Raw genomic sequence first — 56,956 nt, forward strand, 5'->3', positions numbered from 1 at the left:
CCACGTCCTTCGCTTCTCGGGGGGGCGCGGGGGCCGCCGTAGACGCCGGCGCCGGGGCGGCGGGTGCGGGAGCTGCGGGTGCCGCCGCGGGAGCCGCCGGTGCCGCCGGTGCGGCGGCCAGAGCGGCGCCGTCGCCGATCTTCGCGAGCACCGCGCCGACCTCGATCGTCTCGTCCTCCTGGACCAGGATCTCCTCGAGCACGCCGGAGACGGGGGAGGGGATCTCCGTGTCCACCTTGTCGGTCGAGATCTCGACGAGACCCTCATCGGCTTCGACGGTGTCTCCCACCTGCTTGAGCCAGCGGGTCACCGTTCCTTCGGTGACGCTCTCGCCGAGCGCGGGAAGGACCACGGATGTGCTCATGGGCGTCTCTCCTTCAAAAAGCCGATGTCGGGACTAGCTTAGTGATGCGGGCCGCGTTCGTGTCAGAGGCTGTGCAGCGGCTTTCCGGCCAGCGCCAGGAAGGCCTCGCCGAGCGCCTCGCTCTGGGTCGGATGCGCGTGCAGGAACCCTGCGACGTCCTCGGGGTGCGCCTCCCACCCCACGACCAGCTGGCCCTCGGTGATCAGCTCGCCGACACGATCGCCGACCAGGTGCACCCCGACGACCGGGCCGTCGACCTGTCGGATCACCTTCGCGACCCCCGAGGTGCCGAGGATCTCGCTCTTCGCGTTGCCGGCGAGGTTGAACTCGCGCACCGCGATCGCCTCCGCGCCGAACCGATCTCGCGCCTGCGCCTCGGTCAGTCCGACGGATGCCACCTCCGGACTGCTGTAGGTCACCCGGGGCACGGCGGACTCGGGCACCGGCACCGGGCGCAGTCCCGCGATCTCCTCGGCCACGAAGACGCCCTGCTGGAAGCCGCGGTGGGCCAGCTGCAGACCGGGCACGATGTCGCCGACGGCCCATGCGTGCGGCGCGCTCGTGCGCAGCCGGCCATCGACGCGCACGAAGCCGCGCTCGAGTGCGACGCCCGCCTCCTCCAGCCCGAGGCCCGCGGTCGCGGGGCCGCGGCCGATCGCCACGAGCAGGTAGTCGGAGTCCAGGGCGGTCCCGTCCTCCAGCGACACGGTCACCCCGGCATCCGTCTGCGTGGCCCCGGCGAACCGCACGCCGAGCCTGGCGACGATGCCGCGCTTGCGGAACGCGCGCTCCAGCTGCGCGCTCAGGGCGGGGTCCTCGTTGGGGACGAGGTGGTCGAGGGCCTCCACGACGGTGACCTCGGCACCGAGCGAGCGCCAGGCGCTGGCGAACTCGACGCCGATCACGCCGCCGCCGAGGATCGTGACGCGCTCGGGCACCTCGTCGAGGGCGAGCGCCTGCTCGCTCGCGATGATGCGGCCGCCGAGGTCCAGCCCCGGGAGAGTACGGCTGTACGACCCGGTCGCGAGCACCACGTCGGCACCGCGGTAGAGGTCGTCGCCGACGGCGACCGCGCGATCGGCGGTGAGCCGGCCGCGCCCCGGCACGACGGTGATGCCGCGGGCCTTGATGAGCCCCTGCAGGCCCGCGAACTTCTTCGCGACGATGCCCTCGCGGAAGCGGCGCAGGCCAGCGGCGTCGATGCTGGTCAGCTGCGCCTGCACCCCCGCCTCCGCCGCGGTGCGCACGTGGTCGGCGACCTCCGCGGAGTGCAGGAGCGCCTTGGTGGGGATGCAGCCGCGGTGCAGGCACGTGCCGCCGAGCTTGTCCGCCTCGACGAGCGCGACGGTGCGGCCGAGCTCGACGGCGCGCAGCGCGGTCGCGTAGCCGCCGCTGCCGCCGCCGACGACCACGACGTCGAACGCGTGCTCGGTCATGCCGACGCCCCGCTCACGAACTCGACGAGCGAGCGCACCATCGCGCCGGTCGGGCCCTTGTCGGTGACGCCGTGGGGGCCCGCCTTGTTCATGCCGACGCCGGCGATGTCCAGATGCACCCACGGGATGCGGGCGGCGTCGGCGTCGTCGGACACGCGCCCCACGAACCGGCGCAGGAACAGTCCGGCGAACAGCGAGCCGCCGGCCGGGTCGCCCATCTTGGCGTTCTGCAGGTCGGCGATGGGGGACTCCAGCTCGTCCTCCATGTGCGCCGGCAGCGGCAGCTGCCAGGCGAGCTCGCCCGCACGCCGGGCCGCGTCGAGGAACTCGGCCACGGCGTCGTCGTCTCCCATGACGCCGGCGTGCCGCGTGCCCAGGGCCACCGTGATCGCACCGGTGAGGGTGGCGACGTCCACGATGACGTCAGGATGCGCGCGGCTGGCGGCCACCAGCCCGTCGGCGAGCACCAGGCGTCCCTCCGCGTCGGTGTTGAGCACCTCGACGGTGGTTCCGTCGAGGATCCGCAGCACGTCGCCGGGGCGTGTGGCCCGGCCGGAGGGCATGTTGTCGGCCACGCACAGCCAGCCCGACACCCGCACCGGCAGGGCGAGGGCGGCCGCGGCGCGCACGACGGCGAGCGCGGTCGCGGCGCCGCACATGTCGTATTTCATCCCGACCATGCCGGCGGCAGGCTTGAGCGAGAGCCCGCCGGTGTCGAAGGTGATGCCCTTGCCGACGACTGCGATGTGGCGCGCGGCGCCCTCGGGCGCGTAGTCGAGTCGCACGAACCGCGGCGGCCGGTCGGAGCCCTGCCCGACACCCAGGATGCCGCCGAACCCCTGTGTCGCGAGCTGCTGCTCGTCGAGCACCTCGACCGACACGGGAAGGCCGGCGACGGCGTCGACCGCGCGGCCGGCGAAGTCCTCTGGTCCGAGCCACTCGGCCGGGGTGGTCACGAGGTCCTTCACGAGCGCGACGGCGGCCCCGATCGCACGCACTCGGTCCAGCTCGGGCTCCTCGTCGTCGGCGGCGTGCACGGTCACCTGCGCGGCACGCCGCGGACTCGCGCTGCTCTTGTAGTCCGCGAAGCGGTAGCCGCCCAGGATCGCGCCCTCCGCCGCCGCCCGCCACGCCCCGGCGGGGGCCGCCACCGCGATCGTGTCGAAACCCGTGGTGGAGCGGATCGCCGCGCCCACGGCGTCGCGCACGGCCTCCGCGCCGGGCTGCGCTCCCGTGCCCACGACGACGAGCGGCTTGTCGGTCGCTGCGGGCGCGAATGCGCGCACGACAGCTCCGGGCGCGCCGGTGAAGCCGATCGCCGTCAGCGCATCGCCGAGACCGGGCCAGGCGGCCAGCTGCTCGGCGGCGTCCGCGAGCGGCGGGAGGGGGAGCACGAGCGCATCGGCATCCGATTCGCGCAGGGGACGGGTGCTGTGCGAGAGCTCCGGAAACGGCATGGCTCCCATCCTAGGTCGCGGGTGTTCGCTGTCAGCGGGACGCTGGGGGCCCGCCCGCGGACCCGGGCTCGTAGAGTTGAGACGTGCCTGCATCCGGTCCTCTCTACGAGCGCGTCGCCTCCGCCCCGCCCGTGCCGGGCGGACTGCCGTTGATCGTCGCGCTGACCGGGTTCACGGATGCCGGTGGCGCGGTCTCGCAGGTCATCGACTTCTTCCGCGAACAGCTGCATCCCGCGCCGGTGGTCTCGTTCGTCAACGACGTGCTGCTGGACTACCGGGCGCGCCGTCCCGTCATCTCCTTCCAGGCCGATCACCTCACCGACTACCGTCCTCCGCGGCTGGAGCTCTCGCTCGCCCACGACGCGCTGGGGCACCCCTTCGTCCTCCTGTACGGCTACGAGCCGGACTTCGCCTGGGACTCGTTCTCGGAGACCGTCGTGGGTCTGGCCGAGGGGCTGCAGGTGTCGTCGGTGACCTGGGTGCACGCCATTCCGATGCCGGTGCCGCACACCCGCCCGATCGGGACCACCGTCAGCGGCACGAGAAGCGAGCTCACCCAGGCGCACTCGGTATGGCAGCCGCACACGCAGGTGCCGGCCACGGTCGGGCACCTGCTGGAGCACCGGTTCGCGCAGGCGAACGCGCGGGTCTGCGGATTCGTGCTGCTGGTGCCGCACTACCTCGGCGATACCGACTACCCGGGGGCTGCGATCGCTGCGCTGGACAGTCTCTCGGTGGCATCCGGACTGGTCTTCGACAGCGATGCGCTCCGCGAGCAGAATCGCGAGTACGTGGAGAAGGTGGACGAGCAGGTCTCCGGCAGCGAGGAGCTGTCCGCGATGCTGCACACTCTGGAGGAGCGTTACGACGCCTACATGGCGGGCTCGAACCTCGGTCAGCCCATCATCCACGAGGGCGATCTGCCGAGCGCGGACGAGATCGCGGCAGAGCTGGAGCGCTTTCTCGCGACCCGCCCCTCCGGCGAGGACGAGTGGCGCGGCCGGTCCTTCCCGGAATAGTCCGTCCGGTGCCGCGGTTGCCTCCAGAGGGTCTTGCGCGAATCGTTCGTTCGGAGTATGCGACAATGGATGATCCTGACCCGTTGTCACCTCATCCGGCTCACCCGCCCGGGGACTTGACAAGGGGCTTACTAGTGTCCGAAACCCCGACGGGACTCCGTCGGTGAAAGGCAAGACGTGACGTCAGGCACGAAGACCACCCGTAGCCGTGCGACCGAGGCCACCGAGGACGAGACGACGCCGTCCGTCGCGAGTAAGCCGACCACCCGCAGCCGCGCGGCGAAGCCGACCGCGGCGAAGACTCCCGTGAAGACGACCGCGGCCAAGGCTGCTGCGAAGGCTGCTCCCGCGAAGGCCCCCGCGGCCAGGAGCAAGGCGGCGGCCAAGACGAAGGCCGCGGCGCAGACCGAGCCCGAGGACGAGGTCGTCGAGGTCGACGCGGAGGAGGTCGGGGTCGACGATGCGGAGCTGGTCGAGGCCGCCGCCCCGGAGAAGGGCGACGCGAAGGCGGATGCCTCGGACGAGGACGACGAGGACGACGACAAGCCGGCCAAGCCGGCGTTCTCCGAGCCGCTGCCCAGCGGCGCGATCGTCATCTCCTCCAGCGACGAGGACGACATCCCCGTCTACTCGACGCAGATCACCGGCGCGACCGCCGACCCGGTCAAGGACTACCTGAAGCAGATCGGCAAGGTGCCGCTGCTGAACGCGGCCGAAGAGGTCGAGCTGGCGATGCGCATCGAGGCGGGCCTGTTCGCCGAGGAGAAGCTGTCGCACATGTCCGCGGCCGAGAAGTCGAGCCAGCTGGGCCTGGACCTCCAGTGGGTCGCCCGCGACGGCCAGCGCGCCAAGAGTCATCTGCTCGGCGCCAACCTGCGCCTGGTCGTCTCGCTCGCCAAGCGCTACACCGGCCGCGGCATGCAGTTCCTGGATCTCATCCAGGAGGGGAACCTCGGCCTCATTCGCGCGGTCGAGAAGTTCGACTACACCAAGGGCTTCAAGTTCTCCACCTACGCGACGTGGTGGATCCGCCAGGCGATCACCCGCGCGATGGCAGACCAGGCCCGCACCATCCGCATCCCGGTGCACATGGTCGAGGTGATCAACAAGCTCGCCCGCGTGCAGCGGCAGATGCTGCAGGACCTCGGTCGGGAGCCCACGCCCGAGGAGCTCAGCCGCGAGCTCGACATGACGCCCGAGAAGGTCGTCGAGGTGCAGAAGTACGGCCGTGAGCCGATCTCGCTGCACACCCCGCTCGGCGAGGACGGCGACAGCGAGTTCGGCGATCTCATCGAGGACACCGAGGCGGTCGTCCCGGCCGACGCGGTGGGCTTCACGATGCTGCAGCGTCAGCTCGAGTCGCTCCTGGACTCGCTCTCCGAGCGCGAGGCGGGCGTCATCCGCATGCGCTTCGGACTCGGCGACGGCCAGCCCAAGACGCTCGACCAGATCGGCGACACCTTCGGGGTCACGCGCGAGCGGATCCGCCAGATCGAGTCGAAGACGATGGCCAAGCTCCGGCATCCGTCGCGCTCGCAGTCGCTGCGGGACTACCTCGAATGAGCGGACAGGCCAACGACGGCAAGGCCCTCGAGGTCGACGTCGACGGAGTGCGGTACGCGCGGATCCCGATCCGCACCCACGTCGTCATGCCCGGCGACGACCTGGATGCCGTCGTCTCCGAGTACGCGCGCGAGCTCCTGGAGCCGGGCGATGTGCTGTTCGTGACCGAGAAGATCGTCGCGATCACGCAGGGCCGCTCGTACGCGCTCACCGACATCGCGCCGCGGCGGCTCGCCCGTCTCCTCTCCCGGTTCGTCGTCAAGACGCCGTACGGCATCGGGCTCGGCATGCCCGAGACGATGGAGATGGCCCTGCGCGAGTGCGGCACGCCCCGCATCCTGTTCGCGGCCGCGGTGAGCGCCGTCACGAAGGCTTTCGGCCGCCGCGGGGACTTCTACCGCATCGCCGGCGACAAGGCGCGCGCGATCGACGGGCCCACCAGCGGCACCATCCCGCCCTACAACGAGTCGGTCGTGCTCGGTCCGAAGGATCCGACCGGTGTCGCCCGTCGACTGCGGGCGCTCCTGGGCGGCGAGCAGGACGTCGCGATCGTCGACATCAACGACATCGGCGGCAACATCCTCGGCTCCACGCTCGACAAGGCCGCCGAACGCCGCCTGGTGCGGATTCTCGGCGACAACCCGCTCGGCCAGGAGCGCCAGTCCACGCCCCTGGGCATCGTGCGCGTCGCCCGGTAGGCCGGCCGAGCAGGCTCCCGGCGACGGTTCGCTCAGAAGCCCATCGCGGCGCGATAGCGGGGCAGGTGCCCGGTGCGGATGCCGGTGGCCGTCGGCTTGTTCTCGAACACGCCCGCGCCCCAGTTCCCCTCCACGAGCACGGGCCGTTCCGGGCCGACCACGACGTCCCAGCCGACGTAGCGGACCTCCGGGATGACAAGGGCGACCTGCGTGATCAGCTCCCGCAGCTGATCCATCAGGGGGAGCTGGAAGTCCGCGATGCGGTACCCGGTGTCGGGATGGGTCTCGAAAAGGTGTCCGCTCGTGTCGTAGCCCTTGCCGAGCGCATGGCCGTTCTCGTCGAGCACCGTGTAGAAGCCGCCGAACGAGGCCTGGTCGCTGACCCCGCCGCGCCCGAACTTCTGGGCCATGTTGATGATCTCGACGGTGCCGTCGTCCTTGACGAAGGTCGTGACCCGGGTGGTGTTGACCGTTCCGGGGCAGACGGCGGAGAGGTCTTCGTGCTGCTCGATCCTCTCTTCGACGAGCACCTCGTCGCGCTCGAGCAGTTCGGCGTGGAACGCCTTCCAGTCGGTCACGTCGGCGGACTGGTAGCGCCGCACGCCCAGTCCTGACTTGCTCACCGGCACCTTTCCGATGAGGACCGGATGCCGTTGGGCGAACTCCTGGAGCTCGTCGGCGTTGCCGGGGACCAGCTCGAGCCACTCGCGTCCGAGGAAACGGTCGAAGTCGCGGTTGAATGCGACCTTGTGGTGGAAGCGGTGCACCTGGGCGGGGTCGTCGTAGCGGTTGGACAGTTCCAGTGCGAGCGGGCTCGTGACCCACGTCGCGCGCTCGGCGCGCGAGAGGATCGCGAAGTCGAACTCGATGTAGTCGTTGAAGCCGACACGGTGCCGGCCGGCGGACCAGAGCATGTCGGCCAGGACCAGCGGGTACTTCTTGCCATGCACGCGCGCGGTCTCTTTGGCGCGCGAGGTCACCGAGGCGATGTCGATCTTCCGGGCCCGTTCGACCAGGACCCCCAGACGGTGCGAGAACGGGAGGCGCGAAGCCATGGACTGTCTCCTCGGAACGAAGGTCGGGCACACCAGTTTACGGTGGCGCGACCCGCCGATCCGGGATGCCGGGGATCAGACGGTCAGTCGTGCCGTCTCGTCGTGCCAGCTGGTGGCGACGGCTCGCAGCTTCTCCTCGTACTTGCGGCCGTGGTGGGCGCAGAAGAGCAGCTCGCTGCCGTTGACCTCGGCGGCGACATAGGCCTGAGCACCGCACGAGTCGCACCGGTCGGTCGCCGAGAGGCGGTAGACGAGGTCGGCGATCGGCTGTGCGGCGGTCGACGTGCTCATGATGTGCTCCCCGGGTGCGGATGGTCCGTGCAAGACATGTAACCACGCGCTCCCCGGGAAGATGCCGCGATGCCCGCGCATTTCGCTGTACGCGTACTGGTGCGCGCCGGCATCCGGGTGGTGACCACGGATCGTCGACCCGCGCGTGTGCTGCGCAGCCGGGTCGGCGGCCGCGGATACGCTGGAGCACTGTGACCGCCGAGTACTCCGCACACCACCTCCAGGTGCTCGAGGGGCTCGAGGCCGTTCGCAAGCGCCCCGGCATGTACATCGGCTCGACCGACTCCCGGGGCCTCATGCACTGCGTGTGGGAGATCATCGACAACGCGGTGGACGAAGCTCTCGCCGGCCACGGCGAGCGCATCGATATCGTCCTGCGCGCCGACGGGGGCGTGGAGGTCCACGACCGGGCCCGCGGCATCCCGGTCGACATCGAACCGCGCACGGGCCTGTCCGGCGTCGAGGTCGTCTTCACCAAGCTGCACGCGGGGGGCAAGTTCGGCGGGGGCTCCTACGCGGCATCCGGCGGCCTGCATGGCGTCGGCGCGTCGGTCGTCAACGCGCTGTCGGAGCGGCTCGACGTCGAGGTCGACCGGGGCGGCAAGACGTGGGCGATGTCGTTCCACCGCGGCGAGCCGGGCGTGTTCGCGGGCGACGAGCCGGATGCCGCGTTCACTCCGTTCGAGCGCTCCTCCGAGCTTCGCGTGGTGGGCAAGGTCGCCCGCGGGGTGACGGGAACCCGCATCCGGTACTGGGCCGACCGGCAGATCTTCACGAAGGATGCCGCCTTCCACCTCGACGAGCTGGAGCAGCGCGCCCGCCAGACGGCGTTCCTCGTGCCGGGGCTGGAGATCGTCGTCGTCGACGAGCGCGGTGACGAGCCGAAGACGACGAGCTTCCGTTACGACGGCGGGATCTCGGAGTTCGCCGACTTCCTCGCCCCCGACGCGGCGGTCACCGACACGTGGCGGCTGACGGGCTCCGGTACCTTCACCGAGACGGTGCCGGTGCTGCAGGCATCCGGCGCCATGGTGCCGACCGACGTGGAGCGCGAGTGCCACGTCGACATTGCCCTTCGCTGGGGCACGGGTTACGAGACCGTGACGCGTTCGTTCGTGAACATCATCGCGACGCCGAAGGGCGGCACGCACCAGCAGGGGTTCGAGCAGGGCCTCATGAAGGTGCTGCGCGCGCAGGTCGACCAGAACGCGCGCCGGCTGAAGGTCGGCAACGACAAGCTCGAGAAGGACGACATCCTCGCGGGGCTCACCGCCGTCCTGACGGTGCGCCTGGCGGAGCCCCAGTTCGAGGGGCAGACCAAGGAGGTGCTGGGCACGCCCGCCGTGCGGCAGATCGTGGCGAGTGTCGTGACGCGTGAGCTAACTGCACGGTTCGCCTCCACGAAGCGCGACGACAAGACGCAGACGGCGCTCGTCCTCGACAAGATCGTCTCCGAGATGAAGGCGCGCATCTCGGCGCGCACGCACAAGGAGACGCAGCGGCGCAAGAACGCGCTGGAGTCGTCGACGCTTCCTGCGAAGCTCGCCGACTGCCGCACGAACGACGTCGCCGAGTCCGAGCTGTTCATCGTCGAGGGCGACTCCGCCCTCGGCACGGCGAAGCACGCGCGCAATAGCGAGTATCAGGCGCTGCTGCCGATCCGGGGCAAGATCCTCAACGTGCAGAAGGCGTCGATCAGCGACATGCTCTCCAACGCCGAGTGCGCCGCGATCATCCAGACGATCGGCGCCGGCTCGGGGCGTTCGTTCGACCTCGCGGGGGCTCGCTACGGCAAGATCATCCTGATGAGCGACGCCGACGTCGACGGCGCGCACATCCGGACGCTCCTGCTGACGCTCTTCTTCCGGTACATGCGCCCGCTCATCGAGGACGGCCGCGTCTACGCCGCCGTGCCGCCGCTGCACCGCGTCATCGTCGTGAACCCCGGATCGAAGCCGAACGAGACGATCTACACGTACAGCGAGAAGGAGCTGCACGCCCTGCTCGCGAAGCTGCGGAGATCGAACCGCCGCTGGCAGGAGCCCGTGCAGCGGTACAAGGGACTCGGCGAGATGGATGCCGATCAGCTCGCCGAGACGACGATGGATCGCGCCGGACGGTTGCTGCGACGCGTGCAGGTGACGGATGCCGAGGCCGCGGCATCCGTCTTCGAGCTGCTCATGGGCAGCGACGTGGCACCCCGCCGCGAGTTCATCGTGAGCTCGAGCGACGCGCTCGACCGCGAGAGCATCGACGCGTAGCTGTCGGTCACGACGCGCGCCGAGGCCGTCGCCCGCGCGCGGTGAGCCACGCGCACCCTCTGAGCCGCGAGGCCGAAGCTCCGCGAGACCTCAGGTCTGCACCGTTTCGGGGCGGAAAGCGGTGCAGATGCGAGGTCTCGCGAGACGGCGGGTCTGTTCCGGCGTGGGTTGGCGCGTGTGGCCGCGGTGGTTGCCGGGGCGACCATCTGGGCCAGGTGAGTGCGGACGCGTCGGCTGAGGTTGGCGCATTCTGCCGCGGTGAGCCGGTCGCGGCGACGATGTGGGCCAAGTTTGGCGCCGCGCGGCGAGGCACGAGCGATGCACGCAGCAGGCGGTGCGGCTGATCAGCGGACGGCGGTGCCGACGGCGGCGACCACGGCGTCGAGCGGGATGCCCGAGGCATCCCGCCTCGCGCCGGCCTCCGGCAAGCGGCGGACGGCGCCGTCCGCGCCGACCGCGCGCGGCTCCACCCCGACCCAGGCGAGCCGCAGCGTGTCCTCGCCTTTCAGGAAGCGCTGTGCGCGCACGCCGCCGGTGGCCCGCCCCTTCGGCGGGAACTCGGCGAACGCCGACACCTTGCCGCTTCCGGCATCCGCCCCGGCGAGCGCCGAAGCCGATCCCGCGACCGTCACCACGACGGTCTCCTCCGACGGTGACACCGCAGCGAACGCGACGACCTGCTCTCCACTCGTCACCCGGACGCCGGCCATGCCCCCTGCCGCGCGCCCCTGCGGGCGCACGGCATCCGCCGCGAATCTCAGCAGCTGCGCGTCCGACGTGACGAACACGAGTTCGTCACCGTCGGCCGCCACCCCCGCGCCGACGACGCGGTCACCGGGTTTGAGCGAGATGATCTCGACGTCGGTCCGCCCCGCCGGCAGCTCGGTCGCCGCGACCCGCTTCACGATGCCCTGCGCGGTTCCCAATGCCAGCGGCGCCTCGCCGTCGAGGGGCAGGATCGCGACGACGTGCTCGGCGCCGGACAGCCCCAGGTACTGGTCGGCGCGGGTGCCCGCCGCGAGCTGCACGGAGTTGCCCGGCACCGACGGCAGGTCGACGGGGGAGAAGCGCACCAGCCGGCCCGCCGAGGTCACCGCCCCCACGTCGCCCCGCGTCGTCGCATCGACCGCAGAACGGATCGCGTCGTGCTTCGACCGCCTCGTGGGAGCCACGACGGCACCCGAGTCGTCGAGCTCGGCGCGCACCATCCGCCCCGTCGCCGACAGGAACACGCGGCACGGGGCATCGGCGATCTGCAGATCGGCGGGCGCGGCGCCGCGCGAGCGCGGAACAGGCGCGCCGCCGTTGAGCAGCAGCGTGCGGCGCGGCGTGCCATAGGCCTCCGCGGCCGCGTCGAGCTCGCGCGCGACCTGCGCGCGCAGCAGAGCGTCGCTCGCGAGCAGCGCCTCGAGCTCGGCGATCTCGGCCTTCAGCGCGTCGCGCTCGTTCTCCAGCTCGATGCGGGAGAAGCGCGTGAGGCGCCGCAGCCGCAGCTCGAGGATGTACTCCGCCTGCGCCTGGCTGAGGTCGAAGACCCCCATCAGGCGCTGGCGGGCCTGCTCGCCGTCATCCGAGCCGCGGATGACCTGGATGACCTCGTCGATGTCGAGGATCGCGATGAGCAGGCCCTCGACCAGGTGCAGCCGCTCGTTCTTCCGCGCGAGCCGGAAGCGGCTGCGCCGCGTGACGACCTGGATGCGGTGGTCGAGGTAGACGCGCAGCAGCTCGACGAGGCCGAGCGTCTGCGGCTGTCCGCCCACGAGCGCGACGTTGTTGATGCCGAACGAGTCCTCCAGGGGCGTGAGCCGGTACAGCTGCTCGAGGACGGCGTTCGGATCGAACCCCGTCTTGATCCCGATGACGAGCCGCAGCCCGTGGTTGCGGTCGGTCAGGTCGGCGACGTCGGCGATGCCGGTGAGCTTTTTCGCACCGACGGCATCCTTGATCTTCTCGATGACGCGCTCGGCGCCGACCATGTACGGCAGCTCGGTCACGACGAGGCCCGTGCGCCGCGGGGCGATCTGCTCGACCGATACCTTCGCGCGCGTGCGGAACGTGCCGCGTCCCGTCGCGTAGGCCTCTCGGATGCCGTCGAGGCCGACGATGATGCCGCCGCCGGGAAGGTCCGGCCCGGGCACGAACCCCATGAGGTCGTCGAGCGTCGCGTCCGGATGCTCCAGCAGGTGCACGGCCGCCGACACGACCTCGATGAGGTTGTGCGGCGCCATGTTGGTCGCCATGCCGACGGCGATGCCCGTCGCGCCGTTGACGAGCAGGTTGGGGAACGCGGCCGGCAGCACTTCCGGCTGCTGGAACTGCCCGTCGTAGTTCGGGATGAAGTCGACGACGTCCTCGTCGAGGTTCTCGGTGAGCGCGAGCGCCGGCGGCGCGAGACGCGCCTCGGTGTAGCGCGCGGCGGCGGGTCCGTCGTCGAGCGAGCCGAAGTTGCCGTGGCCGTCGACGAGCGGCACGCGCAGCGCGAACGGCTGTGCGAGGCGCACGAGCGCGTCGTAGATGGCGGAATCGCCGTGCGGGTGGAGCTTGCCCATCACCTCGCCGACCACGCGCGCGCTCTTGACATGGCCGCGATCGGGCCGCAGTCCCATGTCGGCCATCTGGAATAGGATGCGGCGTTGCACGGGCTTGAGCCCGTCGCGCGCGTCGGGCAGCGCACGCGAGTAGATGACCGAATACGCGTACTCGAGGAACGAGCCCTGCATCTCCGCGGAGACGTCGACGTCCTCGATGCGGCCGTGATCGGCGGGGAGGGGTGCGGTGCGCGGCGCTGCCATGGATCTGAGCGGTCCTCCGGGACGGGAACGGTCCACCCCGCCGTGTGCGAGACTGGCCCGGATGTCCCTCAGCCTACCGGCGGACCCCCCGTCGTCCCGGAGCCTCACCGGTGTCGTGCCGCAGCTGCTGCGATCGCTCGAGGGGGACTCCGAGTGGTTCCCGCCGGCCCGTTCGGCGCTCGTGCTGCTCGTCGACGGCCTCGGTCGCGGCAACCTTTCCGCACGTGCCGGTCATGCCCGGTTCCTCGTCTCACGCATGACGAAACGGGATGCCGCGCGTACGGTGTTCCCGTCCACCACGGCATCCGCCCTCACGAGCCTGCTGACCGGCGAGGCGCCCGGCGTGCACGGCCTGGTCGGCTACCGCGTGCGCGTCCCCGGGACGGATGCCGCACCGAACCAGCTGAAGGGGTGGGAGCGCGACGGCCTCGACCCGTACACCTGGCAGCGCGCCCAGCCGATCCTGGAGCGCGAGGCGGCCGCCGGCCGGCCCTGCTTCGTCGTCTCGAGGGCGAAGTACGCGGGCACCGGCTTCACCGAGGCGATCCTCCGCGGCGGCGTGTTCGTCGGGGCCGACACCGTCGCCGAGCGCGTCGCGATCGGCGCCGACCTCGCCGCGCGGAATCCGGGCGCCCTCGTCTACGTGTACACCCCCGAGCTCGACACCGTCGGCCACGCGCGCGGCGCGGAGTCCGACGCGTGGGCGGCCGCCCTGGAGCAGGTCGACGACGCCGCGCGAGCCCTGCACGAGGCGCTGCCCCGCGGTGTCGGAGCGGTCGTGACGGCCGACCACGGCATGGTGGATGTGCCGCGGGACCGCCACGTGCTGCTGACCATCGGCGACGAGCTGCTCGACGGCGTGCGGATCGTGGCCGGCGAGCCGCGAATGCTGCACCTGTACGCCGACGAGCCCGCGGCGGTGCTCGCCCGCTGGCGCGCCCGCGAGGCGGCGCGGTCCTGGGTGCTCTCGCGCGGGGAGGCGATCGCCGCGGGACTGTTCGGCCCGCGGGTCGACGCCGAGGTCGAAGACCGCATCGGCGATGTGCTCGTCGCCGCGCGCTCCGATGTCGCCTACTACGACGACCGCGTCGTGGACAAGAAGCCGCAGGGCATGGTCGGTCAGCACGGCTCGCTCACCGACCGGGAGCGGATCGTGCCGCTCATCCGGCTCGGCGCCTACGGAGAGCGCTGAGTCAGCCGTCCTCGGTGCGCGCCCCGAAGACGATCTCGTCCCACGTGGGCATGGCGGCGCGGCCGCGCTTGCGTCCCGCCTCGCCATGGGATGCCTCGTCGGCGCGCGACGGCTCCACTCGACGGGCGGGCGCCGGCTCGTCGAACAGCGGGAGCTCGGCGTCGTCGAAGCCGGGCTCGAGCGCGTCGAACAGGGCCACCGGGGCGTGGGCGGGGGACTCAGCCCCTTGCGGGGCGGGCATGGCCTCGCGCTGGCCGCGGCGGCGGCGCAGGGCCTCGAGGAGGTCGGCGGTGTCGGCGCTGGTGACCTCGGCCTCCGGTGCGCGGTTGATCGCGGCATCCTGCGCCGCGCTCGGGGCGGCCGGACGAACCACCGGGGGCTCGAAATCCGGCTCGGGCTCGGCGAGCCGGCGCGGTCCGAACGCCCCGCTGTCGAAGCGCGACTCGTCCTTGACGGTCTGGGCGTCCAGGGCCCGCAGGCGAGGGATGAGGCCCTCGGGGAGAGACCCTTGACGAGACAGCTGCACCGCGTCGGAGTTCAGCGGCGACAGCGTGGATCGACGGGGATCGAACGACCAGCGGGCATCGTGATCCACCTCGTTCGCGGTGAACTCGACCTTGACGATCCACCCGGTGAGGTCGCGCCAGCTCGTCCAGCGCTCGGCGGTCGCGCCGGCCTCGGCCAGCTTGATGCGCACGGCGGTCCCGAACGTCGGCTGCGCGTCGAACTCGAGCTCGCCGCCCATGAGGACGGGCACTGCGAGCGCTTGCCCGACGATGTACTCGCGTTCGGCCAGCACCGGACCCTCGTAGCGGACGACGTCCTCGACACGGATGCCGAACAGGCTCGCCACCTCGTCGGAGGACAGCCCGGCGCGGATCTGCGCCTGGATCTCCCGGGGGCTCGGCCGAGTCGCGCGCTGCTGGGCGGCGGGGGCGGTACGCCGCACCTGTGCGCGCAGCGCCTCGTTCACCGGAAGCGAGAAGCGCTCCCCGGACTCCGTCGCGAGGACCAGGACGTCCTCTTCCGTGCCGATGATCTTGAGCTGTTCCATGCGAAACGCGCCTCCACAACCTGGGTGTCCCGCCCATGCTGACACAGGGCGTCGCGGCCTCCGGGAATATCGTGGGCGCGCCGCGAGTTTGCCGAAGCGCGCGCAGCGGACCGGCGACCCGATGCCTCTCATTTGCGAAAAGCAGGCCCATCGTGCAAACTATCGCCGCCCCTCGGGGTGCGACCCGGCACTTTTTTCTGGAAGTTGAGACGTTCGAGCCATGGCCACGGATTACGACGCCCCGCGCAAGACCGACGACGACAGCGAGTCGATCGAGGCGCTCAAGGAGCGCGTGCCCGACAAGCTGTCCGGCTCCGTCGACGTCGAGGACTCGGACAACCCGTCCGGGTTCGAGCTTCCCGGTGCCGATCTCTCCGACCTCGAGCTGGACGTGGTCGTGCTGCCGCCGCAGGAGGACGAGTTCACCTGCATCGAGTGCTTCCTCGTGAAGCACCGCACCCAGATCGACCACGAGACGCCGGTGGGCGCGGTGTGCACGGAGTGCGCGGCCTGATCGGGAGCGCGGTGGTGTGATCCGCGCCGGTCGTGCGCCGGCGCTCAGCTCGTCGAGCGCGCCCGGCGCAGCGCCGCAGCCACGCGGTCGGGCGTCCTGGAGGAGAACACCCACATCGTGACCGGGTCGTCGGCATCCTGGACCGGCACGCGCACGATGCCGTCGATTCCGCCGCGGATCAGATGCCAGCTGTAGCGGCCCAGGCCCGGTCCGCGCGCGAGCCGGGCCTCCTGGCCGACGAGGGCCTCGGCGTCGCCGAGATAACGCAGCTCGATCCGGGCGCGGCCCACGCGCAGCCAGTCGTCGGCGATCTCGACCACCGGGGAGAGCGACATGAGCGCGGCCACGACGGCCGCCCCGGTGGCCGCACCGGCGATCAGTGCCACGGTGGAGTCGAACGGAGTGAAGACGAGTGCGACCATCGGCGCGCACACCGCGGCGCTCACCAGCAGCCACAGCGACGGGCTCAGGCGCTCTCGATAGACCGCTGAACCGCTGGTGCTGGCGATGTGCGCGTGCATTACCCTCGTGGAGTGACCGAATCCGTGGACGTTCCCATTATCGCGCCCGCGATCCCCGGCTACGCCCATCCGGGTGACGCGGGGGCGGATCTCGTGGCGACCGAGTCGCTGCGATTGGAGCCGGGACGGCGGGCGCTGGTGGGCACCGGTGTGCGCATCGCCCTCCCCGAGGGCTACGCGGCCTTCGTGGTGCCGCGCAGCGGCCTGGCCGCCCGCCACGGCATCACCGTCGTGAACGCGCCCGGCACGGTCGACGCGGGCTACCGCGGCGAGATCAAGGTCACGCTCCTGAACACCGATCCGGATGCCGCATACGACGTCGTGGCGGGGGACCGCATCGCGCAGCTGATCGTCATGCCCGTCGTGCGAGCGCGCTTCGTCCCCGTCGCCGAGCTGCCCGACAGCGTGCGCGGCGAGGGCGGCTTCGGCTCGACCGGCTACCAGCAGACAGGGAGTCCCTCATGAACGACGCGAACACCGAGAAGGCGGGCCCGGCCGATCGCGCCGCCAACGGCCCGTTCGACGAGACCGAGGCCAACGCGGTCCGTCCCTACATCGACCTCGGCGGCATCAAGGTGCTGCCGCGCGACGGACTGAACCTGCGGCTGGAGGTCGAGGAGCAGACCAAGCGCATCGTCGCGGTCGGTCTCGACTTCGCCGGCTCCACGCTGCAGGTGCAGCCCTTTGCGGCGCCCCGCTCCAGCGGACTGTGGCACGAGACGCGCGAGCAGCTGCAGCAGCAGGTGCTGCAGCAGGGCGGCCGGGTCTCCGAGCGGGAGGGCGCGCTCGGCCTCGAACTGCGCGCGGAGATCCCGGTGGCCGGTCCCGACGGCGCCGCCGGCGTTCGCCTGGCCCGGTTCGTGGGCGTGGACGGGCCGCGCTGGTTCCTGCGCGGCGTGATCAGCGGCGCCGCGGTGGACGACGAGGACGCTGCTGCCCAGATCGAGGAGCTGTTCCGCTCGATCGTGGTCGTGCGCGGAGGCGCGCCGATGCCGCCGCGCGACCTCATCCCCCTCACGATGCCGGCGACCCCCGGCGCCGCGTGAGCATCCCTCCGCAGCCCCCGGAGCCGTCGGACAGGCCTTCCGAGGAGCCACCGCCTCCGAGCGCCTCGGAGCTGGTGGGCCAGGCGCTCGGAGGCGCCGCACGTCGCGCGGGCATCGACCCGGCCGAGAGCACCACCACCGGCCACGTCGTGTGGGCCGCGATGGGCGGCTGGCGCGGCATCCTGGAAGCCGTCCTGCCGAGCCTGGCGTTCCTGCTCCTGTTCATGTCCACCGGCGACCTCGTGCTTTCGCTGCTGGTCTCGGTGGGCGCTGCGGCCGTGTTCACCGTGGTCCGAATGCTGCAGCGCTCGCCGGTCGGCTCGGCGCTCGGCGGCCTCGTGGCCACGGCAGCGGCCGCGGGTCTGGCCCTGTGGACCGGTCGCGGCGAGGACAACTTCGTCCCCGGCCTGATCACGAACGCGGTCTACGGCACGGCCTTTCTCGTCTCGGCCCTGGTCGGGTGGTCGCTGATCGGCCTCGCCGCGGGCTTTCTCCTGAACGAGGGCACGTCATGGCGGACGGATGCGCGCAAGCGCCGCGTGTACTTCTGGCTGGCGATCGCGTGGGCCGCGTTGTTCTACACGCGCCTCGGCGTGCAATTGCCGCTGTATCTCGCCGGCGACGTCATCACTCTCGGCACCCTCAAGCTGGTCATGGGGCTGCCGCTGTTCGCGCCGCTGCTGGCGGTCACGTGGCTCGCGGTGCGATCGCTCCACCCGCCTCGTCGTCCCGCTGAGCAGGGACGCCCGGAGTGATAGATTTATCTTGACATCAAGATAAATATCGCATCCCCGCGGTAAGGGCCGCCTCACTAGCCGTGCGCGCCGGAGGCGGGGAAGATGGGACCCACAGGCCCGGGGCCTGTACCCGCCGACGAAGGAGACCAGACGTGTCCACTGTTGACAGCTTCGGAGCAAAGAGCACCCTGACGGTCGGCGGCACCGACTACGAGATCTTCCGGCTCGACGCGGTCGAGGGCTACCGCAAGCTTCCCTTCAGCCTCAAGGTGCTGCTGGAGAACCTGCTGCGCACCGAGGACGGCGCCAACGTCACCAAGGCGCAGATCCAGGCGCTCGGATCGTGGGACCCCGATGCCGAGCCGGACACCGAGATCCAGTTCACCCCGGCCCGCGTCGTGATGCAGGACTTCACCGGCGTCCCCTGCATCGTCGACCTCGCGACGATGCGTGAGGCGGTGACGGCCCTCGGCGGCGACCCGAGTCGGATCAACCCGCTCTCACCGGCCGAGATGGTCATCGACCACTCCGTCATCGCCGATCTGTTCGGCACGCCCAACGCGCTCGAGCGCAACGTGGAGATCGAGTACGAGCGCAACGGCGAGCGCTACCAGTTCCTGCGCTGGGGCCAGACCGCCTTCGACGACTTCAAGGTCGTCCCGCCGGGTACCGGCATCGTGCACCAGGTCAACATCGAGCACCTCGCCAAGGTCGTCTACGACCGGGCCAACGCGGGCGTGCTGCAGGCCTATCCCGACACCTGCGTCGGCACCGACTCGCACACGACGATGGTCAACGGCCTCGGCGTGCTCGGCTGGGGCGTCGGCGGCATCGAGGCCGAGGCGGCCATGCTCGGCCAGCCCGTCTCGATGCTCATCCCGCGGGTCGTCGGCTTCAAGCTGACCGGCTCCATCCCGGCGGGCGTCACCGCGACCGACGTCGTGCTCACGATCACCGACATGCTCCGCAAGCACGGCGTGGTGGGCAAGTTCGTCGAGTTCTACGGCGCCGGGGTCGCCTCGGTGCCGCTGGCCAACCGCGCCACGATCGGCAACATGAGCCCGGAGTTCGGCTCCACGGCGGCGATGTTCCCGATCGACGAGGTCACGATCGAGTACCTGCGCCTCACCGGCCGAGACGACCAGACGCTCGCCCTCGTCGAGGCGTACGCGAAGGAGCAGTCGCTCTGGCACGACCCCGCCCACGAGCCGGTCTACAGCGAGTACATGGAGCTCGACCTCGGCACCGTGGTGCCCTCGATCGCCGGGCCCAAGCGTCCGCAGGACCGCATCCTGCTCTCCGAGGCCAAGGCGCAGTTCGGCAGGGACATCCTGAACTATGCGACAGCCTCGACGACCCAGGACATCGTCGATCTGGAGGGCAAGCACTCCTTCCCGGCATCCGATCCCGGTCAGGTCCCCGGCGAGGAGGAGCCGACGACGCGGCCCGTGCACATCAACAGCGGCAGCCGCGCCGCGTGGTCGACACCGGTGCCGGTGACCACGCCCGACGGCCAGGAGTACACGCTCGACAATGGCGCGGTGACGCTGGCCGCGATCACCTCGTGCACGAACACGTCGAACCCGTCGGTCATGATCGCCGCGGGCCTGCTCGCCAAGAAGGCGCTCGATCGGGGGCTCAAGCGCAAGCCCTGGGTCAAGACGACGCTCGGCCCGGGATCGAAGGTCGTCACCGACTACTACGAGAAGTCGGGCCTCGACAAGGCGCTGGAGGGCGTCGGCTTCTTCACGGTCGGCTACGGCTGCACGATCTGCATCGGCAACTCCGGCCCGCTCATCGACGAGGTCTCGACGGCCATCAACGAGAACGACCTGGCCGTCACGGCGGTGCTCTCCGGCAACCGCAACTTCGAGGGCCGGATCAGCCCCGACGTGAAGATGAACTACCTCGCCTCGCCGCCGCTGGTGGTGGCCTACGCGCTCGCAGGCTCCATGAACTTCGACTTCGAGACCGATCCGCTCGGCAAGGACGCCTCCGGCGAGGACGTGTTCCTCAAGGACATCTGGCCCGCCCCCGACGAGGTGCAGGAGATCATCGACGCGTCGATCTCGCGCGAGCAGTTCATCAAGCAGTACGCCACCGTCTTCGACGGCGACGACCGCTGGCGCAACCTCCCCACGCCCACCGGCCCGATCTTCGAGTGGAACGACGAGTCGACGTACGTGCGCAAGGCGCCGTACTTCGACGGCATGACGATGGAGCTCACCCCGGTGAGCGACATCCACGGCGCCCGGGTCATGGCGACCCTCGGCGACTCCGTCACGACCGACCACATCAGCCCGGCGGGCAACATCAAGGCCGGCACGCCCGCCGCGCAGTACCTCACCGAACACGGCGTGGCGCAGAAGGACTTCAACTCCTACGGTTCTCGTCGCGGCAACCACGAGGTGATGATCCGCGGCACGTTCGCGAACATCCGCCTGAAGAACCTCCTGGTGAGCGCCGTCAACGACGGCGCGATCGTCGAGGGCGGCTACACGCGCGACTTCACCCGACCGGGCGGACCGCAGGCGTACATCTACGACGCGTGCCAGAACTACCAGGCACAGGGCACGCCGCTCGTCGTCTTCGGCGGCAAGGAGTACGGTTCGGGCTCGTCGCGCGACTGGGCGGCGAAGGGCACGAGCCTGCTGGGCGTGAAGGCCGTCATCACCGAGAGCTTCGAGCGCATCCACCGCTCCAACCTCATCGGCATGGGCGTCGTGCCGCTGCAGTTCCCGGCAGGTCAGAGCTGGCAGTCGTTGGGGCTGGACGGCACCGAGGTCGTCTCGATCACCGGGCTCGAGCAGCTCAACGACGGTGTCACGCCGAAGACCGTGCACGTCACCGCGGCTCCCAGCGAGTTCTCCGCGCCCGGCAAGGAGACCGTCGAGTTCGATGCGGTCGTGCGCATCGACACCCCCGGTGAGGCCGACTACTACCGCAACGGCGGCATCCTCCAGTACGTGCTGCGCTCGCTCGTCTGAGGCGGCGTCGGTGTCGGCCGGTCCCGCGCCGCGGTCCTCCTGGACCGCCGGACTAGACTGGCCCCGCACCGTCGCGCGAAGGGAGTCCGATGCCGCTGCTGCCTGAGATCGCCGGGCCCCGTGACCTCGACGACCTGACGATCGATCAGCTGCGCGAGCTTGCTCAGGAGATCCGCGACTTCCTGGTGCAGAACGTGGCCAGAAGCGGCGGCCACCTCGGCCCGAATTTGGGCGTGGTCGAGCTCACCCTTGCGATCCACCGCGTCTTCGATTCGCCGAACGACCCCATCGTCTTCGATACGGGTCACCAGTCCTACGTCCACAAGATGCTCACCGGCCGGCAGGACTTCTCCGGCCTGCGGGCGCGCGGCGGGCTCGCAGGCTACCCGCAGCGGGGCGAGAGCGTGCACGACGTCGTGGAGTCCTCGCACGCGTCCAGCTCCCTGAGCTGGGCCGACGGCATCTCGCGTGCGCTCATCCGCACCGGCCGCCACGACCGGCATGTCGTCGCCGTCGTGGGTGACGGCGCGCTGACCGGCGGCATGACGTGGGAGGCGCTCAACAACATCTCCGACGACAACGACCGCAACCTCGTGATCGTCGTCAACGACAACGGCCGCTCGTACGCGCCGACGATCGGCGGCATGGCCCGCTACCTCAACCGGGTGCGCACGGCGGACTCGTACCGCTCGCTCCGCCGCGGCTCCGACGAGCTGTTCGGCCGCCTCGGCGCCCCCGGACGCGCGGTCTACCGCGGCGTCCGTGGCGGCACGCACGGGTTCCTGTCCCGCTTCACCAACAATGCCGCGCTGTACTCGAACCTCGACATCAAGTACCTCGGTCCGGTCGACGGGCACGACCTGTCGGTGCTCCTGGAGACGCTGGAGCTCGCGAAGGAGTACGGCGCGCCCGTCATCGTGCACGCGATCACCGAGAAAGGCCGGGGCTACGACCCGGCCCGCAACGACGAGGCCGACCAGTTCCACGCGGTCGGCCGGATCGACCCGATCACCGGTGCGCCGCTGGGCGGGGAATCGGCCGAGGCGTGGACCGACGTGTTCGCGCGGGAGCTCGTCCGCGCGGGCGAGGCCCGCGAGGACGTCATCGCGGTGACCGCGGCTATGCTGCGCCCCACCGGTCTGCAGCCGTTCGCGGAGCGCTTCCCCGATCGCGTGTACGACGTCGGCATCGCGGAGCAGCACGCCGTGGCATCCGCCGCCGGCATGGCCTTCGGCGGACTGCATCCGGTCGTCGCGATCTACGCGACGTTCATGAACCGTGCCTTCGATCAGGTGCTCATGGACGTCGCCCTGCACCGGGCCGGCGTCACGTTCGTGCTCGACCGCGCCGGAGTCACCGGCCCGGACGGGCCGAGCCACCACGGCGTGTGGGACCTCGCAATGCTGCAGCTGGTGCCGAACATCCGCATCGCCGTGCCGCGGGATGCCGCGCGCCTGCGCGAGGAGTTCGCCGAGGCGCTGGAGGTCGGCGACGCCCCCACCGTGGTGCGCTTCCCGAGGGGCGCGGTGGGCGCAGACCTCCCCGCGGTCGAGCGGCTGGCCGACGGCGTGGACGTCCTCGCTCGCGGCGAGTCGGAGGATGTGCTGCTGATCGGCATCGGCCCGATGGCCGCCGTCGCGGTCGAGGTGGGCGATCGCCTGCGCGCGCAGGGGATCGGCTCGACCGTCGTCGACCCGCGGTGGGTCGTGCCGGTGCAGCCGTCGATCGTGGAGCTCGCGGCATCCCACCGCCTCGTCATCACGATCGAGGACGGCATCCGCGTCGGCGGCATCGGCACGCGGGTGCGTCAGGTGCTCCGTGAGGCCGGCGTCGACACGGCCGTCGACGAGCTGGGGCTGCCGGACGCGTTCATCGACCACGGCAGCCGCGAGCAGATCCTGGCGGATGCCGGGCTCACGGCATCCCGCATCGCCCACGACGTCGTGGCCCAGGTGCTCGGCACCAGGGTGCCGGTCGCGAAGCCCGAGGCCGACGCCGGTGCGATCTGGGCCGCCGATGCGGCCCCGCTGGGCGAGCGCGGCGCCACCGGCCGCGCCGACGGCTGACCGGAGGGTGCGCGCGGCGGGCGCGTGTAAGCCCGGCCCGGGAGCGCAAACCTGGCCCATAGTGCCGCTTCTGCCGCGTGCCGCGACCATATGCGCCAGGTGAGCCGCGGTTCCCGGTGCTGAACCTGGCGCGTTGTGTCGCAGGCGTCGCGAGCGGCGACCATATGCGCCAAGTGAGCCGCCCGGCCGAACTCAAACCTGGTGCGTTGTGTCGCCTCCGTGGCCCGCCGCGACCATTCGTGACAGGTGAAGCGCGGAGCTTCAGGATGTCGCGCGCAGCGCCCAGCGGGCGGTGCGCGATGCACGCCACCAGCCGAAGACGGCGGATACCGCGGCGAGCGCCGTCGCCAGGAACGGCAGCGGGGTTTCCCAGCTCGAGGAGGCGTCGAAGACGAGCGCATTCACGCCGACGACGGCGAGGCCTGCGACGACGCCCAGCGCCGCGTACGCCATTACGTGGACGCGGATGCGCCGCTCGTGCGCGAGGGCCCGGGCGATGAGCCATGCGAACGGCATCGCCACGACCATCGCTACCACTGCTACGCCGCCGCCGAGCGCGATGCCGATGATGAGGCTGACCGGGATCATCGCGAGATTCAAGAGGCTCGTGTCCGGATCCATGATCGCCGCGACGATGAAGCTCCCGAGAAGCAGAGCCTCAACCAGCGTGACGAACGTCAGCCAGGAGACGGAGCCGCCGTGGACGACATCGGCCCACGTGGCCGCCATCGGCTTGCCCGCGGTGGGGGCGGATGCCGGGATCACCGATCCCGCGCTCACGATCGCACCTCGGCGACGAGGTCCAGGAACTCGCGCAGCGGGCGGCGGACGAGCGGCATCCGAGTGAGTGGCAGGGCGGTGCGGAGGAGCCCCAGGCCGCGGTCGAGGACGCTCCGAGTGCGGCGCTGCCCGGGCGAGGAGTCGTAGACCCAGAACAGGGCGAGGAGCAGGTGCCCCAGCACCAGCGCGCGGGGGAGCGAATGGGCGAGGTCGGCGGGGAGGCGATGATCCGCGCCGTCGACCGCCTCGCGGAACAGCTCCTCGACGATGCGGAGGGCGGGCGCCGATTCCTCCGACAGCGGGTTCAGTGGCGAGCGGGGCGACACCGCCGCGGAGAGGAACTCGGCGGCGTGCGCGTGGAAGGGCGAGAGCTGGTCGAGCCCGGTGCGGTAGACGACCCCGAGCCGCGCGACCAGGTCGGTCTCGGCCGCGAGCGCGGGGACGGCTGCAGCGCGATGCGCCTCCTGCACGTCGAGATAGAGCTCCTGCACGAGGTGGTTCTTGGAGGGGAAGTGGTAGTGGGTCGTGCCGACCGACACCCCCGCCTCCTGCGCGATCCGTCGGATCGTGGTGGCGTCGTAGCCGTGCTCGCGGAACGAGCGCAGCGCGATGCTGCGCAGCAGCGCCCTGGTCCGCTCGCTCTTGGTCTCCGGCATACGTTCATAACTGAACATGTTCAGAATCTAGCACGACGTCGCCCGTCAACCCCGCCGGGTGGGAGGGAGCGAGGGGCTGGATGCCGGGGGCCGAGCGCTGCGCGGGCGGGGTCAGGCCCCGATGCCGCGGATCGGCGGGTGGTGGAACGTGTCGCCGAACACGCGCTCGGACGCGCCCTCGCGGTCGAGGTAGGGCGAGGCGCCGCCGTCGATGAACGGCCAGCCCGCGCCGAGGATGAGGCACAGGTCGATGTCCTCCACCTCGGGCACGACGCCCTCGTCGAGCATGAGCCTGATCTCCTGGGCGAGCCCGTCCTGGACGCGGCGCAGGATCTCGTCGTCGGCGACGGGCGCATCGCCGACGGCGCCCTTCAGCACCTTCTCCGCCGCCTTGGTAAACCCGGTCACGCGGCCCGTCTTGTCCTTCTCTACGACGGCCGGAAGCTCCGCCAGCTCGTGGAGGTTCGCGTTCGCGTAGAACCGGTCGGGGAACGCACCCGCCATGGTGTCCTGCACGTGCGCGGCGACCTTCCAGCCGACGAGGTCGATGAGCTGGAACGGCCCCATCGGCAGCCCGAGCGGCGCGAACGCCCGCTCGACGTCGGCGACGGGCGTGCCCTCGTACACGGCGCGCGCCGCCTCGCCCATGACCTTGGCGAGCAGGCGGTTGACCACGAAGCCCGGTGCATCCGCGGTGAGTACGGCGTTCTTGCCGAGGCCGCGCGCGACGACGAACGCGGTCGACAGCGCGGCATCCGTCGCCACCGGGGTCTTCACGATCTCGACGAGCGGCATGACCGCCACGGGATTGAAGAAGTGGAAGCCGACGAGGCGCTCGGGGTGGGCGAGCTTCGCCCCGATCTCCTCCACCGACAGCGACGACGTGTTGGTCGCGAGGATCGCATCGGGGGCCACGAGCTGCTCGATCTCGGCGAATACGGCCTGCTTGACGCCGACCTCCTCGAAGACCGCCTCGATGACGAAGTCGCAGTCCGCGTAGAGGCTCTTGTCGGTCGTGCCGGTCACCAGCGCGCGCAGCTTGTTGGCGGTGTCGCCGTCCAGACGCCCCTTGGCCTCGAGCGTGGCGATCTCGTCGCGGATGTACGCGAGTCCCTTGTCGACGCGCGCCTGGTCGAGGTCGGTGATGAGCACCGGCACCTGGAGCTTGCGCAGGAACAGCAGTGCGAACTGGCTCGCCATGAGCCCCGCGCCGATGACGCCCACCTTCGTGACGGGCCGGGCGAGCGCTTTGTCGGGGGCGCCGACCGGTCGCTTGGCGCGCTTCTGCACGAGATCGAACGCGTACATGGATGCCGCGAACTGGTCTCCCACGACGAGGTCGGCCAGCGCCTCGTCCTCGCGCGCGAAGCCCTCGGACTTGGTGCCCGTGCGCGCCCTGTCGAGGAGGTCGAGCGCGACATACGGCGAACGCGGCACGGTGCCGATCTTCGACTCGAGCATGCTGCGGGCCATCCTGATCGCGATGGGCCACTTCGTGAGCCGTTCCAGCTTGCCCGGCGCATGCTTGCGGTCGACCTTGACGGTGCCGGTGAGCACGCCGTCGGCCCAGCGCAGCGAGTCCTCCAGGAAGGCGGATGCCGGGAAGATCGCGTCCACGATGCCGAGGTCGAACGCCTGCTGGGGCTTTAGCATCCGGTTCTGCTTCAGCGGGTTCGAGATCACGACCTCCAGCGCCTTCTCGATGCCGATGAGGTTCGGGAGCAGGTACGCCCCGCCCCAGCCGGGGATGATCCCGAGGAAGACCTCGGGCAGGGCGAGGGCGGCCGCCGAAGCGTCCACCGTGCGGTAGGTGGAGTTCAGTGCGATCTCCAGGCCACCGCCGAGGGCGAGGCCGTTCACGAAGGCGAACGAGGGGACGCCGAGCTCGGACAGCGCACCGAGCACGCGGTGCCCGAGCCGGCCGAGGAGTCGCGCATCGTCGCGAGAGCGCACCTTCGTGATGTCGCTCAGGTCGGCCCCGGCGGCGAGGATGTACCGCTTGCCGGTGATGCCGACGGCGTGGATCTCTCCGGCTGCGACACGCGCCCGCAGCTCGTCGAGCCGGTCGCGCAGCTCGAACAGCGTCGCGGGACCGAGCGTGTTGGGCCGGGTGTGGTCCCGTCCGTTGTCGAGGGTGACGAGCGCGAGCACGCGCCCCGAGGGGAGGCGCACATCGCGCACGCGGGAGTGCGTGACGACCTCGCCCTCGGCGATCGCGGCGAGGGGGGAGAAGTCGATGTCGTCGTGCGCCATGTCACTTCCTCCGCTTTCCGGTGTAGTGCGGGTTCTCCCAGATCATCGAGCCGCCCTGGCCGAGCCCGACGCACATCGCCGTCAGTCCGTAGCGCACCTCGGGGTGCTCGACGAACTGCGCGGCCAGCTGGATCATGAGGCGTACCCCGGATGCCGCGAGCGGGTGGCCGAGCGCGATCGCTCCGCCCCACGGATTGACGCGGGGATCGTCATCGGCGATGCCGTAGTGGTCGAGGAACGACAGCACCTGCACCGCGAAGGCCTCGTTGAGCTCGAACAGCCCGATGTCGCCGATGGTCAGTCCCGCCTTGGCGAGCGCTTTCTCGGTCGACGGGATCGGGCCGATCCCCATCACCTCGGGCTGCACGCCGGCGAACGCGTACGAGACGAGGCGCATCTTGGGCGCAAGGCCGAGCTCCTTGACGGCCTGGGCTCCGGCGAGGAGGCTCACGGTCGCCCCGTCGGTCAGCGGCGACGAGGTGCCCGCGGTCACGCGGCCGTGCGGACGGAACGGCGTCTTCAACTGCGCGAGGCCCTCCATCGTGGTCTCCGGGCGGCGGCCCTCGTCCTCGGTGGCGAGCCCCCACGCCCCGTCGGCGTCGGTGATCGCCACCGGCACCAGGTCGGGCTGGAAGCGGCCCTCGCGGTAGGCGGCCTCGGCCTTGTGCTGGCTCCGCATGCCGAAACGGTCCGCGCGCTCGCGGGTCAGCTGCGGGAACCGGTCGTGCAGCCGCTCGGCGGTCACGCCCATGTTCAGCGCGTCGGCGCTGACGAGCCGCTCGGTGAGGAAGCGCGGGTTGGGGTCGGCGCCGCTTCCGCCGAGCGGGTGGCGTCCCATGTGCTCGACGCCCCCGGCGAGGGCGAGGTCGTACATGCCGAAGCCGATCGAGCCCGCCATCGTGGCGACACTGGTCATCGCCCCTGCGCACATCCGATCGATCGCGAAGCCGGGCACCGACCGGGGGAGTCCGGCGAGGATCGCCGCGGTGCGGCCGAGGGTGAGGCCCTGGTCGCCCTGCTGCGTCGTCGCGGCGATCGCGACGTCGTCGATGCGGTCGGCGGGCACCGCGCGGTTGCGCTCCATCACGCCGAGGATCGCCTTTACGACCAGGTCGTCCGCGCGCGTGCGCCAGTACATGCCCTTCTCGCCGGCGCGCCCGAACGGGGTGCGCATGCCGTCGACGAAGAAGACGTCCGAGATCTCGGCCACACTGCCTCCTGGGTTGGGGATGCCTCCAGCCTAGGTCGGCGCCGAAGGCCCCGAAATCGGTTGGGTCGAACCTACGAAGGGCCTTCCGGGCCCTCGGAATCGGCTTGTGCGGATGAGACAAAGGCATCGGCGATCAGTTGTGCGGTCTGTGCGATCTGCCAGGGCCGCGCGCCGTGGCCCGCGAGCGCCTCGCCGACGGATGCCGCATCCACGACCGCCGGAGGAGACCAGGCGACCCGGCGCAGCGTGTCGGGCGTGAGCAGGTTCTCCAGGGGCATGCGCAGGTCCTCCGCGCGCTGCTCGATGAGGGGTTTGGCGGCCTTGAGTCTCGCGTCGGCCTCGGGGTTGCGGTCGGCCCACGCCCGCGGGGGCGGCAGGCTGTCCCCGCGCACGCGCTCGGCGGGCAGGGCGGGGTCTGCCCGCCCCGCCTCGATCGCCGCCCACCACCGCTCGAGCTGGCTGCGGCTGGCGCGGCCGGTGAACTCCTTGACCGAGGCCAGCTCGTGCTTCGACGCCGGATCGGCGCGCACGGCCGCGACCAGGGCGCGATCGGGCACGAGGCGCCCCGGCGCCACGTCCTGCGCCCGGGCGTACTCCTCGCGCGCCGTCCACAGCGCACGGGCCACGGCGAGCGCGCGCCGCCCGCGCACGGTGTGCAGGCCGCTGAGGCGGCGCCAGGGCTCCTGAAGCGGAGGCTTGACCGGGCGCTGCAGGACCGCGCGGAACTCCTCTGCGGCGAGCTCGAGCTTGTCCTGCTCGATCAGTTCCGCCTCGAGCACGTCGCGCACGTCGACCAGATGCAGCACGTCCAGGGCCGCGTACTCCAGCCACGCGTGCGGCAGGGGTCTGGTCGACCAGTCCGCGGCCGAGTGCGCCTTCGCGAGCGGGATGCCGAGGGTGTCCTCCACGACCGCGCCCAGGCCCACGCGGGCGTGGCCCAGCAGCCGCGAGGCGAGCTCGGTGTCGAACAGCGTGCGCGGCTCGAGACCCGCCTCGCGCAGCGACGGCAGATCCTGGCTGGCGGCATGCAGCACCCACTCGACGTCGCCGATCGCGTCCTGGAGCGGTGCGAAGGACGGGATCGCGACGGGATCGAACAGGAACACCCCGGCATCCCGCCGGAAGACCTGGATGAGGTAGGCCCGCTGCGAGTAGCGGAACCCGGAGGCGCGCTCGACATCGACGGCGGCCGGCCCGGTGCCGCCGGCGAGGCGCGCGACCGCGTCGCCGAACGCCTCAGGATCGGTGATCGTGTCGTACTCAGCCACGGGCCATCCTGTGCGCTCCGAAGACCGCGATGCCCTCCGAGCCCGGGGGAAGGCCGGCGAGCATGCACACGAGCTCGGCCCAGGCCTGCACGTGCGCGGTCAGCTCGCCCTCCGGCGACCACGACGCGCGCAGCTCGATCTGCGCGCCGTCGGGCTCGTCGGCCAGAGACCCGAAGCCCTTCGAGAGGGTCTTGGTCGCGGTGCCCGAGACGGAGTGGAAGCGCGCGCCGCGCGCCTCGAGCGCGTCGACGAGCCATGACCAGGCGACCCCGGCCAGCAGCGGATCGGTGCCGATCTCGGGCTCCAGCGGGGCCTGGGCGAAGCAGACGATGCGCCACGCGCCGTTCCACGGGTCGGGCTCGTCGTCGTCGTGCAGCAGGATCAGCCGCCCGGTGCCGTACTCGGAGTCGACGCCATCGACCGCGGGCCGCACATCGCCGGCCAGGGCGAACGCGTCGGGGGCGAGGCTCCCCGGCGCGGGGATCTCGCGGACGGTGAGGTCGGGGCGGAAGGTCATCGCCCGCAGCGACTCGGCGACGGCGGGAAAGGCCGGCTGGCAGGGGGCGTCCACGGCGACAGACTAGAGTGAGCGCACGATGAAGGCATCCAGGCGCGCCGTGCCCTCGGCGCCATCTCGCACCATGGTCGTGGTGCTGCGTTCCCTCATCGTCGCGCTGGCCTCGGCGCTCACCGGGGTGCTCGGACTCCTCGGCGTCGTGTCGCTGTCGATGGCCAGGCGCGTGGTCACTCCGGGCGACCGCGTGCCGGACACCGCGGTCGTGGGCATCGACACGTCGGCCCAGACGATCACGCTCCGCCGCACCGACGACACGGTCCTGCCCGGGCGGTACGGGCTGTTCACGGCCGGCGACGCCGGTTACGTCAAGCTCGGCACCGTGTTGTCGACCAACGGCGACACGGTGACTCGAAAACTCCTCACCCACGTCGCGCGCGGGGCGCGCATCGCCCCCGACGCGGCCTTCAGCGGCTGGTACTACGACGTCCCCGAGCAGCTGCACCTTCCTTTCACGACCGAGGTCGTCGGCGGGCCTGTCGGCCCCTGCCCGGCCTGGGTCTTCCCCGCCGCCGAGCCCACCGACACGTGGGTGATCCAGGTGCACGGGCGTGGTGCCACGCGCGCGGAGTGCCTGCGCGCGGTGCCGGTCTTCCACGCCGCCGGTCTCACCACGCTCGTGGTGTCCTACCGCAACGACGGCGAGGCGGTGCGCACACCCGCCGGCACGTACGGACTGGGCGCGACCGAGTGGCGGGACGTGGATGCCGCGCTCGGAGAGGCACGCCGCCGCGGCGCGCGGCGGATCGTGGTCATGGGCTGGTCGATGGGCGGCGCGATCGCGCTGCAGCTGTCGCTGAACTCCGCCCATCGAGACCTCATCGCCGGTCTCGTGCTCGACTCCCCGGTTGCCGACTGGCGGGTCGTGCTCGGCCACCAGGCGCAGCTGAACCGGCTCCCGCGTCCCGTCGCCACGCTCGCGATGCGCGCCCTGCAGCGCGAGTGGACGGGGCCTGCGGCCGGGGTGGACGTGCCGATCCCGTTCGACCGGCTCGACATGGTCGCCCGGGCGGCCGAGCTGCGGCATCCGATCCTCATCCTGCACAGCGACGACGACGGGTATGTCCCCTCGGATGCCTCGCACCAGCTGTTCGCGGCCCGGCCCGACCTCGTCGAGCTGGAGGTGTTCCGCGTGGCGCGGCATACGAAGCTGTGGAACTACGACCAGGACCGGTGGAGCGGGGCGATCTGCGCATGGCTGGACCGCCACGGTCTGAGCCCCGCGGCGGCCCAGCGGGGGGAGGCGGCCTCGTGAGCATCGTGCACCTGTGCGACCGGAACCCGCAGGTCTCCGGGGCCGACATGGTCGCAGCGCTCGTGCCGCCGCCCCAGTTCGACCACGCGACCTTCGAGACCTATCGGGCCGACCCGCGGTACCCGTCGCAGCAGGAGGCCAAGGACCTGCTCGTCGCCTTCGTCGGGGGAGGAGCGCCCGCGCCGCGCGGAGGGCTGTTCCGGCGTGCGAAGCGCGGACCCGACCTGCCGCCTGGCGTCTACCTCGACGGCGGGTTCGGGGTCGGCAAGACCCACCTGCTGGCGGCGATCTACCACGCGATGCCGGCGCGGCGGAAGTACTTCGGCTCGTTCATCGAGTACACGGCCCTGGTCGGCGCGCTCGGCTACCGCAACACCGTCGCGCTGTTCCAGGGGTCGCAGCTGTTGTGCATCGACGAGTTCGAGCTCGACGATCCGGGGGACACGATGGTCATGACGCGGCTCCTGGGCGAGCTCGTCTCCTCCGGCACGCGCCTGGCGGCCACCTCCAACACACCGCCCAACGCGCTCGGGGAGGGCCGGTTCGCGGCGCAGGACTTCCTGCGCGAGATCCACGCGATGTCCGCGAGCTTCCGCACCATCCGCATCGACGGCACCGACTATCGCCAGCGGGCGATCGACGGGCACGCCGTCGTGGTCGCCGACGACGAGTACGCGCGTGCGGTTGCGGGCGCGGCGGTGGCGTCGGACGACGTGTTCTCCGCCCTGATCGGCCATCTCGCGGCCGTCCACCCCTCGCGCTACCTGCGGCTCCTCGACCAGGTGGCGCTCATCGGCCTGCGCGAGGTCGTCCCCCTGGTCGACCAGTCGGCCGCGCTGCGCTTCGTGGCGTTCGTCGACCGCGCCTACGACGCGCAGATCCCGATGCGGGCCACCGGCATCCCGCTCGATCAGGTGTTCGGAGACGACATGCTCGCCGGCGGCTACCGCAAGAAGTACCTGCGCGCGATCTCGCGACTGGTCGCACTGACCCACGCCTGAGGTCCTCCGGCGCGGTCCCGAAACGGGACGTTAACGCCGGCCGCCGCCTCGTAACCGCCGCGAAACACAACGAACACCCAGCTCGAAACGGTGGGAACTCAGACTGTTCCCGACCGGCCCGTCGCAGACCCGAACTCGGCGTGCCGGTGCGTGCCAGTCTCGGACAGCAAAGGAACCAGCCCCATGGACAGCGGAAATCTTGCGTGGTCTGTCACAGCGACAGCCCTCGTTCTCTTCATGACGCCCGGTGTGGCGTTCTTCTACGGCGGCCTCGTCAAGGCCAAGAGCGTCGTCAGCATGATGATGATGAGCTTCGGCGCGATGGGGCTCGTCGGGGTCCTGTGGATCCTCTTCGGTGCCAACATGTCGGCCATCGACGAGACGTCCTCGTGGACGTTCACGTTCTCAGGCAACCCGTTCTCCGACTTCGGCCTCGGTGGCGCCGACAGCGATGCTCTCGTGGGCGCGACCTTCGGGGCGACCTTCGCCATCATCACCGTCGCGCTGATCTCCGGCGCCATCGCCGACCGCGCCAAGTTCGGCTCGTGGATGCTGTTCGCGGGCATCTGGTCGACGATCGTCTACTTCCCGGTCGCGGCGTGGGTGTGGGGGGCCGGTGGCTGGATCTACAACCTCGGCACCGCCTTCGGCCTCGACTACAGCGTCATCGACTACGCCGGCGGCACCGCGGTGCACATCAACGCGGGCGCCGCGGCCCTGGCCCTCGCCCTGGTGCTGGGCAAGCGGGTCGGCTTCCAGAAGGGCATCAACAAGCCGCACAACGTGCCGCTGGTGATGCTGGGAGCGGCGATCCTGTGGTTCGGCTGGTTCGGCTTCAACGCGGGTGCGGAGGGCACCTTCGGGCTGCTCGGCACGGAGGACCAGAGCGTCGGCCTCATCGTCGTGAACACGCTGGGCGCGACCGCCGCAGCGATCCTCGGCTGGATCGTGGTCGAGAAGCTCAAGGACGGCAAGGCCACCTCGGTGGGCGCCGCATCCGGCGCCGTCGCGGGCCTGGTCGCGATCACGCCTTCGTGCGCCAACCTCACGCCGGGCTGGGCGCTGCTGCTCGGGGTCATCGCCGGGGCCGTCTGCGCCCTCGCGATCGAGCTGAAGTGGCGACTGGGCTATGACGACGCACTCGACGTGGTCGGCATCCACATGGTCGGCGGCATCATCGGAACCCTGTACCTCGGCTTCTTCGCCACCGGCACGGGCCTGTTCGTGGGCGGGGATGCCATGCAGCTGGTCATGCAGGCCATCGCCGCGGTCGCGGTGCTGCTGTACTCCTTCGTCGTGGCCTACGTCATCGGCATCGCGATCGAGAAGACGATCGGATTCCGCGTGCGCAACGAGGACGAGATCGCCGGCATCGACACCGTCGTGCACGGCGAGGAGGGCTACGCGCTCGTCGACTGATCCGTACGGATCGAAGGGGGCACCGCCTGCGGGCGGTGCCCCCTTCGTCGTCCTCGCTATCGTGGACGGGTGACCACTTCTTCGACGATCGAGGTCGCCCCGCCGCGACGCGACGGACTCCGCATCACCTACGCGCCCGCGCTGCAGGACGGCGACCCGGATGCCGGCGAGATCGTCTGGACGTGGGTGCCCTACGACGAGAACGACGGGCGGGGCAAGGATCGCCCGGTGCTCGTGATCGGCCGCCAGGACGCCGAGCGGGTCTTCGCGGTACGGCTGACCAGCAAGGCGCACGATCGCGATCGCGACTTCCTGTCCATCGGCACGGGGCCCTGGGACGGGCAGGGCCGGCCGTCCTGGGTCGACATCGAGCAGCTCTACAGCGTGCACGCGGACGGCATGCGGCGAGAGGCCTGCGCGCTGGACCGGGAGAGGTTCGCCCGTGTGGCGGCGGCACTGCACGAGCGTTACGGCTGGAGCATCGGCTGACCCGATCAGCTCGCCGCGTCGGCCAGCTCGGCCGCCATCGCGCAGACGTGCGCGGGCGTCACGCGGCAGCATCCGCCGACGGCCCTGACGCCGGCGGCGACCCAGTCCCGGGTGCTGCCGGTAACACCCGGTTCCCCGCTCCAGCGGCGGCTCGCGGCATCCCACAGCTCGCCGCTGTTGGGGTAGAAGACGACCGGACGGCGCCCGCCGACGGCGGCGGTCACCGCGCTCGCCTCGGCGGGATCGCAGCAGTTCGCCCCGAGCGCGATGACGTTCGGCGCCTCGGCGGCGATCGCGAACGCCTCGGCCGCCGCCTCAGCCCGGCGCGTGCGTCCGGCCACCGTGGTCAGCGACAGCCAGGCGGGAACGCCGAGGGCCGCCAGTTCGAGGGTGAGCGCCTCGACCTCGGCCAGCGACGGGATCGTCTCGCAGGCCAGCACGTCGGCGCCCGCCTCGGCGAGCACCTCCAGACGCGGACGGTGCCATGCCCGCAGCGCGGCCACGCTCAGGCCGTCGTCGCCGCGGTACTCGGAGCCGTCGGCCAGGCTCGCCCCGTACGGACCCACCGAGGCGGCCACCCAGCGGGGTCCCGCGAACCCCTCGGACGCCTCGCGGGCCAGCCGGACGCTGCGGCGCAGGGCCTCTCGCGCCTCGGTGGCGGTGTGTCCGGATGCCTCGAAGCCCGACTCGCTGACCTGGTAGGAGGCCGTGGTGGCCACCTCCGCGCCGACGGCGAAGAAGTCGGCGTGCGCGGCGCGCACCTCGTCGGGGTCATCGAGGAGGAGCCGCGCCGACCAGAGCCGGTCGCTGAGGTCATGGCCGCGGCTCTCCAGGCGCGTGGCGAGCCCGCCGTCCAGGAGCACCACGCGCTCGGCCAGCGTCGATGCCAACGACTCCATCCGGCCACCGTAGTGCACGCCGCTTCGATGCAGCGCACCCCGCGGCGCTCAGGGGACGACGACCGCGCGAGTATGGCCGCTGTGGGCCCACGCATCGGCGATGCGCTCCAGAGGGTAGGCGGTGTAGGGGATGTCGACGGTGCCGTCGGCGATGAACGCGATGAGCTGCGGCAGCCGGGCGAGGAGCTGCTCGGTCGAGGCCGATCCCGAGCCGCTGCCGCTGATCGTGATGCGCCGGCTGCGCAGCAGGCTCGCGGGCATCGCGGCATCCTGCCCCGCGAGACTGCCGATCTGCACGTACGAGATGTCGGCGTCGTCCTCGTCGAGACCCCGGCGGCCGAGCGCGGCGAAGGCGGCTTCGGCGACCGGGCCCCAGACGTAGTCGAGCACGAGGGAGGGTGCATCAGCGCGCACGGCCTCGGTCAACGGCTCCGGGGAGCCGGCGAGGGAGACCGCCTCGGCTCCCCGATCGCGCAGGGCATCCAGGGCTCCGGGATCGCGGCCGGCGGCGATCACCCGCGTGGCGCCGAGCGCCCGCGCGAGCTGCACGGCGGCACGGCCGGCCATCCCGGTGGCGCCGAGGACGAGGACGGTGCCGAGCGCACCGCGCTGCTGGAGGTGCCGGGTCAGCGGCAGGAACCCGGACATGCCGGGATTCATCCCCGCCGCGACCGCCAGGGGATCGGCGCCGGCCGGCAGCGGGATGCCGAGCGGCGTCGCCAGGCGCTCGGCCATCGTGCCCCACGGCGGTCGGGCGAATCCGGTGTACACCAGCACGCCGTCGCTGCGGCGGGCCACGGCATCCACACCCGGCACGAGCGGATAGCGGCCGGTGCTGCCGTAGTGATGACCGGTCGCGATGGAGCGCACGACCCGGTGCAGCCCGGCGGCGACCAGAGACAGTGTCTCCTGGCCGGGGAGCGCTTCGGGCTCGGGGAATTCGGTGCAGACGGGCACCGTGTCCGGTGCGGTGAGGACAGCGGCACGCATGAGCTCTCCTTAACTAAGTTCAGTAGCTCTCGTCAGCATGCCTTAACATTGTTAAGCTGTCAAGCATGGCGAAAGGGATCACCCGCGAGCGGATCATCGAGGCTGCGCTGGAGGTGCTCGACGAGGGCGGGGCGGATGCCGTGACCGTGCGGGCGGTCGCCCAGCGGCTCGGCGTGCAGGCGCCGGCGCTGTACTGGCACGTGCGCGGCAAGCAGGAGCTGCTCGACGAGATGGGGACCGAGATCCAGCGCCGGGTGCAGCGGCGCCTCGATGCGGAGCTCTCGGAGCTGCCTGAGGACTGGCGCGACGGCATGCTCCACTACGCACGCCTTCTCCGTCGCGAGTACCTGCTCCACCGCGATGGGGCCCGCACCTTCAGCGGCACGCGCCTGACCGATCCCGGTGTGCTGCGCGCGCAGGAGCCGTGGCTGGCGCGCTGGACGATCGGCGACGTGACGGTCGCGGACCTCGTGGCCGCCGCCGAGCTGGTCACCGCGTTCGTCGTGGGCTTCGTCATCGAGGAGCAGGAACGGGCGCAGTCGGCTGTCACCGACCCGTCCCGCTACGCGGTCGCGGAGCGGGATGCCGCGATCGGCGAGGATGCGCCGCTCGCCCGCGCGGCGGGGCACGAGCGCGGGGAGGACGACGTCAGGTTCGAACGGCAGCTCGGCATCGTGGCCGCCGGTCTCACCGTGGTGTTCGGCTCGTGATCGAGGGGTCGCACGGCGCTCAGCGGTGCGGCTCGGCGGGCGGGATGTTCTGGTTGAGCCGGAACAGGTTGTCCGGGTCGTAGCGGCGCTTGATGCCGGCGAGCCGCTCGTAGTTGCCGCGGTACGCGGCGCGCACCCGGTCATTGCCCTCGTCCATCATCATGTTCACGTATCCGCCGCCCACAGACGTGGGGTGAAGCTCGTCCCAGTAGGCACGTGCCCACTCCGTCATGCGCGGCAGGTTCGCAGGATCGGGGTCGATGGCACCGATCACGCCGCTCCAGCCGCCGCCGCGGAAGGAGAACGCTGTGGCGTCCTCCGGCACGCGCTCGGCCGCGCCGCTGATCGGGTAGAGGTGCATCGTCGACAGCGGCGTCGGGATGCTCTGGCCGTACCGCAGGTGCACGGCGATCGCCTCATCGGTGATCTCCTCGTAGACATCCGCCTTCCAGTACCACTGCAGCCCGGCCGGAAGCAGCCCGTCGAATGCGGTCTGCAGCACCGGGTACGGCATCGGCGCCAGCCCCGCCAGCACGGGCCGGCCGAACTCGCGGATCGGCGCCAGCACGCGCTCGGCGTCGGCGGCCGGCCCCGAGTAGCACCACACGATGCCGCACACTCTGCGCGCCCACAGCTCCTCGGGGAAGGGGGCGGCCGAGGGCACCTCGAGCACTCCGATCCAGCCGTTGAGCTCGTCCGGCAGCGTGGGCAGCACCTCGCGGTACCAGCGGAACACCTCCTCCCCGTCGGCCAGGTCGTACAGCATCGGTCCGCCGACGATCGTGCCGTGCTCGCCGACCGGGTGGCAGCGGAAGACGAAGGAGGTCACCACGCCGAAGTTGCCCCCGCCGCCGCGCAGGGCCCAGAACAGGTCCGGATGGCTGTCCGCGCTCGCTGTGACGAAGCTGCCGTCGGCGAGTACGACGTCGGCGGAGATCAGGTTGTCCACCGTCATGCCGTAGTGCCTGGTGAGATAGCCCGAGCCGCCGCCGAGCGCGAGCCCGGCGACGCCCGTCGTGGAGACGAACCCCGACGGGGTCGCAAGACCGAAGGCGCCGGTGGCGTGGTCGACATCCCCCCAGGTGCAGCCGGCGTCGACGCGCACCGTGCGCGCGACGGGGTCCACGGTGGTCGACCGCAGGCCGGCGAAGTCGATCACCAGCGCGTCGTCCCACACTCCGAACCCGGCGCCGTGGTGTCCTCCGCCGCGCACCGCCAGAGTCACCCCGCGGTCGCGGGCCGCGTTCACGCACGCGATGACGTCCGCCACGTCGGCGACCCGCACGGCGGCGAGCGGATGCCGGTCGATGGCGCCGTTGTAGACGCGCCTGGCCTGCTCGTACTCCGCGTCGGCTCGTCCGATGATCCGGCCGCGGACGCTCTCGGACAACGTGTCTGTGAGCGCGGCGGCAGCGTCCTGGTCCGCTTCGGTGTCGATGGCCATGGTTGCCCTCCTTCAGAGGCGGTGGAAAGATGACCCTCAAGACGCTAGAGAGCCGGCGGGGGCTGCGGAACAACCGGGCGACCGGAACATTTGACCAATCGTCTGAGGCGCGTGTGACCGTCGGCAGGACGCTCGGAGGTGCAGCGTGGACGTCCTCTCCGACGTGCTGCTGGCCGTGCGGCTGAGCGGCGCCGTCTTCTTCGACATCGATGCCGGCTCGCCGTTCGTGACCGAGAGCCCACCTCCCGAGGCGATAGCGGGCCGTGTGCGGGCCGACTCCGAGCACCTCATCGCCTTCCATGTCGTGCTGGAGGGCGCCTGCTGGGCCTTCCCCGCCGAGGAGCAGGGTCCGACGGTGCGGGTGAGCGGCGGGGAGATCGTCATCTATCCCGCCGGCGACGCCAACGTGCTGTCGTCGGCGCCGGGCATGCGGGCTCGTGCGAACCCCGCCCTCTACTACCATCCGCCCGATCGCGCGCTGCCGTTCCCGGTGGCGCTGAATCGCGAGAGCGGAGCGGAGCGGTGCCGGCTCGTCTGCGGCTTCTTCGGGTGCGACACTCGCCCGTTCAATCCGCTGCTGGACTCGCTGCCCCGGATCGTGCACGTTCCGGTCTCCGAGCAGAGCTGGCGCTGGATGAGCGAGCTGCTCGACACGGCGGTCAAAGCTCGCGACACTCCGAACGCGGGCCAGGAGGCGATGCTCACCAAGCTGTCGGAGCTGATGTTCCTCGAGGCGCTGCGCGCCCACATCGCGTCGTTGCCGTCCGACTCGCGCACCTGGGTGTCGGGCCTGCGCGATCCGCAGGTGGGCGCGGCCCTGCGCCTGATCCACGGTCGGTACGGCGATCCGTGGACTCTCGAGCGACTGGCGCACGAGACCGCGATGTCGCGATCGTCCTTCGCGGAGCGCTTCACGGAGTTCGTCGGCATGTCGCCGATGGCGTATCTCGCACGCTGGCGCATCCAGGTCGCGGCGCGCCTCCTGCGCACCACGTCGATGAGCGTGGCCCAGGTCGCCGAGCAGATCGGCTATCAGTCGGACTCCGCACTGAGCCGCGCGTTCAAGCGGAGCGTTGGCCAGACGCCATCCGCGTGGCGGCAGCACGCGCGCTGACGGGCGCGAAAGCGTCCGAGGGATCGGGTCGGGAGTCGGTTCGTGCCGGGTCGGTCGATGCTCCCGGCCGAGGCCCTGGCGCCGCGGCCGCGGCGCTCGTAGGGTGAGGCCAGGATGTGGGCTGCAGGGAGGGGGCCGACATGGCCACGATCACGAGGCGAGACGTGTACGGGTTGGGGGAGCCGTGGCATCCGATCCTCCGCGCGTACGCGCTCGCGATCGGCAGGATGAAGGCGCTGCCGGCGACCGACTCGCGCAGCCTCGCCTACCAGGCGTCGGTGCACGGGTTCGGCAGCGAGAGCGATCCGCCGCCCGACCGCTTTCGCGGACAGTGCCAGCACAACTGCTGGTACTTCCTGCCGTGGCACCGGTGGTACCTGCACTACTTCGAGCGGACCGTCCGGTCGCTCCTGACCGAGATCGAGGAGGTGCCCGACGAGGTCGCCGCCACGTGGGCGCTCCCGTACTGGAACTACGCGCGGGATGCCGGTGCCGCCAAGCTCCCGCCGGAGTTCGGCTCCCCCACGCTGTGGGACGGCCGGCCGAACGCGCTCTACGACGACACGCGACTGCCCGAGGTGAACGACCGCAGCGCGGCGCTCGACCGCGTGCAGACCGTGCCCGGTCGGGGTGTCATCGACCAGCCGTTCAGCGCACCGACGAGCGGGGTGGCGACCTTCGGTGGGACGGCGTCGGGCTGGCACCACTTCCGCGAGCCGGGAGCGGTCGCCGGTGGACTGGAGGGCACTCCGCACAACGACGTGCACGGCTTCGTCGGCGGGAACATGTGGCGGTTCGCGACCGCCGGACTCGATCCGGTGTTCTGGCTCCACCACTGCAATATCGACCGATACTGGGAGGTGCGAGGACACGACGCCGATCCCTCCGGCTGGGCGAACGTGTCGTTCGACTTCCGGACCGAGACGGGTGCCGCGGTGCGGGTCGAAGCGGACGGCTGCGTGGACCCCGAGGCGCAGTTGGGCTACCGGTACGAGGACGTCACGCGGCCCGACGGGCTGCTCGGCGGGGCCGTGAGGAGGTTCGAGATGGCACCGGGACCGGAGCTTCCGCCCGAGGTGGTCGGCACGCGCGGTACCGTGCGACTGCAGGGCCGGCGCGTGGACGCCCCGATGGCGGTCGGCGCGCCCTCGGGCGACTTCCTGCTCTCGCGCGGTCGCGACCGCGAACAGCGCGTGTTCCTCACAGTGAACGACATCACCGGCGAGGCGAACCCGGGCATCAGCTACGCGGTCTATCTCGGCGAGCGCGCCGACGAGAGCTGCCGGGCCGGCCTGATCTCGTTCTTCGGCATCGAGGGCACCGGCGGAGGCGGGCATCCGCTCGGCTACGCCTTCGACGTCACCGACATCGTCCACACCCTGGAGGACGAGGGCGCGTGGAACCCCGACGACGTGCACGTCGTCTTCGAGCCCGTCGGCGCGGTGCTCGACGAGGGGCGCTCCAGAACGGAGGAGACCGCTCCGGTCGAGGTCGGCAGCGTCAGCATCGCCTACCAGTGAGCGCTCCCGCGACGCCTCGGACGGGTGCGCGGACGAGCGCACGCGTCGCGTGGGCGCGCGTGCGGATGCGGCATCCCGAGCGCGGGCTCGTCGTCGCCGTCGTCGTGGCCTGGCTTCTCGTCATCGCCCTCTCGAGGCCGGACTCCGAACCGTCGCCCGACGCCGCCCCGCTCCCGTGGTCGCACCACGCCGGCGCCGTGGGCGGAGGCGGGCTCCTGCTCGCGGTGATCGTGGCCGGCACGTGGTGGGTGCTCATGGTGGTGGCCATGATGGGGCCCGTCATGGTGCCGCGGGTCCGCGCGGTGGCCCAGCGCTGCCCGGGAAGAGTGCGCACGCGCGCGGTCGCCGAGACGCTCGCCGGCGCCCTCCTGGCGTGGATGCTGGTGGGAGCGGTCGTCGTTCCCCTCGCGGTGCTCGCGCCCCCGCTCGACGCCCGTGCGGCACCCTGGGCGTTCGCGGCGCTGTGGCTGGCCGTCGTGTTCTGGCAGCTCACGCCGCCGAAGGAGCGGAGCCTGCGCCGCTGCCACGGGGTGCGGCCGCAGCTGGGCGCCGGCACGCAGAGCCAGGTGCGCCCGGGCGCGCGCTACGCCGGCTGGTGCGCGTTGTCGTGCGGCCCGGCGATGGCCGCGATGGCCCTCACCGGGCACGGGCTCCTGACGATGGTCGTGCTGACGGCGGGGTTCACCGCGGAGCGCGTGGCGTTCCGGCCGCGTCGCGCGGCGCGCCTGGTGGCTCTCGCGATCGCGGCGGTCGCGGCATCCGAACTGCTCATCGCACTGCCGACCCTCGCGATGGCGTGAGCTGCGCCGATAGGCTGGCCGCGGCCGCCGTGCCGTCAGATCCGAGGGAGGATCCCATGCGAGTGCTGGTGACGAGTTCGCGCAATCCGTTCGCTCTGGACATCATCCGAAAGCTCGGCAGCACCGGGCACACGGTCATCGCCAGCGACACGTATCCGGGCGCGATCGGCAACCACTCGAAGTACGTCGCCGCCCACGCCACGACCGCCTCGCCGCGGTTCGACACCGACCGCTTCGTGGCGGACGTGAGCGACATCGTCACCCGCTTCGAGATCGACGTGATCCTCCCGACCTTCGAGGAGGCCTTCTACCTGTCCGCGCGCGTGGCCGACCTGCCCGGCGGCGTGCGCCTCTACACCGGCGCCTTCGCCACGCTTGCGCGCCTGCACGACAAGGTCAGCTTCCAGCGGCTCGCCGTCGCGGCCGACGTGCCGGTGCCCGAGACCGTGGTCGCCACCGACGACGCCTCGCTCACGGCCGCCGTCGCGCGCTTCCCGCAGTACTTCGCGCGCGCCGCGTTCTCACGCGGCGGCGTGGCCCTCCTCACCAACACCGGGCCGCTCGCCGGCCAGCTCGACGTCGCCGACGTCCACCCCACGCCCGATCAGCCGTGGCTCGTGCAGCCGTTCGTCGACGGGCCGATGGTGTGCACGTACAGCACCGTCGTGGACGGGCAGGTGACCGCCCACTGCACCTATCGGGCGCCGGAGCAGTGGGCCCACAGCACCGGCATCGCCTTCCTCGCCGTCGACAGCTCCCAGACCCTGGAGTACACGCAGCGACTCGTCGATGCCCTCGACCGTGGCTACACCGGCCAGCTGTCGTTCGACTGGGTCGACCACGACGGGCAGCTGTACGCCATCGAGTGCAACCCGCGCACGACGAACGGGGTCATCCTGCTCGCCGCCGAGGAGCTGTCCGCGGGACTGACCGCGACCGTGGCCGCTCCTGCGGTCGTCGAGCCCGGTGTCGAGCGCGAGATCAAGCTCGCCGTGATGGCCGACAGCTTCGTCGAGCCGCTCAGCCACCTGCCCACCTCCCTGCACGACCTGATCCACGTGCGCGACGTCGGAGCCGGCTGGCACGACGATCTGGCCATGCTGTGGGCGCCCGCGACGCTCGTGCACGGCGCGAAGCTCGAACGCGGACAGCACGAGGCGCTCCTGGAGGCCCTCGGCGACGACATCGTCTGGAACGGGGAGGAGATCGACGGCATGACGACGGCGGATGCCGCGGCACTGGAGGCCGTGCACGCCCAGCGCGTCTGATCCGCGGTCAGCGCCGCAGCGCGCGCCGGAGCCGGACTCCGGCCAGGAGCATGTCGGGGAAGCGCGCGACGAGCCCGCGGTGCGGCATCCGATCCATCGCGGCGCCCTCGGCCGGAAGCAGCCGCTGCTCGCCTGCGACGAGCCGCCCGAGCGTGTGCATCAGAGCGAGCGGATGCGACTCCAGCGCGCTGTGCCCGTTGTCGATCCGCGTCAGCACCGCATCGTGCGCAGTGCTGGCGACCCGTTCGGCGATGGCGGGCGGCGTGCGCAGGTCGCGTTCGCCGACCAGCAGCACCATCGGCCACGGGAAGCGCGCCGTGAGGGCGGGCAGGTCGAACGGCTCGCCCGCGAAGGCCGGGAACCGGTCGGCGATCGGCGCGTAGGTCAGCGCGGGGTCGAGCGGCCCGCCGTCGGGCGGGGCGCCGTAGTTCAGCTCGCGGAACGCGAGGGCGCCCACGACGTCGAACTCGTAGACGCCGGGGACGCGGAGGATCGACGCGCTGCGGCTCGCATACGTCTCCAGCACCGCCCACACCGCATCGCGACGACCGCGCAGGCGTCGGGTGAGAAGCGGCAGCAGCAGGGCCGGGCCGCCGACCTCGTACGCCGCCCGTACGACGTCGAGCAGGCGCCGCTGATCGGCGCCGTCCTCGACGAGTCGGCGGACGGCGGCCGCCTCGACGGTGTCGGGGTCCCAGAACAGCTCGCGGATGCGGGTGCGCTCCAGCGGCAGGTCATGGGCGGACTGGAGAGCAGAGTCCAGCAGCATCCCGGCGACCCGGTCCGGATGCCGCACGCCGAAGCCCGACGCGACGTAGCTGCCGTACGATGAGCCGGAGACGAACGCCGCATCGACGCCCTCGTGGTCGAGCACCGCCGCGAGGTCGTCGATCGCGTCCGTCACCCGCATCGCCGAGGGCGGCAGCGCACGACCGGCTGGATCGGCTCGCGACAGGCCCACCCCGCGGTGCTCCACCATGATGACGTCGAGCCCGCGGGCGGCGGCGCGGTGCCGGAGGGCGCGGTAGGGGAGGATCGAGGCCAGTCCCGGTCCGCCCGGGATGACCACCGTCGGCGTCGCGGTGCGCGGCCCGGTGCGCGCGTAGGCGAGGTCGAAGGCCGGCGACGCGGCCGTCGCGGGGCGGCGCACGCGGCGCAGCCCCGGCGTCGATGCGGCCAGGGTGCGCACCAGCCGCGACGCGCCGGACGTCGTCACGGGCGTCGTGCCCTGGCCCACACCGCGTCGATCGGCACGTCCTCGCCGAGCACGGCGACCGCGGCGCGGTGGCCCGAGCACAGTGCCGCCGTCACCGTCGCCGGGTCGTCGGTCCACGTGGCCTCACCGGCCAGGTGCAGCACGCCACCGACGGGCATGGCGAGGTCGTCGTGGTCGGCGGTGGTCGACCCCACCGTCATGTACGCGTACGAGCCGCGCGCGAACGGATCGTCCTGCCAGGCGGTGCGGTGCACGTGCGTCGGCTGCGGCACGCGGTCGCCGTAGAGCCGCCGCAACTGCACGAGGATCGCGTCGACGACCCGCTGGTCGGGCCACTCGCGCGTGGCGATCGCCGCCGGCCCCGCGGCGAAGGTGAGAAGCGTCGGCGTGCCGTGCAGCGCCGTGAGGTCGTACCAGGAGTGCCACCAGCGGCTCTCCGGACCCTGCTGACGGATCGCGTACACGCCGTCGTCCCAGAACCGCTCCGGAAACCGCAGGAAGACCTTCTCGAACGCGTTCATCCGCAGGCGCTCGAGAGCCCCCGAAACCGGCTCGGGAAGGGGCGGCTCGATCGCGAACGTGTCCGACTGGAGCACGCCGACGGGGACCGTGACCACGGCGGCATCCGCCGTCAACGTGCCGTGCGCGGTCGTGACCGCGACCCCGTCCGCGCCCCAGCGCACGTGCGAGACGACGTGACCGAGGCGCACGTCGAGCCCATCCGCCAGGTGCGCGGGCAGCGCGTCGTACCCGTCCGGGAAGACGACCTCGTCGCCGTCGACCTGGTCGTCGTCGAGGCCGTGGGCGGCCAGGTCGTCGATCCACACGCCGTACTGCTCCTCGGAGCGGTGCTCCAGGTACTCGCGCACGCGCTGCGCGCGCTCGTCGTCCCACCCCTGCAGGGCGAGGGCCGCGTCGGTCACGTCGCGATACGACGCGTCGGGGGCGGATGCCGCGATCACTTCGCCCAGCGCGGCATCGACGGTGTGGATGTCGGCGACGAAGGCCTGGGTCTCGGCATCCGTCAGCCGCACGCCGTCGGGGCCGTAGTAGGCGATCGGCCGGCTGTCCGGCTGGTAGCCGCCGACCGTGAACTCCACCGTGCGCATGCCGAACGCCTCGGTCGTCGCGTGAACGGGGCTGTCGGCGATGCCGTGGATCCACGAGGCGCCGAGGTCGGTCACGAGCCCGTCGCCGCGCTCGGTCCAGACCCGGCCGCCGACGCGGTCGCGGGCCTCGACGACGACGACCCTGCGCCCGGCGTCGGCCAGCAGCCGAGCGGCGGTGAGCCCTGCCACTCCCGCGCCGACGACGATCGCATCGAACCGGTCCATCCCGACCTCCTCACCGGCGCGGCTGCCGCGCACTCCGACGCTAGCCACGGCGCGACCCCGGCGCCAGGGGCTCGGTCGGTCAGGCTCCGGGTCGGTGGATCAGGAGGAGCCCCTGGCGCGTGTCCGAGAAGGTGACCCAGCCGTCGCCGAAGAGGTAGGTGAGGCCGTAGCCGTCGGCATCCGTCGTCATCGCCGTGGCCGGATCCTCGGTGATGTAGACACCGGCATCCGTCTTCTCGCGCAGCCACCCGGCCGACTCCAGCGCGCGCTGCGCCTTCGTCGCGTTCGCTGCGCTGATGCTTCCCCAGGCGAAGGTGAGGAGGTTCCCGGTCGCGTTGCTGTAGTCCGCCCACGTGCACGAGATCCCGTGGTCGATCTCGACGCCGCCGACGACGAACGGCTCCTCGCGCACCGTCCAGCCCTGCGCGGCGGTGGCCTCGGTGACCTCGGGCGCCACGAGCTCGTCGCACGTGGGAACCGCCGCCTCCGACGCCGCCGTCGACGCTGTGGGCGTCGGAGTCGCCTGCGCGGTCGCGGTCGACGGCGACGAGGCGGTCGCGGTGGTCTCGGGTGCGGGGGACGACGTGCATCCGGCCAGCAGCAGGGCGGATGCCGCGAGTGCGGCCAGCAGCGCGCAGCGGCGACTCATCGCTCCTCCGCAGGGGTGTGCAGGAGCTCCAGGAACGCGTCGTGCAGCACGCCGTTCGTGGCCAGCGACGATCCCGACGCGATCGAGTCGGCGCCCTCGAAGGATGTGAATCGGCCGCCGGCCTCGGTGACGATCGGCACGAACGGGGCGATGTCGTACTCGCGGACGCCGAACTCGGCGACGAACTCCAGGCGCCCCTCCGCGAGCAGGCAGTAGGGCCATGCGTCGCCATAGCCGCGGTCGCGCCACACCGCGCGGCTGAGTCGCAGGAGCGCGTCGGTGTGACCGGACTCGTCCCACTGCGCGATGCTCTGGAAGCTCACGCTCGCCTCGTCGAGCCGCGCCACCGCCGAGACGTGCAGCCGCCGGGGCGCGCCGCCGGGCGTGTTCGTCCATGCGCCCAGGCCCGTGGCCGCCCACCAGCGCCGGCCGATCGCGGGTTGGCTGGCCACTCCCACCCGCGGCACGCCGTCGATCGCGAGCGCGATGAGCGTCGTCCACATCGGGATGCCTTTGAGGTAGTTGGCGGTGCCGTCGATCGGGTCGATGATCCATTGGCGGGCGAGATTGCCGGTCGCGCCGTACTCCTCGCCGAAGACGCCGTCGCCGGGCCGCTCGGCCTCCAGGACCGCGCGGATCGCGCGCTCGGTGGCCAGGTCCGCCTCGGTGACGTGGGTCGCATCGGGTTTCGTGCGGATGTGCAGGTCGGGCGCGTCGAAGCGTGCCATCGAGACCGCGTCGGCGGCATCGGCGAGCCTCAGGGCCAGGTCGAGCTCGGCGTTCAGGTCCTCGTCGACGGTCGGGTTCCAGGAGGGCGTGGGCGGGCTCATCGTCACTGTGCCTACGATACGGGGCCGCTGCGTCGCCGACCTGGGTGATTCGTCGGAACCGGCGCCGTGATGCTAATGTTGACCCTCGGTTCGCCTCGCGCGAGCCGATGCGCCTCTAGCTCAATCGGCAGAGCAACTGACTCTTAATCAGTGGGTTCTGGGTTCGAGTCCCAGGGGGCGCACCGCAGGGAAACGCCTGGTCAGAAGATATATCTTCTGGCTGGGCGTTTTCTGTCGTCAGCGCCAGGATCGGCCGATGCCAGGGGAATTGCTAGGAATGGCGCCCAAACATGCCCGTCAGAGCGCGCGCGGCGGCCTCTGTCTGGGCATGTTGGACCGACTCGATCTCATGGCCGCAGATCATCGCCGTAGCACAAACGGAGATATACTCTCCGGTTCGTGCTACTCTCTAAACGGAGAGGACATCTCCGCAAATGAGGAGAGAGAAGCATGAGTGGAAGAGTCCTGGTGACCGGCGGCACCGGCTACGTCGGCGGGTGGGCGATCGTGGCGCTGCTGGAACGCGGCTACGACGTGCGGGCGACCGTGCGGTCGTCCGGCAAGGAGGCGCTGGTCCGTGCTGCGGTGGCGTCCGAGGTGGACCCCGGTGATCGGCTGAGCTTCGCGCATGCCGATCTACTGCAGGATGAGGGCTGGGACACCGCGATGGACGGGATCGACTACGTCCTTCACATGGCCTCTCCGCTCGGCGATGAGAGCTCGCGGGATGCCGACGCGCTGATCGTGCCCGCGCGCGACGGCACTCTCCGGGTGCTGCGAGCGGCGAGCCGAGCAGGCGTCAAGCGCGTCGTGATGACCTCGGCAGCGAACGCCGCGAGCCCCACGTCCTACACCGCCGAGGGAGTGACGGACGAGACGCTGTGGACGATCGACAGCCCCTCGCTGCCGGCATATCGTCGGTCCAAGACGATCGCGGAGAGGGCGGCGTGGGATTTCATGGCCGCGAGTTCGGGAGGGACAGAGCTGACGACTGTGCTGCCCGGAGCGGTGCTCGGCCCCGTCCTGACCGCCGATAACGTCGGCACGGCTTCGATCGTGCAGCGGATGCTCCGCGGGACGATGCCCGGAGCTCCCCGGATCGGTCTCGAAGTCGTTGACGTGCGCGATCTGGTCGACCTGCATATCCGCGCGATGACCGAGCCTGCGGCGGCCGGTCAGCGATTCCTCGGAACCGGCCCCTTCATCTGGATGGGCGACATCGCCAAGGTCCTGGGGGACCAGCTCGGGGACGCGGCCGCGAAGGTCTCGACTCGCGTACTGCCGAACGTCGTCGTGCGGATCGCGTCGATCCTCGACCCGTCGTTGCGGGCGATCACCATTTCGCTCGGACGCCGCAACCGTCACAGCACAGCCAAGGCGCAGCGAGTCCTCGGCTGGGTGCCCCGTCCGGCCGAGGAGACGGTCGTGGACTGCGCCAAGAGCTTGATCGCGCACGGGGCAGCCTCGTGAGCGCGCCTATCGCTGCGGTGACCGGCGGTGGCATCCGGCGCTGGTGGATGCTTGCCGCGGTCGGTGTCGCGCAGTTGATGGTCGCGCTTGACGCCACCGTGGTGAACGTGGCCCTGCGTACCGAGGAGGATGACAGGATCGCAGTATGAGCACATCCGAGCGCAGGCCAGCGCGACGCGACTCGGTGCGGAACCGGCAACTGCTTGTCGAAGCCGCCCGCGAGGTCTTCGCTGAACGCGGCTTCGGGGCCACGCTCGATGACATCGCACGTCACGCGGGCCTCGGCACCGGAACCGCCTATCGCCACTTCCCGAACAAGCAGGCCGTCGCCGCCGAAGTTCTGCGAGGCGCGACGGAGCAGATCGTCACCGATGCTCATGAGGCACGAGAAGTCTCCGATCCCTGGGCCGCACTCGTCCAGTTCTTCGAGCGCGTCGCGGAGCGGCAGGCGGCTGACCGCGGGCTCTACGAGACGTTGATCGGAAAAGGGGACTACGAGGCGCAGGCAGAGATCTGGCCTCGCATCGTAGCGGCGGTGCGGCAGCTATTCGACCGCGCCCACGAGGCCGGAGCCATCCGTGCGGATGCAGTTGCGGAGGACATCGCTGCTGTCTTCGCGCTACTCGGGCCGGCCTACGCGATGGGTCGCAATGTGCATCCCGAGGTCTGGCGTCGCTACCTCGTTCTCCTGCTCGACGGACTTCGCGCGGAGGGGAGGACGACCTTGCCGGGGCCGCCGCCGACGGCTGCCGACATCCCTGCGCTCCTGGGCACCGGGAAGCAGTTCTAGAGGCTGCGTACGGTGTTGATGAGTGTGGTGCAAGCGCGGGTTGCCCCTTGGACATGGCAGGCGAGGTCGCCGCGCCACTCGTCGCGTTCGTAGCAAAGGTATTCCCGGCACGCCGAGGCGGTCTCTTAGGCTGAAGCCATGATCGTCGACGACGTCGTGGTGGTGGCCGCCGCCCGCACCCCGCAGGGCCGCCTGATGGGTCGGCTCTCGTCGCTGAGCGCACCTCAGCTGGGTGCGATCGCGATCCGCGGGGCGCTGGAGCGGGCCGGTGTCCCGGCATCCGCCGTCGACGCGGTGATCGTCGGGCAGGTGCTCGCGGCCGGTGCGGGCCAGAATCCCGCACGGCAGGCCGCTATCGGGGCGGGCCTGGGCTGGAATGTGCACGCGGCGTCGGTGAACAAGGTGTGCCTCTCCGGCCTGACCGCGATCATCGATGCGGCCCGGATGCTGCGGGTCGGCGACGCGACGGTCGTCGTCGCGGCGGGCATGGAGTCGATGTCGCAGGCCCCGCATCTGCTGATGGGCTCGCGCGAGGGCTGGACGTACGGCAGCGTGCAGGTGCTCGACCACCTGGCCTACGACGGTCTCACCGACGCGTACGACCACGAGAGCATGGGCGCCTCGACCGAGCGGCTCAACGAGCGCTACGAGGTGACCCGCGAGGCGCAGGACGCCGTCGCCGCCCGCTCGCACCAGCGCGCCGCCGCGGCGCAGGCGGCGGGCCTGTTCGACGCGGAGCTCGTGCCGGTCGAGGTGCCGCAGCGCAGGGGCGACCCGCTCGTCGTGAACGCGGACGAGGGGGTGCGTCCCGACACGACGCCCCAGACGCTCGCGCGGCTGCGGCCGGCCTTCGCCGAGGGCGGCACGATCACCGCGGGCAACTCCTCGCAGATCTCCGACGGCGCCTCCGCGGTGGTGCTCACGACGCGCTCGCACGCCGACGAGCACGGCTGGGAGGTGCTGGCGGCGATCGGCGCGTGCGGGCAGGTCGCCGGCCCCGACAACTCACTTCACGCCCAGCCCGCGCGCGCGATCGCGCAGGCGTGCGAGCGCCAGGGGATCGCGGCATCCGACCTGGACCTCATCGAGATCAACGAGGCGTTCGGTGCGGTGGTCGCCCGCTCGCAGGCCGAGCTCGGGCTCTCCGACGACGTGGTCAATGTGCACGGCGGCGGCATCGCGATCGGCCACCCGATCGGAGCCTCCGGCAACCGGCTCGTGGTGCACGCCGTGCACGAGCTGGTCCGCCGCGGCGGCGGCACCGCGGCCGTCTCTCTGTGCGGCGGAGGCGGTCAGGGCGACGCCCTCATCCTCACCCGCTGAGTCTGTCCCGACGTGCCCGCTGAGGGCCGGCTCAGCGTACCGCGGCATCCGTTCACGTGCCCGCGGCGCCCACCAGGTTCGGAGAATCGCGCGAAGTTCGGAGGATTTGGGCGAGATCCTCCGAAGTACGCGCGACTCTCCGAAGTTCGTGCGCCGGAAAGGCGGAGTGCGGGCGGGCGAGCACGCGGAGCGGGGCGGATGCCGGCCGCCCGGCCGGCCGCCCGGCCGGGCGCGCGGAGCGCTCAGCCGCGCAGCCGCTTGCGGAGCTGCTTCTGCTCCTTGCTGACCAGCGGCGACTCGGGTGGGACGGCCTGCCCGGCGTTGGCGCGCTTCGTGTCGACGATCGCGCCGATCGCGAGGGCCAGGGAGATGCCCCAGCTCGCCAGCAGCATCGCGGTGCGCCAGGTGAACGGCTCTCCACCGCGCACGCTCCGCAGCAACGACATCCCGCTCGTGATCGTCGCGAACAGACCGGAGCCGAAGATGTAGGCGCGCATGGCACCACGCTACCGCGCCGATCCGCGGCGCAGTGCGCCGAAACGGCGGGAGCCCCGGCATGCCGGCGAACGCCGGCGTCACGCAGGAGTACGCGGCTGCGCGGGAATAGACTGAGGGAATGCCTCAACCCGACCAGAGCATCGACATCAAGCCTCGGAGCCGCGCCGTCACCGACGGCATCGAGGCCACCACCTCGCGCGGCATGCTGCGCGCCGTCGGCATGGGCGACGAGGACTGGGACAAGCCCCAGATCGGCATCGCGTCGAGCTGGAACGAGATCACGCCGTGCAACCTCAGCCTCGACCGGCTCGCGCAGGGCGCGAAGGAGGGCGTGCACGCCGGCGGCGGCTACCCGCTGCAGTTCGGCACGGTCTCCGTCTCCGACGGCATCTCGATGGGCCACGAGGGCATGCACTTCTCGCTCGTGAGCCGCGAGGTCATCGCCGACTCGGTCGAGACGGTGGTCATGGCCGAGCGCCTCGACGGCACCGTGCTGCTGGCCGGCTGCGACAAGTCGATCCCCGGGATGCTGATGGCCTCGGCGCGGCTCGACCTGTCCAGCGTCTTCCTCTACGCGGGCTCCATCGCCCCGGGCTGGGTGAAGCTCAGCGACGGCACCGAAAAGGACATCACGATCATCGACTCGTTCGAGGGTGTCGGGGCGTGCCTCGCGGGCCGTATGACGGAGGCCGATCTCAAGCGCATCGAGTGCGCGTTCGCCCCCGGCGAGGGTGCCTGCGGCGGCATGTACACCGCCAACACCATGGCCTCGGTCGCCGAGGCGCTCGGACTGAGCCTTCCCGGTTCCGCCGCGCCGCCGTCGGCCGACCGCCGCCGCGACGCGTTCGCGCACCGCTCCGGCGAGGCCGTCGTGAACCTGCTGCGGCTGGGGATCACGACGCGCGACATCCTCACGCCCGAGGCGTTCGAGAACGCCGTCGCCCTCGCGATGGCCCTCGGCGGCTCGACGAACGTCGTGCTGCACCTGCTGGCCATCGCGCGCGAGGCAGGCGTCGAGCTGAGCCTGCACGACTTCAACCGCATCGGCGACCGGGTCCCGCACGTGGCCGACATGAAGCCGTTCGGCAAGTACGTCATGAACGACGTCGACCGGCACGGCGGCATCCCGGTGATCATGAAGGCGATGCTCGACGAGGGGCTCCTCCACGGCGACGCGCTGACCGTCACCGGCAAGACGCTCGCCGAGAACCTGCGCGACCTCGCCCCCGACCCGGTCGACGGCGAGGTCATCCGCCGGTTCGACAACCCGATCCACGCCACCGGGGGGCTCACGATCCTGCACGGCTCGCTCGCCCCGGAGGGCGCCGTCGTCAAGACCGCCGGCTTCGACGCGGCCGTCTTCGAGGGACCGGCGCGCGTGTTCGAGCGCGAGCGCGCCGCGATGGATGCCGTCGCGGAAGGCACGATCGAGCCGGGCAGCGTCGTGGTCATCCGCTACGAGGGACCCAAGGGCGGCCCCGGCATGCGCGAGATGCTCGCCATCACGGCCGCCATCAAGGGCGCCGGCCTCGGGAAAGATGTACTACTCTTGACAGACGGTCGATTCTCCGGCGGCACAACCGGCCTGTGCATCGGCCACATAGCACCCGAAGCGGTGGACGCTGGTCCCATCGCCTTCGTGCGCGATGGTGATCTGATACGGGTCGATATCGCAGCTCGCACCCTCGACCTACTCGTCGACGACGTCGAGCTGGGCTCCCGCCGCGAGGGCTGGGAGCCGCTTCCTCCGCGCTATACCCGTGGCGTCCTGGCCAAGTACTCCAAGCTCGTGCACTCCGCTGCGGAGGGCGCGATCACGGGGTAGCAGGCCGTTCCGACACTTCCCTTCTCTCGATACGAGGATCATCGCCATGCCCGCCGAATCCGCTCCGGCCGTTCCCCGGCCCCCCGCTCGCACCGCGTCAGCGCCCGTGCTCACGGGCGCCGAGGCGGTCGTCCGCTCGCTCGAGCTCCTGGGCGTCACCGACGTCTTCGGGCTGCCGGGCGGCGCGATCCTGCCCGTCTACGACCCGCTCATGGATGCCTCCGCGGTGCGGCACATCCTGGTGCGCCACGAGCAGGGCGCCGGGCACGCCGCGGAGGGGTACGCAGCGGCATCCGGCAAGATCGGCGTCGCGATCGCGACCTCCGGCCCGGGCGCGACGAACCTCGTCACCGCGATCGCCGACGCCTACATGGACTCGGTGCCGATCGTGGCGATCACCGGCCAGGTGTTCTCGCACCTGATGGGCACCGACGCGTTCCAGGAGGCCGACATCGTCGGCATCACGATGCCGATCACGAAGCACTCGATGCTCGTCAAGCGTCCCGAGGACGTGCCCGGCGCGCTGGCCGCGGCGTTCGAGATCGCCGGCACCGGGCGCCCCGGTCCGGTGCTCGTGGACATCACGAAGGACGCGCAGCAGGACTCGGCGCCGTTCGTGTGGCCGCCGGTGGTGGAGCTGCCCGGCTACCGCCCGGTGACCAAGGCCCACGGCAAGCAGATCCAGGCGGCGGCGCAGCTGATCGCCGAGGCCAGCAAGCCCGTGCTGTACGTCGGCGGCGGCGCGATCCGCGCCCGCGCGGCCGCGGAGCTGCGCATCTTCGCCGAGGCGACCGGTGCGCCGCTGGTGACCACGCTCATGGCCCGGGGCGCCTTCCCCGACTCGCACCCGCAGCACCTGGGCATGCCGGGCATGCACGGGACGGTCCCCGCGGTGCTGGCGCTGCAGGAGTCCGACCTCATCGTCGCTCTCGGCGCGCGCTTCGACGACCGCGTGACCGGCAACGCGGCGCTGTTCGCCCCGAACGCGAAGATCGTGCACGTGGACATCGACCCGGCGGAGATCTCGAAGATCCGCGCCGCAGACGTGCCGATCGTGGGTGACCTGCGCGACGTGCTCGTCGACCTCGACAGCGCCTATCGCGCGGCCGTGCAGCGCACCAAGCCGGACATCTCGGACTGGTGGTCGTACCTCGACGGCCTGCGCGACGAGTTCCCGCTCGGCTACGCGCCGACCTCCGACGGGCTGCTCTCCCCGCAGCACGTCATCCAGCGCATCGGCGAGCTCACCGGCCCCGAGGGCGTCTACGCCGCCGGCGTGGGCCAGCACCAGATGTGGGCGGCGCAGTTCATCCAGTACGAGCGGCCCAACTCGTGGCTCAATTCCGGCGGCGCCGGCACGATGGGCTATTCGGTGCCGGCCGCGATGGGCGCGAAGGTCGCCGAGCCCGACCGCGTGGTGTGGGCGATCGACGGCGACGGCTGCTTCCAGATGACCAATCAGGAACTGGCCACCTGTGCGATCAACGGCATCCCGATCAAGGTCGCCATCATCAACAACTCCTCGCTGGGCATGGTGCGCCAGTGGCAGACGCTGTTCTACGACGGCCGCTACTCCAACACCGACCTGAACACCGGTCACGACACCGTCCGGATCCCCGACTTCGTCACGCTGGCCGAGGCGTACGGCTGCCTCGCGCTGCGCGTGGAGAAGGAGGAGGACGTGGATGCCGCGATCCAGAAGGCGCTGGAGACCAACGACCGCCCTGTCGTGATCGACTTCGTCGTGAGCGCCGACGCGATGGTGTGGCCGATGGTCCCACAGGGCGTCAGCAACAGCTATGTCCAGTACGCGCGCGACCACGCGCCGGCCTTCGATCAGGAGGACTGAGATGTCCCGTCATGTCCTGAGCCTGCTGGTGGAGAACAAGCCCGGCCTGCTCACGCGCGTCGCAGGCCTGTTCGCCCGCCGCGGCTTCAACATCGAGTCCCTCGCCGTGGGCGTCACCGAGGTGCCGGGCCTGTCCCGCATCACCGTGGTGGTCGACGTGGAGGAGCTGCCGCTGGAGCAGGTCACCAAGCAGCTGAACAAGCTCATCAACGTCATCAAGATCGTCGAGCTCGACCCTTCGGCATCCGTCCAGCGCGACCACATGCTGATCAAAGTGCGCGCCGACAGCCAGAACCGCTCGAACATCATCGAGGTCGTGAACCTGTTCCGCGCCTCCGTGGTCGACTACGCGTCCGACGCGATCGTGGTCGAGGTGACCGGCGACCGCGGCAAGGTCGAGGCCCTGCTGCGCGCGCTCGAGCCGTTCGGGATCAAGGAGCTCGCCCAGTCGGGCCTGCTCGCGATCGGGCGGGGACCCAAGTCCATCACCGAGCGCGTGCTGCGCGGCTGACGCAACGACCGACCCACACACAAGGAGAAACACACAACCATGGCAGAGATCTTCTACGACGACGACGCCGACCTGTCCCTCATCCAGGGCAAGAAGGTCGCGATCGTCGGCTACGGCTCGCAGGGTCACGCGCACGCCCAGAATCTGCGCGACTCCGGCGTCGAGGTGGTCATCGCGCTCAAGGAGGGCTCGAAGTCGATCGCGAAGGCGCAGGACGAGGGCTTCGAGGTCAAGAACGTGGCGGATGCCGCAGCCTGGGCCGACCTCATCATGATTCTCGCGCCCGACCAGCACCAGCGCGGCATCTACCGCGACTCGATCGAGGCCGCGCTGACCCCGGGCAAGACGCTCGCCTTCGCGCACGGGTTCAACATCCGCTTCGGCTACATCCAGGCGCCCGCCGGTGTCGACGTGATCCTCGTCGCGCCCAAGGCCCCCGGCCACACCGTGCGTCGCGAGTTCGTCGCGGGCCGCGGCATCCCGGACATCATCGCGGTCGAGCAGGACGCCTCGGGCCAGGCGTGGGACGTCGCGAAGTCGTACGCGAAGGCGATCGGCGGCACGCGCGCCGGGGTCATCAAGACGACCTTCACCGAGGAGACCGAGACCGACCTGTTCGGCGAGCAGACCGTGCTGTGCGGTGGTGTGTCGCAGCTGGTGCAGTACGGCTTCGAGACCCTCACCGAGGCGGGCTACCAGCCGCAGATCGCGTACTTCGAGGTGCTGCACGAGCTCAAGCTCATCGTCGACCTCATGTGGGAGGGCGGCATCGCCAAGCAGCGCTGGAGCGTGTCGGACACCGCGGAGTACGGCGACTACGTCTCCGGCCCGCGCGTGATCGACCCGCACGTCAAGGAGAACATGAAGGCGGTGCTCGCCGACATCCAGTCCGGCGCGTTCGCGACGCGGTTCATCGCCGACCAGGATGCCGGGGCGCCCGAGTTCCTCGCGCTGCGCGAAAAGGCCGCGAAGCACCCGATCGAGGAGGTCGGCAAGGAGCTGCGCGCCCTGTTCGCCTGGAAGCAGCAGGACGCCGACTACGTCGAGGGCTCGGCCGCCCGCTGACGAACCTCGGACTCTTGCGCGAACTTCGGAGGATTCGGCCCGAATCCTCCGAAGTTCGCGCGGTTCTCCGAACCTCGTCCTCGGCCGACGGTCACCGGGCGTGGCGTCACGCGCGCGGCGTGATCGCCTCGCGCTCGGCCTCGATCGGCCCGGTGAGCGCAGGCGGTGCGGCCCGGAAGAACCTCGTGTTCCACAGCAGGTAGCCGACGCCGATGAGGGTCCAGACGCCGCCGACGAGCATCGCGCTCGGCTCCAGGCTGAGCCACAGCGCGAGGTTGGCGACCAGACCGATCGCGGGGACGACCACCCAGCCGACGATCGCTCGGGCGGTGCGCTCCCGGCGGAAGCGGAAGTAGGTGCACAGCACCGACAGGTTCACGAACATGAACGCGACGAACGCGCCGAAATTGATCAGCGAGGCGGCCTGGAAGAGGTCGAGGAACACCGCGGTCGCCGCGAGAGCCCCGATGAGGACGACGTTGATCGATGGGACGCCCCGGGCGTTGAGCCGCGCGAACCACCCCTTGGGCAATACCCCGTCGCGCCCCATCGCGTAGAGCAGGCGCGCGGCCGACATCTGCTGCGTGATGCCGCAGCCGAGCACCGCGACCATGTAGCCGCCGATGAAGATCGCCTGGAATGCCGCGCCGCCGATGTAGCGGGCCATTTCGGGGGAGGCGCCGACGATGTCGCCGACGGCGGCCACATCGGGGAAGAGGAGCTGCATCGCGTAGGTCACGCCGATGAAGAACACACCGGCCGAGACCACGATGACGAAGATCGCCCGCGGGATGTCGCGGCGGGGCGCCTTGGCCTCCTCCGACATCGTCGTCACGGCGTCGAATCCGAGGAACGACAGCGCCAGGATGGCCGCCCCCGTGGCGACGCCGCCG

The 56,956-nt window shown here is 71.2% G+C and carries 51 protein-coding genes and 1 tRNA gene (1 of these 52 cut by a window edge); 29 read left to right on the top strand and 23 right to left on the bottom strand.

Annotated features, from left to right (window positions below; genetic code table 11):
* The 3 genes from QM641_RS01575 to QM641_RS01585 form a co-directional block, all read right to left on the bottom strand.
* Window positions 1-364: biotin/lipoyl-containing protein (locus QM641_RS01575; protein WP_415112778.1), on the bottom strand; the 364-nt coding region annotated here is incomplete at its 3' end.
* Between the two features lie 62 nt (window positions 365-426).
* A complete protein-coding gene (lpdA, locus tag QM641_RS01580; protein ID WP_415112780.1) occupies window positions 427-1,800 on the bottom strand; it encodes a dihydrolipoyl dehydrogenase in 1,374 nt (457 codons plus the stop codon).
* Window positions 1,797-3,257 (bottom strand): leucyl aminopeptidase, encoded by a 1,461-nt coding sequence (locus QM641_RS01585; RefSeq protein ID WP_415112782.1) that lies wholly within the window; start codon window positions 3,255-3,257, stop codon window positions 1,797-1,799. Before QM641_RS01585 ends, lpdA begins: the two co-directional genes overlap by 4 nt.
* Before the next feature lie 83 nt (window positions 3,258-3,340).
* Between QM641_RS01585 and QM641_RS01590 the strand changes: the two genes are divergently transcribed.
* The 3 genes from QM641_RS01590 to QM641_RS01600 all read left to right on the top strand — a co-directional run bounded on the left by QM641_RS01590 (window position 3,341) and on the right by QM641_RS01600 (window position 6,537).
* Complete coding sequence (locus tag QM641_RS01590; protein WP_415112784.1) at window positions 3,341-4,276, top strand: proteasome assembly chaperone family protein; 936 nt, start codon at window positions 3,341-3,343, stop codon at window positions 4,274-4,276.
* Window positions 4,277-4,453: 177 nt separating this feature from the next.
* Entirely contained in the window at window positions 4,454-5,839 is a 1,386-nt protein-coding gene (locus tag QM641_RS01595; RefSeq protein WP_415112786.1) for an RNA polymerase sigma factor, read from the top strand.
* Window positions 5,836-6,537, top strand: a complete 702-nt coding sequence (locus QM641_RS01600) for a coenzyme F420-0:L-glutamate ligase (protein WP_415112788.1) — start codon at window positions 5,836-5,838, stop codon at window positions 6,535-6,537. Before QM641_RS01595 ends, QM641_RS01600 begins: the two co-directional genes overlap by 4 nt.
* A 32-nt stretch (window positions 6,538-6,569) precedes the next feature.
* Here the strand turns inward: QM641_RS01600 and QM641_RS01605 are convergent, their stop codons facing one another.
* Together QM641_RS01605 and QM641_RS01610 are read right to left on the bottom strand one after the other, a co-directional pair.
* A complete protein-coding gene (locus QM641_RS01605; RefSeq protein ID WP_415112790.1) occupies window positions 6,570-7,592 on the bottom strand; it encodes a sugar-transfer associated ATP-grasp domain-containing protein in 1,023 nt (340 codons plus the stop codon).
* Window positions 7,593-7,667: 75 nt separating this feature from the next.
* Window positions 7,668-7,883: a hypothetical protein gene (locus QM641_RS01610; protein WP_415112792.1), complete on the bottom strand. Its 216-nt coding sequence runs from the start codon at window positions 7,881-7,883 to the stop codon at window positions 7,668-7,670.
* A 191-nt stretch (window positions 7,884-8,074) separates the two neighbouring features.
* On the opposite strand from QM641_RS01610, the gene QM641_RS01615 reads away from it, so the two are divergent.
* A complete protein-coding gene (locus QM641_RS01615) occupies window positions 8,075-10,144 on the top strand; it encodes a DNA gyrase/topoisomerase IV subunit B (RefSeq protein ID WP_415112794.1) in 2,070 nt (689 codons plus the stop codon).
* A gap of 344 nt (window positions 10,145-10,488) precedes the next feature.
* Here the strand turns inward: QM641_RS01615 and QM641_RS01620 are convergent, their stop codons facing one another.
* Entirely contained in the window at window positions 10,489-12,936 is a 2,448-nt protein-coding gene (locus QM641_RS01620) for a DNA gyrase/topoisomerase IV subunit A (RefSeq protein WP_415112796.1), read from the bottom strand.
* A gap of 61 nt (window positions 12,937-12,997) precedes the next feature.
* Between QM641_RS01620 and QM641_RS01625 the strand changes: the two genes are divergently transcribed.
* Window positions 12,998-14,128: an alkaline phosphatase family protein gene (locus QM641_RS01625; RefSeq protein ID WP_415112798.1), complete on the top strand. Its 1,131-nt coding sequence runs from the start codon at window positions 12,998-13,000 to the stop codon at window positions 14,126-14,128.
* A gap of 1 nt (window position 14,129) precedes the next feature.
* Here the strand turns inward: QM641_RS01625 and sepH are convergent, their stop codons facing one another.
* The gene (gene sepH / locus QM641_RS01630; RefSeq protein WP_415112800.1) at window positions 14,130-15,182 is read right to left on the bottom strand and encodes a septation protein SepH; all 1,053 of its coding nucleotides are present in this window, start codon (window positions 15,180-15,182) and stop codon (window positions 14,130-14,132) included.
* A gap of 220 nt (window positions 15,183-15,402) precedes the next feature.
* On the opposite strand from sepH, the gene QM641_RS01635 reads away from it, so the two are divergent.
* Window positions 15,403-15,696, top strand: a complete 294-nt coding sequence (locus QM641_RS01635; RefSeq protein ID WP_415112802.1) for a DUF4193 domain-containing protein — start codon at window positions 15,403-15,405, stop codon at window positions 15,694-15,696.
* Window positions 15,697-15,740: 44 nt separating this feature from the next.
* Here QM641_RS01635 and QM641_RS01640 read toward each other — a convergent pair whose 3' ends face one another.
* Window positions 15,741-16,217 (bottom strand): DUF3093 family protein, encoded by a 477-nt coding sequence (locus tag QM641_RS01640; protein ID WP_415112804.1) that lies wholly within the window; start codon window positions 16,215-16,217, stop codon window positions 15,741-15,743.
* A 12-nt stretch (window positions 16,218-16,229) separates the two neighbouring features.
* On the opposite strand from QM641_RS01640, the gene dut reads away from it, so the two are divergent.
* The 5 genes from dut to dxs all read left to right on the top strand — a co-directional run bounded on the left by dut (window position 16,230) and on the right by dxs (window position 23,053).
* Window positions 16,230-16,682 carry a dUTP diphosphatase gene (gene dut, locus QM641_RS01645; RefSeq protein ID WP_415112806.1) on the top strand — a complete coding sequence of 151 codons (453 nt, stop codon included), beginning with the start codon at window positions 16,230-16,232 and terminating at the stop codon, window positions 16,680-16,682.
* Window positions 16,679-17,263, top strand: a complete 585-nt coding sequence (locus QM641_RS01650; protein ID WP_415112808.1) for a DUF3710 domain-containing protein — start codon at window positions 16,679-16,681, stop codon at window positions 17,261-17,263. Before dut ends, QM641_RS01650 begins: the two co-directional genes overlap by 4 nt.
* Window positions 17,260-18,018 carry a DUF3159 domain-containing protein gene (locus QM641_RS01655; RefSeq protein ID WP_415112810.1) on the top strand — a complete coding sequence of 253 codons (759 nt, stop codon included), beginning with the start codon at window positions 17,260-17,262 and terminating at the stop codon, window positions 18,016-18,018. Before QM641_RS01650 ends, QM641_RS01655 begins: the two co-directional genes overlap by 4 nt.
* 134 nt (window positions 18,019-18,152) lie before the next feature.
* Entirely contained in the window at window positions 18,153-20,987 is a 2,835-nt protein-coding gene (locus QM641_RS01660; protein ID WP_415112812.1) for an aconitate hydratase, read from the top strand.
* 89 nt (window positions 20,988-21,076) lie between these two features.
* Complete coding sequence (dxs, locus tag QM641_RS01665; RefSeq protein ID WP_415112814.1) at window positions 21,077-23,053, top strand: 1-deoxy-D-xylulose-5-phosphate synthase; 1,977 nt, start codon at window positions 21,077-21,079, stop codon at window positions 23,051-23,053.
* A 261-nt stretch (window positions 23,054-23,314) separates the two neighbouring features.
* Here the strand turns inward: dxs and QM641_RS01670 are convergent, their stop codons facing one another.
* The 6 genes from QM641_RS01670 to QM641_RS01695 all read right to left on the bottom strand — a co-directional run bounded on the left by QM641_RS01670 (window position 23,315) and on the right by QM641_RS01695 (window position 29,737).
* Window positions 23,315-23,833: a hypothetical protein gene (locus QM641_RS01670; RefSeq protein WP_415112816.1), complete on the bottom strand. Its 519-nt coding sequence runs from the start codon at window positions 23,831-23,833 to the stop codon at window positions 23,315-23,317.
* Window positions 23,830-24,507, bottom strand: a complete 678-nt coding sequence (locus tag QM641_RS01675; RefSeq protein WP_415112818.1) for a TetR family transcriptional regulator — start codon at window positions 24,505-24,507, stop codon at window positions 23,830-23,832. The genes QM641_RS01670 and QM641_RS01675 overlap by 4 nt, the downstream gene beginning before the upstream one ends.
* A 93-nt stretch (window positions 24,508-24,600) precedes the next feature.
* On the bottom strand, window positions 24,601-26,742 hold the full coding sequence (locus QM641_RS01680) for a 3-hydroxyacyl-CoA dehydrogenase NAD-binding domain-containing protein (RefSeq protein ID WP_415112820.1): 2,142 nt from the start codon (window positions 26,740-26,742) through the stop codon (window positions 24,601-24,603).
* 1 nt (window position 26,743) lies between these two features.
* On the bottom strand, window positions 26,744-27,952 hold the full coding sequence (locus QM641_RS01685) for a thiolase family protein (RefSeq protein WP_415112822.1): 1,209 nt from the start codon (window positions 27,950-27,952) through the stop codon (window positions 26,744-26,746).
* Window positions 27,953-28,023: 71 nt separating this feature from the next.
* Complete coding sequence (locus QM641_RS01690; protein WP_415112824.1) at window positions 28,024-29,220, bottom strand: ribonuclease D; 1,197 nt, start codon at window positions 29,218-29,220, stop codon at window positions 28,024-28,026.
* Complete coding sequence (locus QM641_RS01695; RefSeq protein WP_415112917.1) at window positions 29,213-29,737, bottom strand: DUF3000 domain-containing protein; 525 nt, start codon at window positions 29,735-29,737, stop codon at window positions 29,213-29,215. The genes QM641_RS01690 and QM641_RS01695 overlap by 8 nt, the downstream gene beginning before the upstream one ends.
* 79 nt (window positions 29,738-29,816) lie before the next feature.
* Between QM641_RS01695 and QM641_RS01700 the strand changes: the two genes are divergently transcribed.
* From QM641_RS01700 to QM641_RS01715, 4 genes are all read left to right on the top strand, one after another.
* Window positions 29,817-31,049, top strand: a complete 1,233-nt coding sequence (locus QM641_RS01700) for an alpha/beta hydrolase family protein (protein ID WP_415112826.1) — start codon at window positions 29,817-29,819, stop codon at window positions 31,047-31,049.
* Between the two features lie 47 nt (window positions 31,050-31,096).
* The gene (gene zapE, locus QM641_RS01705) at window positions 31,097-32,050 is read left to right on the top strand and encodes a cell division protein ZapE (RefSeq protein ID WP_415112919.1); all 954 of its coding nucleotides are present in this window, start codon (window positions 31,097-31,099) and stop codon (window positions 32,048-32,050) included.
* A 183-nt stretch (window positions 32,051-32,233) separates the two neighbouring features.
* Window positions 32,234-33,469, top strand: a complete 1,236-nt coding sequence (locus tag QM641_RS01710; protein WP_415112828.1) for an ammonium transporter — start codon at window positions 32,234-32,236, stop codon at window positions 33,467-33,469.
* A gap of 69 nt (window positions 33,470-33,538) precedes the next feature.
* Complete coding sequence (locus tag QM641_RS01715) at window positions 33,539-33,958, top strand: type II toxin-antitoxin system PemK/MazF family toxin (RefSeq protein WP_415112830.1); 420 nt, start codon at window positions 33,539-33,541, stop codon at window positions 33,956-33,958.
* A 5-nt stretch (window positions 33,959-33,963) separates the two neighbouring features.
* Here the strand turns inward: QM641_RS01715 and mmuM are convergent, their stop codons facing one another.
* On the bottom strand, window positions 33,964-34,857 hold the full coding sequence (gene mmuM, locus QM641_RS01720) for a homocysteine S-methyltransferase (protein WP_415112832.1): 894 nt from the start codon (window positions 34,855-34,857) through the stop codon (window positions 33,964-33,966).
* 48 nt (window positions 34,858-34,905) lie between these two features.
* Window positions 34,906-35,847 (bottom strand): zinc-binding dehydrogenase, encoded by a 942-nt coding sequence (locus tag QM641_RS01725; RefSeq protein ID WP_415112834.1) that lies wholly within the window; start codon window positions 35,845-35,847, stop codon window positions 34,906-34,908.
* Between the two features lie 65 nt (window positions 35,848-35,912).
* Here QM641_RS01725 and QM641_RS01730 point away from each other — a divergent pair, with 65 nt between their 5' ends.
* Window positions 35,913-36,557, top strand: coding sequence for a TetR/AcrR family transcriptional regulator C-terminal domain-containing protein (locus tag QM641_RS01730; RefSeq protein WP_415112836.1), 645 nt, complete (start codon window positions 35,913-35,915; stop codon window positions 36,555-36,557).
* Window positions 36,558-36,576: 19 nt separating this feature from the next.
* On the opposite strand, the gene QM641_RS01735 is transcribed toward QM641_RS01730, so the two are convergent.
* Window positions 36,577-38,001, bottom strand: coding sequence for an FAD-binding oxidoreductase (locus QM641_RS01735; RefSeq protein WP_415112844.1), 1,425 nt, complete (start codon window positions 37,999-38,001; stop codon window positions 36,577-36,579).
* Between the two features lie 145 nt (window positions 38,002-38,146).
* On the opposite strand from QM641_RS01735, the gene QM641_RS01740 reads away from it, so the two are divergent.
* The 4 genes from QM641_RS01740 (at window position 38,147) to QM641_RS01755 (ending at window position 42,703) form a co-directional block, all read left to right on the top strand.
* Window positions 38,147-39,115 carry a cupin domain-containing protein gene (locus QM641_RS01740; RefSeq protein ID WP_415112846.1) on the top strand — a complete coding sequence of 323 codons (969 nt, stop codon included), beginning with the start codon at window positions 38,147-38,149 and terminating at the stop codon, window positions 39,113-39,115.
* Window positions 39,116-39,255: 140 nt separating this feature from the next.
* Window positions 39,256-40,635 (top strand): tyrosinase family protein, encoded by a 1,380-nt coding sequence (locus QM641_RS01745; RefSeq protein ID WP_415112848.1) that lies wholly within the window; start codon window positions 39,256-39,258, stop codon window positions 40,633-40,635.
* A complete protein-coding gene (locus QM641_RS01750; RefSeq protein WP_415112850.1) occupies window positions 40,632-41,435 on the top strand; it encodes a DUF2182 domain-containing protein in 804 nt (267 codons plus the stop codon). Before QM641_RS01745 ends, QM641_RS01750 begins: the two co-directional genes overlap by 4 nt.
* A gap of 56 nt (window positions 41,436-41,491) precedes the next feature.
* Window positions 41,492-42,703, top strand: a complete 1,212-nt coding sequence (locus tag QM641_RS01755; RefSeq protein WP_415112852.1) for a carbamoyl-phosphate synthase large subunit — start codon at window positions 41,492-41,494, stop codon at window positions 42,701-42,703.
* Window positions 42,704-42,710: 7 nt separating this feature from the next.
* On the opposite strand, the gene QM641_RS01760 is transcribed toward QM641_RS01755, so the two are convergent.
* The 4 genes from QM641_RS01760 to QM641_RS01775 form a co-directional block, all read right to left on the bottom strand.
* Window positions 42,711-43,919, bottom strand: a complete 1,209-nt coding sequence (locus QM641_RS01760; RefSeq protein ID WP_415112854.1) for an alpha/beta fold hydrolase — start codon at window positions 43,917-43,919, stop codon at window positions 42,711-42,713.
* Window positions 43,916-45,253, bottom strand: coding sequence for a flavin monoamine oxidase family protein (locus QM641_RS01765; RefSeq protein ID WP_415112856.1), 1,338 nt, complete (start codon window positions 45,251-45,253; stop codon window positions 43,916-43,918). Before QM641_RS01765 ends, QM641_RS01760 begins: the two co-directional genes overlap by 4 nt.
* A 79-nt stretch (window positions 45,254-45,332) precedes the next feature.
* Window positions 45,333-45,902, bottom strand: a complete 570-nt coding sequence (locus QM641_RS01770; protein ID WP_415112858.1) for a hypothetical protein — start codon at window positions 45,900-45,902, stop codon at window positions 45,333-45,335.
* Window positions 45,899-46,732 (bottom strand): inositol monophosphatase family protein, encoded by an 834-nt coding sequence (locus QM641_RS01775; RefSeq protein WP_415112860.1) that lies wholly within the window; start codon window positions 46,730-46,732, stop codon window positions 45,899-45,901. Before QM641_RS01775 ends, QM641_RS01770 begins: the two co-directional genes overlap by 4 nt.
* A gap of 109 nt (window positions 46,733-46,841) precedes the next feature.
* On the opposite strand from QM641_RS01775, the gene QM641_RS01780 reads away from it, so the two are divergent.
* The 5 genes from QM641_RS01780 to QM641_RS01800 all read left to right on the top strand — a co-directional run bounded on the left by QM641_RS01780 (window position 46,842) and on the right by QM641_RS01800 (window position 50,315).
* Window positions 46,842-46,914: transfer RNA gene (locus QM641_RS01780), tRNA-Lys, on the top strand.
* Between the two features lie 268 nt (window positions 46,915-47,182).
* Window positions 47,183-48,202 carry an NAD-dependent epimerase/dehydratase family protein gene (locus QM641_RS01785; protein ID WP_415112862.1) on the top strand — a complete coding sequence of 340 codons (1,020 nt, stop codon included), beginning with the start codon at window positions 47,183-47,185 and terminating at the stop codon, window positions 48,200-48,202.
* Window positions 48,199-48,351, top strand: coding sequence for a hypothetical protein (locus QM641_RS01790; RefSeq protein WP_415112864.1), 153 nt, complete (start codon window positions 48,199-48,201; stop codon window positions 48,349-48,351). The genes QM641_RS01785 and QM641_RS01790 overlap by 4 nt, the downstream gene beginning before the upstream one ends.
* Window positions 48,348-48,992 (top strand): TetR/AcrR family transcriptional regulator, encoded by a 645-nt coding sequence (locus QM641_RS01795; RefSeq protein WP_415112866.1) that lies wholly within the window; start codon window positions 48,348-48,350, stop codon window positions 48,990-48,992. The genes QM641_RS01790 and QM641_RS01795 overlap by 4 nt, the downstream gene beginning before the upstream one ends.
* A gap of 138 nt (window positions 48,993-49,130) precedes the next feature.
* The gene (locus QM641_RS01800) at window positions 49,131-50,315 is read left to right on the top strand and encodes an acetyl-CoA C-acetyltransferase (protein ID WP_415112868.1); all 1,185 of its coding nucleotides are present in this window, start codon (window positions 49,131-49,133) and stop codon (window positions 50,313-50,315) included.
* 242 nt (window positions 50,316-50,557) lie between these two features.
* On the opposite strand, the gene QM641_RS01805 is transcribed toward QM641_RS01800, so the two are convergent.
* Complete coding sequence (locus QM641_RS01805; RefSeq protein WP_415112870.1) at window positions 50,558-50,812, bottom strand: hypothetical protein; 255 nt, start codon at window positions 50,810-50,812, stop codon at window positions 50,558-50,560.
* Between the two features lie 119 nt (window positions 50,813-50,931).
* Here QM641_RS01805 and ilvD point away from each other — a divergent pair, with 119 nt between their 5' ends.
* The 4 genes from ilvD to ilvC are packed head-to-tail and all read left to right on the top strand — an operon-like array spanning window position 50,932 to window position 56,063.
* Window positions 50,932-52,638, top strand: coding sequence for a dihydroxy-acid dehydratase (gene ilvD / locus QM641_RS01810; RefSeq protein WP_415112872.1), 1,707 nt, complete (start codon window positions 50,932-50,934; stop codon window positions 52,636-52,638).
* 46 nt (window positions 52,639-52,684) lie between these two features.
* A complete protein-coding gene (locus QM641_RS01815) occupies window positions 52,685-54,487 on the top strand; it encodes an acetolactate synthase large subunit (protein ID WP_415112874.1) in 1,803 nt (600 codons plus the stop codon).
* Between the two features lies 1 nt (window position 54,488).
* Window positions 54,489-54,998: an acetolactate synthase small subunit gene (gene ilvN, locus QM641_RS01820; RefSeq protein ID WP_415112876.1), complete on the top strand. Its 510-nt coding sequence runs from the start codon at window positions 54,489-54,491 to the stop codon at window positions 54,996-54,998.
* Window positions 54,999-55,037: 39 nt separating this feature from the next.
* On the top strand, window positions 55,038-56,063 hold the full coding sequence (ilvC, locus tag QM641_RS01825; protein WP_415112878.1) for a ketol-acid reductoisomerase: 1,026 nt from the start codon (window positions 55,038-55,040) through the stop codon (window positions 56,061-56,063).
* 106 nt (window positions 56,064-56,169) lie between these two features.
* Here the strand turns inward: ilvC and QM641_RS01830 are convergent, their stop codons facing one another.
* A protein-coding gene (locus QM641_RS01830; protein ID WP_415112880.1) for an APC family permease crosses the window boundary here: on the bottom strand, window positions 56,170-56,956 show its 3' portion. The gene runs 596 nt beyond the window's last position; 787 of the gene's 1,383 nt are visible here — the last part of the coding sequence; its start codon lies beyond the right edge, outside the window; its stop codon occupies window positions 56,170-56,172.

This window comes from Microbacterium sp., assembly GCF_047605725.1.
Taxonomy (GTDB): Bacteria; Actinomycetota; Actinomycetes; order Actinomycetales; family Microbacteriaceae; genus Microbacterium.

Bases quoted from the DNA above. Each gene is read 5' to 3' on its own strand.
- QM641_RS01805 (WP_415112870.1), bottom strand. From the start codon at position 50,812: ATGCGCGCCTACATCTTCGGCTCCGGTCTGTTCGCGACGATCACGAGC.
- QM641_RS01635 (WP_415112802.1), top strand. From the start codon at position 15,403: ATGGCCACGGATTACGACGCCCCGCGCAAGACCGACGACGACAGCGAG.
- QM641_RS01610 (WP_415112792.1), bottom strand. From the start codon at position 7,883: ATGAGCACGTCGACCGCCGCACAGCCGATCGCCGACCTCGTCTACCGC.
- dxs (WP_415112814.1), top strand. From the start codon at position 21,077: ATGCCGCTGCTGCCTGAGATCGCCGGGCCCCGTGACCTCGACGACCTG.
- QM641_RS01680 (WP_415112820.1), bottom strand. From the start codon at position 26,742: ATGGCGCACGACGACATCGACTTCTCCCCCCTCGCCGCGATCGCCGAG.
- QM641_RS01770 (WP_415112858.1), bottom strand. From the start codon at position 45,902: ATGAGTCGCCGCTGCGCGCTGCTGGCCGCACTCGCGGCATCCGCCCTG.
- QM641_RS01710 (WP_415112828.1), top strand. From the start codon at position 32,234: ATGGACAGCGGAAATCTTGCGTGGTCTGTCACAGCGACAGCCCTCGTT.
- QM641_RS01785 (WP_415112862.1), top strand. From the start codon at position 47,183: ATGAGTGGAAGAGTCCTGGTGACCGGCGGCACCGGCTACGTCGGCGGG.
- QM641_RS01745 (WP_415112848.1), top strand. From the start codon at position 39,256: ATGGCCACGATCACGAGGCGAGACGTGTACGGGTTGGGGGAGCCGTGG.
- QM641_RS01625 (WP_415112798.1), top strand. From the start codon at position 12,998: ATGTCCCTCAGCCTACCGGCGGACCCCCCGTCGTCCCGGAGCCTCACC.
- QM641_RS01755 (WP_415112852.1), top strand. From the start codon at position 41,492: ATGCGAGTGCTGGTGACGAGTTCGCGCAATCCGTTCGCTCTGGACATC.
- QM641_RS01815 (WP_415112874.1), top strand. From the start codon at position 52,685: ATGCCCGCCGAATCCGCTCCGGCCGTTCCCCGGCCCCCCGCTCGCACC.
- mmuM (WP_415112832.1), bottom strand. From the start codon at position 34,857: ATGGAGTCGTTGGCATCGACGCTGGCCGAGCGCGTGGTGCTCCTGGAC.
- ilvD (WP_415112872.1), top strand. From the start codon at position 50,932: ATGCCTCAACCCGACCAGAGCATCGACATCAAGCCTCGGAGCCGCGCC.
- QM641_RS01775 (WP_415112860.1), bottom strand. From the start codon at position 46,732: ATGAGCCCGCCCACGCCCTCCTGGAACCCGACCGTCGACGAGGACCTG.
- QM641_RS01620 (WP_415112796.1), bottom strand. From the start codon at position 12,936: ATGGCAGCGCCGCGCACCGCACCCCTCCCCGCCGATCACGGCCGCATC.
- zapE (WP_415112919.1), top strand. From the start codon at position 31,097: ATGGTCGCAGCGCTCGTGCCGCCGCCCCAGTTCGACCACGCGACCTTC.
- sepH (WP_415112800.1), bottom strand. From the start codon at position 15,182: ATGGAACAGCTCAAGATCATCGGCACGGAAGAGGACGTCCTGGTCCTC.
- QM641_RS01735 (WP_415112844.1), bottom strand. From the start codon at position 38,001: ATGGCCATCGACACCGAAGCGGACCAGGACGCTGCCGCCGCGCTCACA.
- QM641_RS01640 (WP_415112804.1), bottom strand. From the start codon at position 16,217: ATGCACGCGCACATCGCCAGCACCAGCGGTTCAGCGGTCTATCGAGAG.
- QM641_RS01650 (WP_415112808.1), top strand. From the start codon at position 16,679: ATGAACGACGCGAACACCGAGAAGGCGGGCCCGGCCGATCGCGCCGCC.
- ilvN (WP_415112876.1), top strand. From the start codon at position 54,489: ATGTCCCGTCATGTCCTGAGCCTGCTGGTGGAGAACAAGCCCGGCCTG.
- QM641_RS01585 (WP_415112782.1), bottom strand. From the start codon at position 3,257: ATGCCGTTTCCGGAGCTCTCGCACAGCACCCGTCCCCTGCGCGAATCG.
- QM641_RS01600 (WP_415112788.1), top strand. From the start codon at position 5,836: ATGAGCGGACAGGCCAACGACGGCAAGGCCCTCGAGGTCGACGTCGAC.
- QM641_RS01730 (WP_415112836.1), top strand. From the start codon at position 35,913: ATGGCGAAAGGGATCACCCGCGAGCGGATCATCGAGGCTGCGCTGGAG.
- QM641_RS01795 (WP_415112866.1), top strand. From the start codon at position 48,348: ATGAGCACATCCGAGCGCAGGCCAGCGCGACGCGACTCGGTGCGGAAC.
- ilvC (WP_415112878.1), top strand. From the start codon at position 55,038: ATGGCAGAGATCTTCTACGACGACGACGCCGACCTGTCCCTCATCCAG.
- QM641_RS01605 (WP_415112790.1), bottom strand. From the start codon at position 7,592: ATGGCTTCGCGCCTCCCGTTCTCGCACCGTCTGGGGGTCCTGGTCGAA.
- QM641_RS01765 (WP_415112856.1), bottom strand. From the start codon at position 45,253: ATGGACCGGTTCGATGCGATCGTCGTCGGCGCGGGAGTGGCAGGGCTC.
- lpdA (WP_415112780.1), bottom strand. From the start codon at position 1,800: ATGACCGAGCACGCGTTCGACGTCGTGGTCGTCGGCGGCGGCAGCGGC.
- QM641_RS01695 (WP_415112917.1), bottom strand. From the start codon at position 29,737: ATGACCTTCCGCCCCGACCTCACCGTCCGCGAGATCCCCGCGCCGGGG.
- QM641_RS01725 (WP_415112834.1), bottom strand. From the start codon at position 35,847: ATGCGTGCCGCTGTCCTCACCGCACCGGACACGGTGCCCGTCTGCACC.
- QM641_RS01675 (WP_415112818.1), bottom strand. From the start codon at position 24,507: ATGTTCAGTTATGAACGTATGCCGGAGACCAAGAGCGAGCGGACCAGG.
- QM641_RS01800 (WP_415112868.1), top strand. From the start codon at position 49,131: ATGATCGTCGACGACGTCGTGGTGGTGGCCGCCGCCCGCACCCCGCAG.
- QM641_RS01700 (WP_415112826.1), top strand. From the start codon at position 29,817: ATGAAGGCATCCAGGCGCGCCGTGCCCTCGGCGCCATCTCGCACCATG.